General features: G+C 58.3%; 43 protein-coding genes and 5 pseudogenes. 29 read left to right on the top strand and 19 right to left on the bottom strand.

The genetic code is table 11. The annotated features are described in order from the left end of the window. Positions 1 to 528: 528 nt before the first annotated feature. Positions 529 to 1,482: a hypothetical protein gene (locus ACPYOJ_RS21470; RefSeq protein ID WP_481418038.1), complete on the top strand. Its 954-nt coding sequence runs from the start codon at positions 529 to 531 to the stop codon at positions 1,480 to 1,482. Between the two features lie 751 nt (positions 1,483 to 2,233). On the opposite strand, the gene ACPYOJ_RS21465 is transcribed toward ACPYOJ_RS21470, so the two are convergent. Then, positions 2,234 to 2,386, bottom strand: a complete 153-nt coding sequence (locus tag ACPYOJ_RS21465) for a hypothetical protein (RefSeq protein WP_481418037.1) — start codon at positions 2,384 to 2,386, stop codon at positions 2,234 to 2,236. 54 nt (positions 2,387 to 2,440) lie between these two features. Between ACPYOJ_RS21465 and ACPYOJ_RS21460 the strand changes: the two are divergent. The 6 genes and pseudogenes from ACPYOJ_RS21460 to ACPYOJ_RS21435 form a co-directional block, all read left to right on the top strand. After that, positions 2,441 to 2,728: pseudogene (locus ACPYOJ_RS21460) on the top strand (ATP dependent DNA ligase); the annotation flags it as partial. Positions 2,729 to 3,029: 301 nt separating this feature from the next. Continuing rightward, positions 3,030 to 3,317 carry a hypothetical protein gene (locus ACPYOJ_RS21455; RefSeq protein WP_481418036.1) on the top strand — a complete coding sequence of 96 codons (288 nt, stop codon included), beginning with the start codon at positions 3,030 to 3,032 and terminating at the stop codon, positions 3,315 to 3,317. 92 nt (positions 3,318 to 3,409) lie between these two features. Then, positions 3,410 to 3,613, top strand: coding sequence for a CsbD family protein (locus ACPYOJ_RS21450; RefSeq protein ID WP_168834267.1), 204 nt, complete (start codon positions 3,410 to 3,412; stop codon positions 3,611 to 3,613). Positions 3,614 to 3,787: 174 nt separating this feature from the next. Then, positions 3,788 to 4,036, top strand: coding sequence for a hypothetical protein (locus ACPYOJ_RS21445; protein ID WP_481418035.1), 249 nt, complete (start codon positions 3,788 to 3,790; stop codon positions 4,034 to 4,036). An 879-nt stretch (positions 4,037 to 4,915) separates the two neighbouring features. Then, positions 4,916 to 5,401, top strand: a complete 486-nt coding sequence (locus ACPYOJ_RS21440) for a helix-turn-helix domain-containing protein (protein ID WP_481418034.1) — start codon at positions 4,916 to 4,918, stop codon at positions 5,399 to 5,401. A 499-nt stretch (positions 5,402 to 5,900) separates the two neighbouring features. Beyond that, positions 5,901 to 7,074: pseudogene (locus tag ACPYOJ_RS21435) on the top strand (IS110 family RNA-guided transposase). Between the two features lie 320 nt (positions 7,075 to 7,394). Here the strand turns inward: ACPYOJ_RS21435 and ACPYOJ_RS21430 are convergent. Further along, positions 7,395 to 8,821 (bottom strand): annotated as a pseudogene (locus tag ACPYOJ_RS21430) (ISNCY family transposase). Positions 8,822 to 9,379: 558 nt separating this feature from the next. Between ACPYOJ_RS21430 and ACPYOJ_RS21425 the strand changes: the two are divergent. From ACPYOJ_RS21425 to ACPYOJ_RS21370, 12 genes are all read left to right on the top strand, one after another. Continuing rightward, complete coding sequence (locus ACPYOJ_RS21425; RefSeq protein WP_481418033.1) at positions 9,380 to 9,526, top strand: hypothetical protein; 147 nt, start codon at positions 9,380 to 9,382, stop codon at positions 9,524 to 9,526. 28 nt (positions 9,527 to 9,554) lie between these two features. Continuing rightward, positions 9,555 to 10,646 (top strand): nucleotidyltransferase family protein, encoded by a 1,092-nt coding sequence (locus tag ACPYOJ_RS21420; RefSeq protein ID WP_481418032.1) that lies wholly within the window; start codon positions 9,555 to 9,557, stop codon positions 10,644 to 10,646. A 618-nt stretch (positions 10,647 to 11,264) separates the two neighbouring features. Continuing rightward, entirely contained in the window at positions 11,265 to 11,495 is a 231-nt protein-coding gene (locus tag ACPYOJ_RS21415; RefSeq protein ID WP_168832375.1) for a DUF6894 family protein, read from the top strand. 260 nt (positions 11,496 to 11,755) lie between these two features. Beyond that, complete coding sequence (locus ACPYOJ_RS21410) at positions 11,756 to 12,286, top strand: sigma-70 family RNA polymerase sigma factor (RefSeq protein ID WP_481418041.1); 531 nt, start codon at positions 11,756 to 11,758, stop codon at positions 12,284 to 12,286. Positions 12,287 to 13,226: 940 nt separating this feature from the next. After that, positions 13,227 to 15,629: an FdhF/YdeP family oxidoreductase gene (locus ACPYOJ_RS21405; RefSeq protein ID WP_481418031.1), complete on the top strand. Its 2,403-nt coding sequence runs from the start codon at positions 13,227 to 13,229 to the stop codon at positions 15,627 to 15,629. A 39-nt stretch (positions 15,630 to 15,668) separates the two neighbouring features. Beyond that, positions 15,669 to 16,250 (top strand): c-type cytochrome, encoded by a 582-nt coding sequence (locus ACPYOJ_RS21400; RefSeq protein WP_481418040.1) that lies wholly within the window; start codon positions 15,669 to 15,671, stop codon positions 16,248 to 16,250. Positions 16,251 to 16,309: 59 nt separating this feature from the next. After that, positions 16,310 to 17,239, top strand: coding sequence for a cytochrome c oxidase subunit II (gene coxB, locus ACPYOJ_RS21395; RefSeq protein WP_481418030.1), 930 nt, complete (start codon positions 16,310 to 16,312; stop codon positions 17,237 to 17,239). Further along, positions 17,236 to 19,143 (top strand): cytochrome c oxidase subunit I, encoded by a 1,908-nt coding sequence (ctaD, locus tag ACPYOJ_RS21390; protein WP_481418029.1) that lies wholly within the window; start codon positions 17,236 to 17,238, stop codon positions 19,141 to 19,143. The genes coxB and ctaD overlap by 4 nt, the downstream gene beginning before the upstream one ends. After that, positions 19,140 to 19,745 (top strand): cytochrome c oxidase subunit 3, encoded by a 606-nt coding sequence (locus tag ACPYOJ_RS21385; protein ID WP_481418028.1) that lies wholly within the window; start codon positions 19,140 to 19,142, stop codon positions 19,743 to 19,745. Before ctaD ends, ACPYOJ_RS21385 begins: the two co-directional genes overlap by 4 nt. Beyond that, the gene (locus tag ACPYOJ_RS21380; protein WP_481418027.1) at positions 19,739 to 20,050 is read left to right on the top strand and encodes a hypothetical protein; all 312 of its coding nucleotides are present in this window, start codon (positions 19,739 to 19,741) and stop codon (positions 20,048 to 20,050) included. Before ACPYOJ_RS21385 ends, ACPYOJ_RS21380 begins: the two co-directional genes overlap by 7 nt. Beyond that, positions 20,038 to 20,916 (top strand): cytochrome c oxidase assembly protein, encoded by an 879-nt coding sequence (locus tag ACPYOJ_RS21375; RefSeq protein ID WP_481418026.1) that lies wholly within the window; start codon positions 20,038 to 20,040, stop codon positions 20,914 to 20,916. Before ACPYOJ_RS21380 ends, ACPYOJ_RS21375 begins: the two co-directional genes overlap by 13 nt. A gap of 110 nt (positions 20,917 to 21,026) precedes the next feature. Further along, a complete protein-coding gene (locus ACPYOJ_RS21370; protein ID WP_481418039.1) occupies positions 21,027 to 21,329 on the top strand; it encodes a c-type cytochrome in 303 nt (100 codons plus the stop codon). Positions 21,330 to 21,331: 2 nt separating this feature from the next. Here ACPYOJ_RS21370 and ACPYOJ_RS21365 read toward each other — a convergent pair whose 3' ends face one another. Both ACPYOJ_RS21365 and ACPYOJ_RS21360 read right to left on the bottom strand, forming a co-directional pair. Continuing rightward, positions 21,332 to 22,243: a c-type cytochrome gene (locus ACPYOJ_RS21365; RefSeq protein WP_481418025.1), complete on the bottom strand. Its 912-nt coding sequence runs from the start codon at positions 22,241 to 22,243 to the stop codon at positions 21,332 to 21,334. A 530-nt stretch (positions 22,244 to 22,773) separates the two neighbouring features. Next, a pseudogene (locus tag ACPYOJ_RS21360) lies at positions 22,774 to 23,530 on the bottom strand (PQQ-dependent sugar dehydrogenase); the annotation flags it as partial. 414 nt (positions 23,531 to 23,944) lie between these two features. Here ACPYOJ_RS21360 and ACPYOJ_RS21355 point away from each other — a divergent pair. From ACPYOJ_RS21355 to ACPYOJ_RS21345, 3 genes are read left to right on the top strand one after another with little or no spacing between them, the layout of a single operon-like run. Then, complete coding sequence (locus ACPYOJ_RS21355) at positions 23,945 to 24,187, top strand: hypothetical protein (RefSeq protein ID WP_481418024.1); 243 nt, start codon at positions 23,945 to 23,947, stop codon at positions 24,185 to 24,187. A gap of 5 nt (positions 24,188 to 24,192) precedes the next feature. Next, positions 24,193 to 24,510: a DUF2934 domain-containing protein gene (locus ACPYOJ_RS21350; protein ID WP_481418023.1), complete on the top strand. Its 318-nt coding sequence runs from the start codon at positions 24,193 to 24,195 to the stop codon at positions 24,508 to 24,510. Between the two features lie 22 nt (positions 24,511 to 24,532). After that, positions 24,533 to 24,688, top strand: coding sequence for an entericidin domain-containing protein (locus ACPYOJ_RS21345; RefSeq protein ID WP_481418022.1), 156 nt, complete (start codon positions 24,533 to 24,535; stop codon positions 24,686 to 24,688). Positions 24,689 to 25,209: 521 nt separating this feature from the next. Here ACPYOJ_RS21345 and ACPYOJ_RS21340 read toward each other — a convergent pair. Then, positions 25,210 to 26,292, bottom strand: a complete 1,083-nt coding sequence (locus ACPYOJ_RS21340; RefSeq protein ID WP_481418021.1) for a YihY/virulence factor BrkB family protein — start codon at positions 26,290 to 26,292, stop codon at positions 25,210 to 25,212. Positions 26,293 to 26,481: 189 nt separating this feature from the next. On the opposite strand from ACPYOJ_RS21340, the pseudogene ACPYOJ_RS21335 reads away from it, so the two are divergent. The 3 genes and pseudogenes from ACPYOJ_RS21335 to ACPYOJ_RS21325 form a co-directional block, all read left to right on the top strand. Further along, positions 26,482 to 27,209: pseudogene (locus ACPYOJ_RS21335) on the top strand (flavodoxin family protein); the annotation flags it as partial. A 361-nt stretch (positions 27,210 to 27,570) separates the two neighbouring features. Beyond that, positions 27,571 to 28,428: a glucose 1-dehydrogenase gene (locus tag ACPYOJ_RS21330; protein WP_481418020.1), complete on the top strand. Its 858-nt coding sequence runs from the start codon at positions 27,571 to 27,573 to the stop codon at positions 28,426 to 28,428. 406 nt (positions 28,429 to 28,834) lie between these two features. Further along, a complete protein-coding gene (locus ACPYOJ_RS21325; protein WP_481418019.1) occupies positions 28,835 to 29,527 on the top strand; it encodes a Crp/Fnr family transcriptional regulator in 693 nt (230 codons plus the stop codon). A gap of 153 nt (positions 29,528 to 29,680) precedes the next feature. Here ACPYOJ_RS21325 and ACPYOJ_RS21320 read toward each other — a convergent pair whose 3' ends face one another. From ACPYOJ_RS21320 to ACPYOJ_RS21310, 3 genes are read right to left on the bottom strand one after another with little or no spacing between them, the layout of a single operon-like run. Next, positions 29,681 to 30,673 carry a DUF3618 domain-containing protein gene (locus tag ACPYOJ_RS21320; RefSeq protein ID WP_481418018.1) on the bottom strand — a complete coding sequence of 331 codons (993 nt, stop codon included), beginning with the start codon at positions 30,671 to 30,673 and terminating at the stop codon, positions 29,681 to 29,683. After that, positions 30,673 to 31,089 (bottom strand): phage holin family protein, encoded by a 417-nt coding sequence (locus tag ACPYOJ_RS21315; protein ID WP_168832359.1) that lies wholly within the window; start codon positions 31,087 to 31,089, stop codon positions 30,673 to 30,675. The genes ACPYOJ_RS21320 and ACPYOJ_RS21315 overlap by 1 nt, the downstream gene beginning before the upstream one ends. Further along, a complete protein-coding gene (locus ACPYOJ_RS21310) occupies positions 31,082 to 31,648 on the bottom strand; it encodes a nutrient deprivation-induced protein (RefSeq protein WP_481418017.1) in 567 nt (188 codons plus the stop codon). The genes ACPYOJ_RS21315 and ACPYOJ_RS21310 overlap by 8 nt, the downstream gene beginning before the upstream one ends. A 430-nt stretch (positions 31,649 to 32,078) precedes the next feature. Between ACPYOJ_RS21310 and ACPYOJ_RS21305 the strand changes: the two genes are divergently transcribed. Then, positions 32,079 to 32,303: a hypothetical protein gene (locus ACPYOJ_RS21305; protein ID WP_481418016.1), complete on the top strand. Its 225-nt coding sequence runs from the start codon at positions 32,079 to 32,081 to the stop codon at positions 32,301 to 32,303. 148 nt (positions 32,304 to 32,451) lie between these two features. Further along, positions 32,452 to 32,982: a DUF4142 domain-containing protein gene (locus ACPYOJ_RS21300; protein WP_481418015.1), complete on the top strand. Its 531-nt coding sequence runs from the start codon at positions 32,452 to 32,454 to the stop codon at positions 32,980 to 32,982. Positions 32,983 to 33,497: 515 nt separating this feature from the next. Here the strand turns inward: ACPYOJ_RS21300 and ACPYOJ_RS21295 are convergent. Genes ACPYOJ_RS21295 through ACPYOJ_RS21285 form a run of 3 tightly spaced genes read right to left on the bottom strand, consistent with a single transcriptional unit; the run spans position 33,498 to position 36,155 of the window. Further along, positions 33,498 to 34,436 (bottom strand): beta-xylosidase, encoded by a 939-nt coding sequence (locus ACPYOJ_RS21295; protein WP_481418014.1) that lies wholly within the window; start codon positions 34,434 to 34,436, stop codon positions 33,498 to 33,500. A 19-nt stretch (positions 34,437 to 34,455) separates the two neighbouring features. Further along, complete coding sequence (locus ACPYOJ_RS21290; protein WP_481418013.1) at positions 34,456 to 35,055, bottom strand: histidine phosphatase family protein; 600 nt, start codon at positions 35,053 to 35,055, stop codon at positions 34,456 to 34,458. Continuing rightward, positions 35,052 to 36,155: an inositol-3-phosphate synthase gene (locus ACPYOJ_RS21285; RefSeq protein WP_481418012.1), complete on the bottom strand. Its 1,104-nt coding sequence runs from the start codon at positions 36,153 to 36,155 to the stop codon at positions 35,052 to 35,054. Before ACPYOJ_RS21285 ends, ACPYOJ_RS21290 begins: the two co-directional genes overlap by 4 nt. Before the next feature lie 1,404 nt (positions 36,156 to 37,559). On the opposite strand from ACPYOJ_RS21285, the gene ACPYOJ_RS21280 reads away from it, so the two are divergent. Beyond that, entirely contained in the window at positions 37,560 to 38,039 is a 480-nt protein-coding gene (locus ACPYOJ_RS21280) for a hypothetical protein (RefSeq protein ID WP_481418011.1), read from the top strand. 29 nt (positions 38,040 to 38,068) lie between these two features. Here the strand turns inward: ACPYOJ_RS21280 and ACPYOJ_RS21275 are convergent, their stop codons facing one another. Next, positions 38,069 to 38,305 carry a helix-hairpin-helix domain-containing protein gene (locus ACPYOJ_RS21275; protein WP_281408119.1) on the bottom strand — a complete coding sequence of 79 codons (237 nt, stop codon included), beginning with the start codon at positions 38,303 to 38,305 and terminating at the stop codon, positions 38,069 to 38,071. Positions 38,306 to 38,819: 514 nt separating this feature from the next. Here ACPYOJ_RS21275 and ACPYOJ_RS21270 point away from each other — a divergent pair. Continuing rightward, positions 38,820 to 39,083, top strand: a complete 264-nt coding sequence (locus tag ACPYOJ_RS21270; protein WP_481418010.1) for a hypothetical protein — start codon at positions 38,820 to 38,822, stop codon at positions 39,081 to 39,083. 211 nt (positions 39,084 to 39,294) lie between these two features. Here the strand turns inward: ACPYOJ_RS21270 and ACPYOJ_RS21265 are convergent, their stop codons facing one another. The 7 genes from ACPYOJ_RS21265 to ACPYOJ_RS21235 form a co-directional block, all read right to left on the bottom strand. Then, a complete protein-coding gene (locus ACPYOJ_RS21265) occupies positions 39,295 to 40,050 on the bottom strand; it encodes a TIGR04290 family methyltransferase (RefSeq protein WP_168832353.1) in 756 nt (251 codons plus the stop codon). Beyond that, positions 40,041 to 41,096 carry a UDP-glucuronic acid decarboxylase family protein gene (locus tag ACPYOJ_RS21260; protein ID WP_481418009.1) on the bottom strand — a complete coding sequence of 352 codons (1,056 nt, stop codon included), beginning with the start codon at positions 41,094 to 41,096 and terminating at the stop codon, positions 40,041 to 40,043. Before ACPYOJ_RS21260 ends, ACPYOJ_RS21265 begins: the two co-directional genes overlap by 10 nt. 18 nt (positions 41,097 to 41,114) lie before the next feature. Then, positions 41,115 to 42,233, bottom strand: a complete 1,119-nt coding sequence (locus ACPYOJ_RS21255) for a CgeB family protein (protein WP_481418008.1) — start codon at positions 42,231 to 42,233, stop codon at positions 41,115 to 41,117. Continuing rightward, complete coding sequence (locus ACPYOJ_RS21250) at positions 42,230 to 43,318, bottom strand: CgeB family protein (RefSeq protein WP_481418007.1); 1,089 nt, start codon at positions 43,316 to 43,318, stop codon at positions 42,230 to 42,232. The genes ACPYOJ_RS21255 and ACPYOJ_RS21250 overlap by 4 nt, the downstream gene beginning before the upstream one ends. Further along, positions 43,315 to 44,445 carry a CgeB family protein gene (locus ACPYOJ_RS21245; protein ID WP_481418006.1) on the bottom strand — a complete coding sequence of 377 codons (1,131 nt, stop codon included), beginning with the start codon at positions 44,443 to 44,445 and terminating at the stop codon, positions 43,315 to 43,317. Before ACPYOJ_RS21245 ends, ACPYOJ_RS21250 begins: the two co-directional genes overlap by 4 nt. Positions 44,446 to 44,448: 3 nt before the next feature. Continuing rightward, complete coding sequence (locus ACPYOJ_RS21240; RefSeq protein ID WP_481418005.1) at positions 44,449 to 45,516, bottom strand: glycosyltransferase family 4 protein; 1,068 nt, start codon at positions 45,514 to 45,516, stop codon at positions 44,449 to 44,451. Between the two features lie 86 nt (positions 45,517 to 45,602). Continuing rightward, the coding region (locus ACPYOJ_RS21235) for an NAD-dependent epimerase/dehydratase family protein (RefSeq protein ID WP_481418004.1) at positions 45,603 to 46,231 on the bottom strand (629 nt) is incomplete at its 5' end.

Genomic DNA, 46,231 nt, shown 5'->3' with positions numbered 1-46,231 from the left:
CGCTCGGTATCACGGTTGCATTCGGCGGGCTTTCGATTGTCGCTTTGTCGTCCATCGGGTTTCTGCGATGACCGCTTCCGGCCCAAAGCGGCCCTGGAAGACGGCCTTAAGTCCTAGAGAGCGCCCGCTAAAAGCAAAAATGGCTCGCCCTAGCGGAGAAGCCCCGGCCGCACATCGTGGGTCCCATGAAACCCTGCAACAGCGTGGAACCGGTCCAGCAGCAGACCGCTTCCCCAGTTTAGATTGTCAGATGGTTTTTCCCGTAAAGGTATAGTGAAAAAACACCACAGAATTCAGCCCGTAACGCGAGGCGGATAGTAAAGCGCGCCCCCCGCAATTCGGACTTGGGCTTACGGTGTTCCTGGCGGAACCGTACCATGATCAATCTGGGCACTGCGCCTGCCGGTGCGGAACGACCATTCGCCGTATCGGTTCGGTATCGCACATTCGCGGTTGCTTAAGTCTGTCGGTTGAGTATCTTCCAAAGATGGTGGGTACCTTAAGCTGCAAAGTCCGGGGAACGGCTCGATGAAAAGCGTAGGTACGCGCACAGCTGATGTGGCGGCTCCCTCGACCGAAGATGTGCGAGAGCGGTTGCGGCGCATCCTCTCAAGTGACGTTTTTTGTCTTCCCCAACGAGGGCGCAAATTCCTTCAGTTCGTCGTAGACGAGACGCTTGAGGGTCGAGACAAATATTTGAAAGCGTTTACAATCGCCAACCAAGTTTTCGGTCGTAATGCATCATATGATGCGCACATTGATCCCTGTGTCAGAATCGAAGCCCGCCGAATTCGGCGAGAACTTGAGCGCTACTACCTCCTAGCCGGGTTGACTGACAGGATAATCATCACGATCCCTAGGGGTCGCTATGTTCCGGCGTTCGCGACTTGTGCTCGGCAGCCGGACAGCGATCCTTTGCCTGTCCTTGGTCGCATCCGGCGCTTACGTTATTCGATCGCAGCGGGCGCGACTGCCATCATTGCTGCGGCGCCTTTGGCCGTCCCTTTAGTGCACCAAGCCAACTATCCCGCAATAGCGGTGCCGGTCCTGGTGGAAAGCCGCCCGAGCGTGATGGTTGAACGCTTCGAGCGCTCCGGTCCAGATTACCGATCCGAAGCCCTTTCTCAGGGCATATCCGATGCGATCATCGAAAAGCTTGCGAAGTCGAACGACATCGTTGTCCTTGTCGACATGAAGGAGCGCCGTCTGGTCAATCCATCCTATGCTCTTCAAGGCCGCATTCAGGTAGAGGGCGCTCACTTGCGCTCAACTATTTGTCTAGTGCGCCGGGCCGACGGAGCGGTCATCTGGGCCAACAACTACGATTCTAATCTTGACCAGCAGGGGCTCGCAAGCGTCGCGACTTCGCTCGCGAAGAACATTTCGCCCAAGGTTGAACGGTCAATGGCGACGGCTGAGAGCGATAGCTCCTCGATGACCGCGCGCCGCCAGGATGGGGTGGGCGCCATCGCTGACGTTTAACAGGAAAACTGCCGCGCGGCCGCTTCGATAACCGATTGCCCCAGCGAGCGTTCCCGTTCGATACCGTACGGTCAAAAACCCGCGGCAGCATGGGAGTCATGATAAAGAGGCGGAGCCGCGCGACCTTCCAGATGGGCAAGGAAGGGGTAAGCAGATGCTGCCACGCGGCTCCGAGTCGCCGAACGACCAGATTCAGCGACTGTTCCCGTCCGGTAGCGTACCATGAGCTCAGCGGAGAAATAGCAACAGCGCGAAGCTCCCGATGGCGCCGGCAATAGGGCCCAGCATCGCTAGCCCCAGCAGCGATATTCCCCAAGACGGCTGGCGCGGCTTTCCTTGATCTTCCGGCAGACCTTCGACTTTCGGATCGGCCCATCTTCCTGTATGTTTTTTCTGAGCTGAGGACGGCGCATAACCCAAGCCTCAGCGACGCACGGTCCACATGGGCTTGGCTGTGTGGGCCTTCCGATTGGGAGCAAGCGGATGGTCTGGAAAGGTAGCAGGGATACAATTCAAGAGAATATAGCCTTGCTCGAGGCGAGACGCGCAGCAATTCGGCAGGCAGAAAGAGAGCAAGCGTTTCTGGAGACGGAACGAGGCGATCAGTTAGCGGAGTCGGATATCCGAAAGCAGGCTGAAAGAGCGATTCAGGAAGTCTTGGGGTGGCCTCGTTTCTGGAACAAGAAGAGGGCGACGAGGTTGCCAACTCACTTCAGGAGAGAGGCTTGTTAGCAAAGCGTCGAGGCGCGGCTTACATCAAGGAAGAATAACTATCATGCCGTTGCCTTCCGCCGGTCTTTGCCGAAATCGAGTATAGCGCCAGATCGAGAGCGCCGCGATCAATAGCACCAATTATTTCGATGCCCGGCCGCCACTCTCGAGCGAAGCTCTCATTGAGCAGCATTTTCCCAATCTCCTGGCCATTTTCCCGATAGATATTCACGAGCGGCCGATGTGCCGGCTCTTGTCTTCCTCGCGGCGCGCAAGGGCGATTGTCTGGCCTATGGGGGTAGGGACCGGCTTCAACGAACGCTCAGGAGACGAGCTCGGGGAGCAGATGGACAAGATCGCGATCTCGACACCGGCCGCCGACACCGGCAGGAGAAGCGGGATGCGGTCTATGTGAAGCCGATACATTGCCGAGATCGAATACCGCGCCTGGACCCATGACGGGAAGCTCCAGCATGCCTCGTACAAGGGGCTTCGAGAGGAGCAGGACGAGGCGGCGATTTTCGAGATCAAATGAGAAATGTGAGGAACCGGCACCTGTCTCCAAAGTTCGGCGGCGGGAGGTTCCCACGGCTCGACGCCAATTGCCAACGGACCAAAAGCCGCGTCCGTCCGGCAGGCAGATGGTTCCTGGTCGGTCTTCGATAAGGAAACTGGTCTGCCTATGGAAGCGTCGGGACGGAGGCTCATCGGTCTCGACGACATAGCTGCGCAGCTTAACGCAGCCTTCATCGACCACATCTCCGATACGAATTTGGAACAATGAAAGAGCAACGTAGTTGGGTGCATCTAACCAAAGCTAAATGGGAGGATCTCCAATGCTTCTGAAACTCATCACGGTCTCTGCTCTTTCGATCGGTCTTGCAACGTCGGCCATGGCACAGAGCAACAGCGGCAGCACCAGCGGTACAAGCGGCGCTGCCGGCGTTTCAGGTTCGGGGGTGGAAAGCAATAACAACCCGTCACCTAACAGCACTTCCAATACCGAAAAGGACTCCCAAGGGAAGAAGGATTCCTCGGACTGTGTTCAGGGCAAGACAGCAACCAATAACGCGACCAAGACCGCACCTGATGTAGCTGCAAATGCCGCTGGCAACTGCCAGTAACGTTCGGACGGACAAACTCGATCGCTATGCGGGCCGGTGTGCGAGCTGAACAGCTTTGCGCGGAGCGGTTTGACGCCAAAGGAGGAAACACAATGGATTGGAATCGTGTCGAAGGTAACTGGAAGCAGATGAAGGGCAAGATCAAGGAACAGTGGGGCGAACTCACTGACGACGACCTTGACCAAATTGCGGGCAAGCGTGACCAACTCGAAGGCAAGATCCAAGAGCGTTATGGATTGGAGCGCGATCGCATACGCCAAGACATCGACGACTGGTATGGCAGCCAGCGTTGGTAGTGATACAAAATTGGCCCGGAGTTCATCTCCGGGCCTTTTGGGGGAGGTGACGGATGGTGCGACGGTTTTGCGTGTTCAACAACAATTGATCAAAGCCTTAGTGGTAACCAAAACTGCTTACATTAATACCTATTACTAACTATATCATATGCGTTCGACGATATGAGGCGAGGAATGTCTGAATTTTACAAAAGAATGCGCGAGGTGGACTTCAAGATACTCTCTCAAGCGGTGCAGGGGTGGTACCGACACTACGGTGTACCATTTAATGATGAAAGCACGGAAGTACTCTGCAGCGCCGCCATAGATCTTTACAACGGAGGACACAAAACAGTCGGTGAAATAACCCCGCGACTGATCCAAGCCTATCATGGGCTGATGTCGATGAAGGTCAACTCGCCGACGTCAATCGCCATCCACTAGCCCACGGGGCATAGGAAAAGGCCGGAACGAAACACCGTCCGACCTTCCTCGATCCGTCTCAATTCCTGCGGCAGTACATCCGGGGTCAGCCGACCGAGACAAATTCTATGGGATGGAAGTGGCACGTGATTTGAAATATTCAAGTCCTGAAGAAATCACTGGTGCGCTGGCGCTGGCGGAGTAGCTGAGGGGGCCGCCGTGTTGTTACGTGCAACTGGCTTTGCCGAACCGGGCTCTGAATTGCTTGTTGAGGGCGTTGTCTCTGCATCGGTATCCGTTCCGCTCCGCTCTATAAGCAATCGCTGCTATCGCGACGACAACGAGGGCGATCACCTGCCAACCCACGAATTCGCGCGTCGGCACTTTGGCGGTGTCGTGCGAAGATCAGGGTCTAGGGTCGAGCTGATTGGACGGTTCTGCTCTGGGTTTTCGGGTCGTAAGTCGTTCTATCTTCTCCTCTTTCGACAACAGGAGAGTGCCGCTCAGCCTTCTTGGTTTCGCCTGTGCCGGTCTAGCCGACGTCTGCGTGCCGGTATTCGGAGCAATATGGAGCGTGCGGACCATGTCGGCTGCATCGTGAGTGCTGTCACAACGTCGCTGATTCGCCGTGTCGAGCCTCAACTGCAAGCGCTGCGATGAGACGAAACTCGCGGACGCGCGGCTCGCGGATCGCCTCTTCAAGGCGATGACGTGCACAATGGAACGTCTGCGTGCCTCTACGAGCCGGCGTCTTCTTCCATGACTGAAACTTATCAAATGTGCGAACCGGCGACCGCACTGCATCGAACAGCTTTGAGCCGACGAATGAGTTTTCGAAAATCGCATAGCCAATCATCGGGCGAATGATATAAGTCACCGCACGGACTTGGGCAGGAATGCATGACGGCAAGGACTGACGCATACATTATCGAGGCGGGGCTCGAGGCAGCAGACGACCCAAAAGGGGAGCGGCCGGTCTATCGGCGCGTGGGGTTCGATGGCATCTCAACGCCGAAGGCAATGGATGAAGCGATTGCTGGTTCGTTGCGGCGGTTTCGTATCGAGAAAGACCTGTCCAGGGCAGAGCTCGCTCTCCTTCTAGGATCTATCGAAGCAGTCTATGGAAGATACGAGCGGGGGATAACGAAGCTCCACGCTACGCAAGTCCTTCACCTTTGCGAAGTGCTCGGGATTTATCCCGACGATCTGCTCTTCGAAGCTGCCCCTCATCTATGGGGAACCACGGAAGAGGAAGCTCACGAACGGCGTCGTGTCACGAAGATGGTCCAGGCGCTTCCACCCGAAACACTCCGGACCGTAGGCACTCTACTGGACGCGATTTTCGCTTTGCAGAAATCGTCGGATACATCATCTCCTCCACTCTGAAGATTTTTCACCAGGACAGTCGCTCCCCGAGCAACCGCGGCGGCGAGCATGGGATGTTCCACCTATGTCGCACATGAGTATCCGGCAGGAACTACCATAGGTAATATAGTGTTGGTCTAACGAGAAAGTACGATGCGCGGTGGGCGGCCGCGTTGCATGTCCATTTTATGTGTCTTCATGAAGACGTTTCAATGGGATAGGGCGCCGCAATGGCATTGCGATGACTCTATAGGACAAAGCTGTTTGAAACAACCTGAAATTGCGGTGTCAAAGCTGGTTAGAGACGCGGCGTCGCCAGCCAGTTAGAAATGCGACAGTCAGCATCGCCGCTGGCGCTGACGGCAGCCCCCGATCCGACCGGCTGGGCCGGGTTGCGAGGGAGGAGCGGGGGCGGGTGAGGGACACCCCTTCGGCTTTAGATTCCATGAGGCGTGAACCGCGCCCAGCGCTCTGCGAGAGTGTGGTTGTACAGATGCAATCCAATCTCTAGGAGACGACAATGCATACTTCCCACAACCACGACGACAATACGACCGCGATCCGCACGGATCTGGGTGCGATATTTGTTTCTCTTGAGTTGAGCCGAGCGACATGGCTGGTCACATCATTGTCGCCGGGCGGCGGTGAGAAGATGTCGAAGCATACGGTTCAGGGCGGTGATGTCGGCGAATTGCTGTCCCGCTTCGCTTACCTTCAGGAGAAGGTACGCTCCCGTGTTGGTCGGGTCGTTCCTATCATTACGATCCAGGAGGCAGGGCTCGATGGGTTCTGGATTCATCGGGTTCTGCAGGAACACGGCGTCGAAAGTCATATTGTCGACGCAGCGTCAATTGCCGCATCACGACGGGGTCGGCGGGCCAAGACCGACAGGATCGATGGCGAGGCGCTGGTACGTGCTCTTCTCGCCTTCAAGCGTGGCGAGCCTCGTGTCTGCGCGATGATCAGGGTCCCGAGCCCGCAAGAAGAAGACCGTCGTCGCATTTGCCGTGAACGGCGGGTTCTGATTGCCGAGCGAGTTGAGCACGTCAATCGCATCAAGGGTCTGCTCTTTGCGCAAGGCATCGGCGGATATCAGCCGCTGCGAAAGGACAGGCGCATACGACTCGATGAACTCCGAACCGGCGACGGTCGGGCTTTGCCGCTTTATCTCAAGGCACAGATTGTCCGCGAACTCGACCGCTTGGAACTTCTGCTCGATCGTATAGCGGTCGTTGAGCGCGAGCGTGATCTACTGATGAACAAAGCCGATGAGAACACCACCATCACGCGGCCCGCCGCGATGCTATGCGCCATCAAGGGGGGTAGGAGCGGAGATTGCGGCTGTACTTTGGACCGAGGGGTTGTCTCGGCATTTTGACAATCGAAGACAGGTCGCCGCCTACGCAGGCTTGGCGCCGACGCCCTGGCAAAGCGGGACAATTGACCGAGAACAAGGGGTGTCGAAAGCAGGCAACCCACGACTGCGAACGACGATGATCCAGCTCGCCTGGCTGTGGCTGCGCAATCAACCATCCTCAGCGCTGAGCGAATGGTTCTTTCACCGTGTTCAGTCTAACGGTGGACGTCACAAGAAGAGCACTATTGTCGCGCTCGCCAGGAAATTGCTTGTCGCGCTCTGGAAGTACGTCAAGTTCGGCGTGGTCATCGATGGGGCCGCAATGAAAGCGGCATAAGCAACGCATCATCGTAGGAGCAATCTCGAAATCTTCCAGGACTGATCAATCCTGGCGGATCCAGGTGGGCGAACCGGCTCAAAGTATGGCCTCAAATGCCGCGCTTTAGAATGGTCTCGTCCTCCTGAGCCTTACCGCAACGCAAGCGGAATGATGGTGCGGCCGCAAGTGCGGCGACCGTATGTGAGTTGGAACCGGCAAGAAATGCCGCGTCAGGCGAAAAGGCTCAGACCATGGAATCCGACGGCACCGACAGGAGGCTTCTTATGACTTGACGCCAATCTCCTCATGTGAGCTTTGAGACTATGCGTGCCAGCGGTTCATTCCGCTGCCTCCATCCGTGCCAGCGCCTTCTGTCGTTTCGCAATCACCTCCGGATCGTTCATGAAATCCCTCCGCCGGCCGGGTTTACAGCCGCGCTTCTGATAGCCGTTGGCAGTGCTGCCATCACGAATGCCGAACATATGATCCGTCTGGCCGGTACGGCGAGGGCCGCTCTTGCTGCGCTGCTGCTCCCGCCCAGCCTGGAGTTCAGCCACGGCCGAAAGCATATCGTCCAGCCGCTTGTTATCGACGACATCCGCGCGATGCACGGAGCGTAACGTGTCGAAGGTTCTGTAGGGCAGGGCAAAGCTCTCGTGCATGATCTCGAGCCGCCCGTCCGGATAGTCACAAACCACGACTTTCCGGCCTGCCAAGGGCCTGGATATCTCGGTCGGATCGAGAATGAACAGCACTTTGTCGTAACGCAGCGTCAATGACTGCGACAGCGTGCGCACTTCCTTGCGGCACATGGCGCCATCGAGGTTCTCGCGGTCGGCCAGCGGCCGGTGCATGTCCTTCGGATTGCGTGGCGGCTTGCCGAAACGGACGTTGAAATCCGCGATGAACTCAGGCGCATAGGCATTGGCTTCCTCGATCGTGTCGATGCCGCGAAGCCGCATCTCCTTCACCAGCCGATCCTGCAATGTCTGATTGGCACGCTCCACCCGGCCCTTGGCCTGCGGAGTGTTGGCGCAGATGATGTCTATGTTCAACTCATAGAGCGCCCGGCCGAACTGCGTCAGGCCGCTCGTCCGGTCTTTCTCCGACGCATGGGTGGAGCGAAAGACGCCGTGCTTGTCACTGTAGAAGGCCAGCGGCTTGCCCCATTGCTGCAGATAGGCCTTCGTCGCATGCAGGTAGTCGAACGTGTTCTCAGATCCGGCAAAGCGAAGATGCAAGAGCTTGCCGGTGGCGTCGTCGATATAGACGAGCAGGGCGCATTTAGGACCGCGGGTCTCGAACCACCAGTGATGCGACCCGTCGATCTGCACCAGTTCGCCAAAGCAGTCACGTCGGCCGCGTGGCTGGAAAACCCGCTTCTTGCGTTCCCGGCGAGAAACCCAGATGCCAGCCTCGGTCATCCATTGCCGCAGCGTCTCCTTGGCGACCGAGATCCGATGCAGCTCGATAAGCTTCTCGCGCGCCAGTGTCGGACCAAATCCAGATAGCGTTCGCGGATCAAATCCAGCGCCGCATTGCGAAACTCCTCGCTATGACGCCGATTGCTCGGCTGTGATCGCTTCTTGGAAACAAGGCCGGCTGGACCATCCAGGTCATAGGCCTGCAGCAGCCGATGGACCTGACTTCGACTGAGGTCGAGCAGTTCAGCAGCCTCGACAACGCTCAGGCGCTCATCACGGATCTTCTGGATGACTTCGAGGCGATGCAATTCTTTCTGCGACATGGTGATCAAACAGGACATGACAACTCCGACCGCTCATGGTCTCGACCAGGCTGAAGGTCGTCATCCTTGCTCCCAACGTTGGCGTTGACCAGAACGTCGAGAGGCGAGACTGTCGCATCTCTAACTGGCCCAACTGTCGCATTACTAAATAGCCGCTACATGCAGTAATCGCATAATCTGTGTTATGGAACAAACGAGCATTTGTTCTTGTTGCCGTGCCGTGTCGGCGCTCGACCTTCCGATAACATCTTTATCGATAAAAGCCTCCTCATTAAATTTGGCGGAAGTCACCAAGTAAAGCGCACGATTCTCATGACCTTGCGCGGTCTGTTTTACGCTGCGCAATATGCCGATCACATCCTCAGCCGAGGCGGGAATCCAGTAAACTTGCTGTCGACGCAGCCTTCCCTTACACGGTTCCTATGATCGTCCTACCTCGAACAATCGGTTATGACCTTTCCGCAAAAAGGGTATAACTACGATAGACATATCCTCAGGCCGTCTCTGCCACCGCACACCACCCCTTCGCCAGTTATACCTTTTTACAAAAGAGGTATAACGCTAGGATTCCATATGATGACGGATCACGATCTCCGTACGTACCAGCGGTGCGCCCAGAAGCCTGCAGGGATCGTCCTGAAGATCGGAATGCACGTCCTTAAAGGCGGCAAGATCGCTACGCCGACGATCGGCGCCGATGCACGTCCTGCTACGAGCGAGTAGTAGGAGCTGGCTAAAAAGGATGGCACCTTTGAAGACTATTGACCTCATGTATCAGACGATGCTTGCCGAGTTGGGCCAGCGCTCGCTCAACGCCGCATGGACGGCCGACTTTCCTTCCGAAGGCAGGTTCACGCCCGTCACCGTGAAGGGTCGCCGCTACTGGTATTTCGATCTTGCGGATGGACAACGCGGTAGGACACGTCGCTACGTCGGTCCTGCGACCGATGAGGACATCGCTCGCCGTGTCGAGACCTTCAAGCGCGAGAAAGACGATCTTCGCGCCCGTCGACGGATGGTGTCCACCCTGACTCGCGAGGGCGGCATGATCGCCCCCGACAGCATGTCCGGCGACGTCGTCGAAGCGCTGGCGGCCGGAGGTCTCTTCCGGCTCCGGGGCGTCCTCATCGGCACGGTCGCCTTCCAGACGTACAGCGGCCTCCTCGGCGTGCGCCTGCCCATGGCGGCGATCCTCACCGGCGATGCGGACGTCCCCCAGGACTATGCCATCTCATCCGAGGTGCAGGACAGCCTCCCTCCGATTGTCGAGCTGCTGCAGGGCGTCGATCCAACCTTTCGGCCGGTGCCTCATCGATCCGGCGCCGCGGCGGCGTCCGCGTTCCAAACGGACAGTGGGTTCAGGGTCGAGTTCCTGACGTCGAACCGCGGTTCTGACGACTACATGGACCAGCCCGCGAAGATGCCTGCTCTCGGCGGGGCAAGCGCTGACCCGCTGCGCTTCCTCGATTTCCTGATCCGAGATCCGGTAAGGACCATCCTGCTACACAAGAGCGGGATCCCTGTGACCGTCCCGGAACCGTCTCGGTATGCTGTCCATAAGCTCATCGTGGCCACACGACGACGAATGGATGATTTGAGTGCGTTGAAGCGCGACAAGGACATCCGGCAAGCCGAGCTGCTGTTCGAAGCTCTCTACCAGACGAGGCGAGCATCCGACTTCGCGCTGGCGTACGACGAGGCGTGGGAGCGTGGGCCTGCGTGGCAAGAAGCGCTGCGGGAGGCGAGATACATGTTATCGGAAGATGGGAGAGCCGCTCTCAGCCGCATCCTCCGTCTCGGAAATCAGCAAATAGGGAAAGAGCGGTCGGAAGACGCTCAATGAGCCCGGAGAAGCGTCGCCCGCACGGCTCTCTTCGAGGCGCGGCAAACAAAGTAGCCAGTAAGCTGAATTAAGCTAAAGTGGCCGAGCGGCATATGGCACTCGACTGAAGGAGAGCACGCGCTCAATGAGGCTTCGATGGGTGGAACCGTAAGCCTGTACATGGGTTTAAAGCTGGCAATGTCTTTGCTCAATTCGAACCGGAGAAGGGATTTCCAATTGAACAATCTGATTTGGCTTGTCGGTGCCGTTGTAATCGTGATCGCGCTTTTGAGCTTCTTCGGGTTACGTTGATGGGTAGCGATTGGATGCGCTTAGTGTCTGTCGGGCCTCTCGGCGATATTGAGCCGGCTCAGTTCCGCTTATGAGGTCCTCGTGGAGTCTTTGTTCGCGAGAAAGAGAAATGACGTAGCGCGGGCCATTCGAAAGCGAGGGTCGCTGGATTCCACTTTTCCTTCTTAAAAGTTTGAGCTCTTTCTAGGCCCACCACCAACTCTTCGCTTTCCCACCGTCGATTAGGCGACCTCTGTACGCTATTGGACGGGAACATTCGTACATCCACGCTGTTCGCCAAAGGAAACGGCCCCTCGCTGTTTCCTTGAGCCACGAGCGTCCGGTCCAATGGCAAGATATTTCTTTCATATCCGCGAAGACGATCAGATCGAAGAAGACCTCGAAGGTATAGATCTGCCGAACCTCGCGGCCGTACAAGAAGAGGCGCTCCAAGCGGCCCGCGAGATAGTGGCAGAACTAGTTGTACAAGGCGAACAGATAGGCAAAAAGCGGTTTGAAATCGTCGATGAAAATGGGGATATCATCGCGGTTTACCCGATCTCCGCAGTGGTGAAGTAAGTAGCGGCAGATGGAAGACCGTTTAACGCCTGCACTCTTGGCAGAGCCTCGGACCATACCTTAACGCAGTTGAACCGCGAGCGTTATTTGCGCGGCCGCAGTCCTCTTCCAGTTCTAACACGCGCGACGAGCGACCCTTCGTGCTTCTGCCGCGCGGTGACGGTTTTCCCAAAACTAGGTTGTACGCTAACGTACTCAAATATTTTCTCGGGAACGCCCCTATTGCCAAGGCATTGCTCCAGCAAAGAAGGAGAAATGCCATGCCAAAGGCTTCAGTTGAATTCAACTGCGCATCCCAGACGGAAATCATTTCCCTGCTTCCAGCACTTAAAGCATTTGCCAGACGCTTCGAGCGGGTTGACAATGACGCCGAGGATCTGGTGCAGGAAACCGTTTCAAAGGCACTCTGTCATCTCGAACAGTTCCAAGACGGCACAAGCCTGAAATCCTGGCTTTTCACAATCATGCGCAACACACATTGCAGCAATTACAAACGACGCAAGCGCGAGCCTGTTGGTTACGTTAGTGATCTCGCGGAATATCAGGCGCCGGTGACATCGACGCAGGATTGGTCGCTCAGAGCCCGTGACGTGCAGGCTGCAATCGACAAGCTCGCGGCGCGTAATCGCGATGCTCTGCTCCTCGTCCTGGGAGGCACGAGTTACGAGGAAGCCGCCGTGATCTGCCACTGCGAGGTCGGCACCATCAAGAGCCGAGTAAACCGGGCTCGCAGCCATCTTTGTGAAATGCTTGGTGAAACGACGTTTTCCGAAGCAGCCTCGCTGCATTAGTCAATAAACGTAAAATGAAAGGTCACGCATGTATGAGGGGATCGCTACGTGCCTGCCCCTTTGGAACCAATGCGAAGGCGCCTCGTGCTTAAGCCCGGGTATGTAAGTCGTCCGGCACGATGCCCTGATCCGCTCAGCGAGCGCCCCAATACCGCCAGGGCGGACGAACGAATGGGTGACGCTGCTGAAGTAGGCTGAAAGATCCATACAGCAGCCCCGAATCGGCAAGGGCGTTTTCTTCGCTTGAGCTGTCATTCGCGCTGTGCGTTAACCATTCGCTACCGCACGGGAACACTGTGGGACTTGTTGGGATAACGCACCAAGTAGAGTCGTCGCACGCTCTCTACGGGGTCCACCATTAAGAGGCTCGCTTGCTTCACAGGCGAGCCTCTTAAGATATTATCGCATCTAGCCGCCGCATGCCGTCGTGCCTTCTGTCATTCCGCGATTTCCGCCAAGACTGCGTCATCTATCGTACGAGGGCTTCCTGGTCATGCCATTTGGGAATCTGCGCTCGAGATTCCTCGAGGGTGATCCAGTTCCCTTCCTGCATGATCATTAGCGAGCCAGACGTGGGATAGGAGCTTGCTTGCGCTTAGCTGCCGATACGCCGGATGCTTCCCCACGCAGCACCTTAAGACTGTACGCTACCGCATAGGAACAACTTAAACCTAGCGTTAAAGCAGCGGACCGGCGGGTGTACTCCCTATCCTTTGGACTAAATTTCGTGGCTTTGCATTGCGGCGCTCGAAAGAACCGATCTGAAGATTCAGAATGCCAACTAAGCAGTGGAGTAAAGCCGTAGAAGTGGCATTTTGGCGTGGAAGGTGCAGACCGACTCCGGGCCGTTTGATGCCCTGATTGATCTCGACGCGTACTCTTAGGCGAAATGGAACAAAGTTCGCACTCCGATGCTTTTAAGACATTCGCGGAGGAATAGATGACGGCGGCACCAAAGACACATCCATCGATCAAGCCATATGACGGCCCGGCAGGCGGCTGGGGTTCTGCCAAGGCGGTGGGAGAGATTCTTCTTCGAGAACACATTCCTGCTGCCGGACCGACGCTGCTTGCCCACCAGAACAAGCCTGACGGCTACATGTGCGTCAGTTGCGCCTGGGCGAAGCCCGCCAAGACGCGTCCTCTCGAATTCTGTGAGAACGGCGCCAAGGCGACAGCGTGGGAAGTAACACACCGCAAGGCCGACGCGTCTTTTTTTGCGAAACATACGCTAAGCGAGCTCGAAGCCTGGCGGGATCACGATCTCGAAGAACAGGGCAGGCTCACGCATCCAATGCGGTGGAACCCGGCGAATGACCGATACGAACCTGTGGATTGGACGGCCGCCTTCGAAGAGATCGGTAAGGAGCTGCGTTTACTATCGCCTCGTCAGGTGGACTTTTACACCTCGGGCCGCGCCTCGTTGGAGGCGTCCTACATGTATCAGCTTTTCGCCCGCATGTTCGGCAGCAACAACCTGCCGGACAGTTCCAACATGTGTCACGAGAGCACCTCCGTCGGACTACCGGAAAGCATCGGCGCCTCCGTCGGCACCGCGATTCTTTCAGATTTTCAGAATACAAGTTGCATATTCTACATCGCGCAGAACGTCGGCACCTCCTCGCCGAGGATGCTGCACGACCTTCAGGATGCGGCCGACCGTGGCGTTCCGATCGTCACCTTCAATCTGCTGCGGGAACGCGGGCTTGAACGCTTCAAGAATCCCCAGGCGCCGGGCGAGATGCTGACCAGTAAGGAGACGCCCATCTCCTCGGAATACTACCAGGTGAAGAACGGCGGCGATGTCGCAGCCTTGTTCGGGATCTGCAAGGCGCTGATCGAGGCCGACGATGCGCTTCACTCATCCGGTGCAAGCAAAGTGGCAGGTGACGATGACCGTCCGCAGGACCCGTCTAGTGCGGCGGAAGTCGCGTTTGCCGCCTCGATCGCCGCCGCCGACAAGAAGCACGTGCTCGATCACGACTTCATCCGCCAGCACACGACAGGCTTCGAGGAATTCGCCGCTGCCGCTCGCGCGTATGAATGGGGTGAGCTTGAGCGCGTCTCTGGGCTGACGCGCGCGCAGATGTCCCAAGCAGCGCAGACCTATGCGAACGCACAGACCGTTCTCATCATCTACGGCATGGGCGTGACGCAGCAGGTCATGGGCGTCGACAATGTTCACATGATTGCCAATCTTGCCCTGTTGCGCGGCAATATCGGAAAGCCGGGCGCCAATATTTGTGCGGTACGCGGTCATTCGAATGTACAAGGTCAGAGAACGGTCGGCATCACCGAAAAGCCCGGTCTGGCACCGCTCGACAAGCTGGCGGAACTTTATCACTTCGAACCCCCTCGCTGGACTGGACGTTCGACGGTTGAGACATGCGAAGCCATTCTGAAAGGTGAGGCGCGCGGCTTCATCAGCCTCGGCGGCAATTTTCTGCGCGCAATTCCGGAGACGGAGGCGATGGAGGCGGCCTGGCCGAAACTGCGGCTGACTGTTCAGATCGCCACCAAGCTCAACCGGAGCCATGTCATCCACGGCGAAATCGCGTATGTTCTGCCATGCCTTGGCCGGATTGAAATCGATCAGCAGGAAAGCGGAGCGCAGGCCGTCTCGATAGAAAGCTCCATTGCGCATTTCCATGGCTCCAGGGGGCGGGCCACGCCGGCGAGCCAGGAAATCCGCTCCGAACCGGCCATTATCGCCGAAATGGCGAAGGCGACGCTCGGCGCATCCGACGTACCCTGGGATCGATGGGTCGCCGATTACAGTGAGATCCGGAACGCAATCGAGCGTACCTATCCCGAGACTTTCAAGAATTTCAACGAGCGCCTGTTTCAGCCCGGCGGCATCCCTCGTCCCCTGCCTGCTCGCGAGCGCAAATGGGTAACGAAAACCGGAAAGGCGAATTTCATAACGCCCGAGCGTCTTTTCCCGCAGTTCGACATTCAAGGTGATGCCGGAAATGTCCTGCATCTGTCGACGCTGCGCTCCAACGACCAGTTCAACACGACCATCTATGGCTATAGCGACCGCTTTCGTGGCGTGGACGGAACGAGAAGGGTCGTCTTCATGAATGCTGAAGACATCGCCCGACTCGGTCTTGCCAACGGCGGCAGCGTCGATCTCAGAACCGCGATCGACACTTCCGTGAGCCGGCAGGTCTCAGGTCTGCGTGTCATCGAATATAACATTCCGAACGGGTGCTGCGCCGCGTATTATCCGGAGTGCAACCCGCTTTTTCCGCTGGGACATCACGATGCGAAATCGAAGACGCCGTCCTACAAGCTGCTTCCAGTCTTCGTCACCCGGTCGGAAATCGCGCCGACCGACTAGAGCCTATTGGATCAGCCGATGGCTACGGTGAAGCGGGCAATGTCTGTCACTTGGGCGCCGGCCGCGGCGTTTGTGGCCTGCGTTGCTGTCGGCGTCTGCATCGGTTGGAGTCGCGAGGGGCGAACGTATCGGCTTGATCCTCCCCTCGCAACGGAGCTGGAAAATATCCGGCTCATGCCGAACGGGATCAGCGGAGCTCCGCCTGAAGTGTATTTTGCCCTGGGAAAGCCTTACGAGAACACGGCCTTCGATATGAGCCAGGGTAAGCGTCTTTATTCCTGGTTCGGCTGCCCGGCTTGTCACGGAGACGGCCGAGGCGGCACCGGTCCTTCCTTTCTGGATGGATGGTGGCTCTACGGGCCGGAGATGGTATCGATCGTCGCATCGATCAGGGACGGGCGGCCCCAGGGCATGCCGCCGTTCCGCGACAAGATGACCATAGACGAGATTTGGCAGCTTGCGGGCTATGTGAAATCCATCGGCGCCTATTCCGCCAAATACACCGCGCCCAGCCGCAATGACGACAGCCAGACGCGGCCAGCCGAGAATCGGGCGCCGGCCGCCATCCTTTTCGACCAGGGACCCGCCCGCCCGCATCCTGACCAGGGGACTAGCCCTTGAAGCGCGCTGCGGTTTTTGCCCTCTTTGGCGCAACGATCCTTCTGTCTGCATGTACGGGCATGCAGTCCGCACTCCACGCCGAAGGCCAAGCTGCCGTTGCTTTGAAGCAGCTGATCCTGCTCATCGTCATCGTCTGCGCCATCGTATGGTCGCTTGTGGTGCTCGTGCTTGCTCGGGCCCTCTTGCGCATCCACCGTGAGCGCTTCGACGATCGGCGCGAGCGAAAGATGCGCAGCGCGGTCTACGCAGCAGTCGTTGCGACCGTGGTCATTATCAGCGGACTGACGATTGCAAGCTTCTACACCACGCATGCCATTGGCCAGGCGGCGGAGGACGCCCTGACGGTCCGGATTCGCGGCCAACAATGGTGGTGGCAGTTCATCTATGTCGATCCGATCTCCCGAGCGGAATTTCAGACGGCAAATGAATTACACATTCCGGCAGGCCGGGATGTGAGGCTGCAGTTGGAAGGCGCCGACGTCATCCACTCGTTTTGGGTTCCGAGCCTCGCAGGCAAGCAGGACCTCATTCCCGGCCGAACCAATACATTGACCATTCACGCGGAGCGGCCGGGTGTTTATCGAGGCCAATGCGCTGAATTTTGCGGGCTGCAGCACAGCCACATGGCGTTACTGATCGTTGCGCAGAGCGAGGCTGACTACCGGCGGTGGCTGGAGGGGCAGCAGCGCGACCGCGCGCCGCCTGGGGATCCGGAAGGGGCTGCGGGCGAAGCAATCTTCATGAGTAAACCATGCGCCGCCTGTCATGCCGTTCGTGGGACGCAGGCGTCGGGCACGACCGGTCCGGATCTGACGCATGTCGGAAGCCGGCAGACGATTGCAGCCGGGCTGCTGCAAAATACTCGCGGCGCGCTCGCGGCCTGGATTGCGGACCCCCAGACGCTCAAGCCGGGCAACAACATGCCGCTGGTGACGCTTTCGAGCGACGAGCTTCAAAAGGTTTCTGCATACTTGGAAAGCCTTAAATGACAAAGCATGATGCACCGCCGACCGATAGCGAATTCGATGACGAGAGCATCGATATCCAGCTGCGACGGACCTGGAATACTCCATCCGGTTTCTGGGGCGCGTTGACGACGGTTGACCATAAGATTATCGGCCGCCGCTACATCGTCACTGCTTTCGTTTTTCTTCTTCTTGGCGGCGTGTTGGCACTTGCGATGCGTTTGCAGCTGGCATCCCCCGAAGCCCGGTTCCTCAGCCCGGACCGGTACAATCAGATATTCACCATGCACGGCTCCAACATGATGTTCCTCTTCGCTGTGCCGGTAATGGAGGCGATGGGGGTGTATCTGATCCCTCTTATGGTAGGAACCCGCAACATTGCCTTTCCGCGCCTCAACGCCTTTTCCTACTGGATCTTCGTTGCGGGCGGCATTTTACTGTGGGTGGCATTTGCATTGGACGCGGGACCCGATGTGGGTTGGTTCGCTTACGTTCCGCTTTCCGGCCCCGAATACGGAGCCGGCAAGCGCGCTGACATCTGGGCGCAGATGATCACATTCACCGAGTTGTCAGCGCTCGCGGTCTCCGTCGAAATCGTGGTGACCGTTTTAAAGCAGCGTGCGCCCGGCATGTCGCTCGATCGCATACCGCTGTTTGTCTGGTCCATGCTGGTAACGTCATTCCTGGTCATCATGGCGATGCCGGCAATCATGGTGGCGAGTTCGTCACTCATTCTAGATCGCCTCGTGGGAACCCATTTCTTCAATCCGGCAGAAGGTGGCGATGTGCTGCTCTGGCAGCATCTCTTCTGGTTTTTCGGTCATCCGGAGGTCTATATTATCTTTTTGCCTGCCGTCGGAATGGTCTCGACGGTGATCTCGACCTTCGCCCAGAGACCCGCCTTCGGATATCTGGCTTTGGTCATGGCTTTGATCGCCACTGGCATCTTGGCCTTTGGATTATGGGTCCATCACATGTTCGTGGTTGGACTCCCGCGCCTGGGCGAGAGCTTTTTCACTGCTTCGAGCATGGCCATTGCGATTCCGGCCGGCATTCAGATCTTCTGCTGGCTTGCAACGCTTTGGGACGGGCGTCCGATCTTCAAAACACCGATGTTGTTTATCATCGGATTCATAGTCACATTCGTGCTTGGCGGCCTGACGGGTGTGATGGTCGCCTCCGTTCCCTTCGATACGCAGGTGCATGACACCTACTTCGTGGTGGCCCACTTCCATTACGTGCTCATCGGGGGAGCGGTCTTTCCCCTGTTAGGGGCCGTTTACTACTGGTTTCCCAAGATGACCGGTCGGATGATGAGCGAACGTCTGGGCCGCTGGGTCTTCGGGCTGATCTTTGTCGGCTTTCATCTCACGTTCTTTCCGATGCACATCCTCGGGCTCATCGGCATGCCGCGCCGCATATACACCTATCAGCCGGAAATGCCGTGGGCCAATCTGAACCTCTTCATCAGCCTGAGCTCGCTTGTATTGGCTTGCGGCTTTCTCATGTTTATCATCGACGTCATCCGTAGCGCGCGCAGCGGCGCGATTGCCGGGCCGAATCCCTGGAATGCTTCGACACTGGAATGGGCGACACAATCTCCTCCGCCTGCCTGGAACTTTCGCCGCATTCCGGTCGTGGAGGCGCGCGAGCCCCTTTGGGCAAATTCTGCCGAATTGAAGGTCGTCACCGGCATGCGGCTGGATCGACGAGAACTCATCGTTAGCACAGTTGTCGAGGGCGTGCCCGAAGCCCGCGAATCCTCGCCGATCAATTCCATCTGGCCCCTACTGGCGGCGCTCGCGACATCAGTCATGTTGATCTGGTCAATGTTTTCTCCTTGGGCCGTGGTCTGGGGATCCATTCCCATTGCAGTAGCCTTGATTGGCTGGTTCTGGCCGAAAGGCGTGCCGGAGGACGAGTCATGAATGAACGTCCGGTTCTCGATGTTTCCCACCTGCCGCTCGCCGGCATAGGTAGCGCAAGTCTCACCTGGTGGGGGACGCTGGCATTCATGCTGATCGAGGGAACCGGATTTGCCCTTGTGATCGCCGTCTATTTGTACCTGGCAAGCCTCGCCGGCCAATGGCCCATCGATGCCCCTTTGCCGGATCTGCTGCCCGGCAGTGCGCTGACTGCACTGCTTGTTGCCAGCCTTGTTCCGAACCTTCTCCTTTCTCACTGGGCCAAACAGAAACAGCTCGCAAGAGTCCGCATCGGCATGATCGTCATGGTGCTCCTCGGCATCGCCCCTCTGGTCCTGCGGGCCTTCGAGTTTCCGGCCGTGCACGTCAAGTGGGATACCAACGCTTACGGTTCCATCGTCTGGGTCCTCCTCGGCCTGCACACCACTCATATTCTCACGGATCTCATCGATACCCTGGTGTTGGCCTGCCTGATGTTCACCCGTCATGCCGACAATCCGCGGCGTTACGGAGACGTTGAGGATAATGCGATGTACTGGAACTTTGTTGTGGCGACATGGGTTCCGCTCTACCTGTGTCTCTACTGGATACCGCGCCTATGGTAGTATCGCTGATACGGCTGAGCGGCTTGGTTGCAGCACCCCTTATCTGGGCTGCGAACACGCAGCTGGGGCAGATTCTGCCCTATTCCGACTGCCGGACGCACGTGCCGTTGTCGGCGGCCGTTTCGATATTGCTCACCCTTGTGACAGTGGTGGCGGCACTTTTCCCTCTTGCGGAGAGAACGCCTGTCGCGTCGCGAACGCCACTATTTGTCAATCGTCTGAGCCTGCTCACTGGCCTGGCCTTTTCTTTCGCCATGCTGATGCAGTCCGCCGCAACCTTGCTGATCGATACATGCCAACGCTGATCGTCCTATCGATCCTGCTTTTCTCGGCTGCGCCTCAGGCCGCCGCTCATGGCACGGAAGTGCATGCCGGCAATCTGCCGTGGAGCTTTGATCCCTTTGTCGTCTGCCTCCTTGCCGTCGCCGGCACTTTATACGTCATGGGTTCGTGGAAGCTGTGGCAGCGTTCCTCCGCAGTACATCTCTCCATGGCTTGGCGCGGTATAGGCTTCGCCGCCGGCTGGTTCACCTTGGCCATGGCATTGGTGTCTCCGCTGCATTGGCTGGGGGAACACCTTTTTACCTTTCATATGATCGAGCACGAAATCATCATGGCAGTCTCAGCGCCGCTGTTCGTCCTCGCCCGGCCGGCAGCTGTCTTCTTGTGGGGACTGCCGAATGGCATCAGACGATGGATTGGAGGAAAGATGGGGACGTCGCCGGCTCGAGCAATTTGGACAGGGTTAACCGGCGGAACCGTTGCCACCATTCTACATGGGGTGGCGATATGGGGGTGGCACGCCCCTGCCCTGTTCGATGCCACGGTGACGAATGTCGCACTTCATCGTCTGCAGCATCTGAGTTTTTTCGTGACGGCCGTTCTTTTCTGGTGGGCGATCCGCTGGCGCAGCGATTTCGGCGTCGCCGCTTGGCATGTGTTTCTCACCATGCTGCATACTGCTCTTCTCGGAGCTCTGATCGCGCTTTCGCCGCATGTTCTTTATCATGCGCAGACGCAGGCGGCCGGCGACTGGGGCCTTACGCCTCCGGAGGATCAGGTACTGGCCGGAATGGTCATGTGGATTCCGGCAGGAACTATCTATGCCGCGGCCGCATTGGGTCTCATCGCATCGTGGATATTGAATTCCAGCCGGGCGAGGTGGACATGACGGATATTTACTTTCCCAACAGATATTGGGCAGTGACGCTGCTGGGCGGAGCAGTCATCGGCCTTGTCGCGGCGGTTTCTACTCATGCCCTAAAGACCCGGCAACAAACGATGGAAACAGCCCGGCTTCTAACGCGCGGTGATCCCACCCACGCGCCGGAAATATTCCGGCAGTACGGATGCGCAGGCTGTCATACCATTCCCGGCGTCGCGGGTGCAGATGGGAAAGTTGGAGGCGATCTGTCCGGCCTGCGCGAGCGAGTCTACATCGCCGGCGTTGCCAACAACACACCTGACGATCTCATCCGCTGGATCGTATCGCCCCGCGTCTTTTCTCCTAAAACGGCAATGCCCGAGACCGGAATATCCGACGCCGAGGCGCGGGATTTGGCCGCCTACCTGTATGCTCATTGACCTCAGGGGTGTGGAGTGGGACGGACAGGCAGTGATTTGATATAGACCGCGATAGCGTCCCTGTCGCTTTGCGGCAGCAGGGCTGTATTGGTCACGACGGCGGCCATCGATGAGCCCACGCGCCCATGGTTGGGCGTATTGCCGCTCTTGAGCACCTCGGCGATCTCGCCTTGAGACCAGCTGCCAATCCTCGTCGGCGTGATATTGGGAACGAAACCTGTTCCCTCCGGATCCGCGCCGCCGGCAAATCGCGTGTCGGGTTTGACTGCGCCGAAGTAATTGCGCGTGGAGTGGCATTCTGCACAATGGGCAATGCTCTCGGCCAGGTAGGCTCCGCGGTCGTGGCTCGGATTGCCGTTGAGCTGTGCTTGAAGCTTGCCTTCATGAAAAAACAAGATCTTCCAAAAGCCGACAAAGCGCCGGAAGCGAAATAGCGCGGCTAAATCGTGCGGAGGTGCACGGCCCGACACCGGCGGCAACGTTCGCAGATAGGCGAACAGGTCCTTCACGTCTTGCAAAGACATGCCTGTATAGCTCGGATAGGGAAATACCGGATAATAATGTTTTCCTTGCGGTGAAGTGCCTTCAATCATGGCATTGGCCAGATCGGCGACCGTCCAATTTCCGATGCCGTCGGCGCGATCCGGCGAGATGTTTGGGGGGCGGAAAGTCCCATAGGGTGATGCGAGGGCAAGGCCGCCGCCCAAATGGAGCCGGTCAGGCTGTCCGGGCGTGGCGTGACAGGACGAACAATCACCGGCCGCAAAGACAATCTGGCCCTTTGCTGGATCACCTGAATCCGTCAGCCCCGGATCGTTCGGTTCGAAGGTCCGGTTGGGTTCGCTGAGCCACCAAGCGACGACGACCGCGGAGAATACGGTCAATAACGCGATCGGCACCGACCACTTGGGCATGATAGTCCATCTCAAGACACCAGGTTACCTTATTAACTCTCTATGCATGCAGCCGTTCCTCTCCGGCCGTATTTTCGCGAGTTCCAGCTTCAATGTGCATTGAAGCGGCGGGGCCCCCTCGCCCGCAGCCCCTTTGAACATAGGAAAACCAGCCGCACGCACTCCTGCTTGGGCCAAAGCGGCTCAAGCGGAATGCAAACTTGAGCGGGATCAACGCGGGATCGAGCGACGCGAGCTTTCGCTCGCCTATCTTAAAGAGCAGGCATCCGCGAGGCTGAACCGTTTGCCATTACCGTCCAAGGTTTTCCAAAACCCGCCCAGGGTGACCCGGGCTGATCCCCTGACCTTGTCAAAGGCTAATCAAGCAGTCGGGTGAGACACGAGCCAAGCTGTCAACGAAGCTCAATGCTTCAACTTGCGACGCGAAATTCGCCGGCTGCAAAGAACGCCTTTGCCGGTCGTTGACTCAGACGTCACCCCGACAAACGTCCGAACCTTCCTGTCCCCTTGCACTCGCGACACGTCTCAAGGTTGACGTTGTGCAAACCCGAAGCGAAAACCCGCGTTCTCCGGCTAGCGAGATCAACCTTCAGCACCGCGGCGCGGCTTTTCTCCGCCGCGATGCCATTTTCGCCGACATTGCTGTTTGACCCGAAGCTGACGTAGAGCGTCCGTCCGTCGCGACCGGTAATTAGATCCTTGGTCCAGTGGTGATTGATGTCGCCGGCTGGTAGATCGATGACCTTTTGCGGCCGCGCCGTTATTCGGATCTGCCCGGGAGAATAAGGGTAGGCAACGATCGCATCGGTGTGGGCGACATAGAGCTTGCCGTTTAACAACGCCATGCCGAAGGGCGAATTGAGACCCTCAATGAACGCAGTGCGCAGGTCAGCGATACCATCATGGTCCGTATCCCGCAGCAGCGTGATGCGGTTGGCGCTCGTCGTCGCCGCGCCGGCCCGCTTCATCGCCACCGCCATGAAAATCTTGCGCAGGCTGAAGCCGCTCTCCTTCTGGTGGGCGCATTTGTCTCCGCAACGAGCACGTGGCTATTCGGCAGTACATGCATCCAGCGCGGGTGATCGAGGCTACCAGCAAAGGCGTTCACTTTCAGGCCCGGCGCTGGTCTCGGTCTCACGCCACAAGGCATCCTGTCGCGTCGGCGATGTTGATTGTCGGAATTAGCATCGGTTTGGGTTCGGGAAGCACAGGATCGCGGCCGTAGCCCCCGTTAGTCGCCGTTATTGCAGTTTGCTGTGTGGAGGCGCCGACACAACCGGCGGCGATCGATCCGAGAAAACGATGACCGGAAGCCCATCGTGAGCGGAGCTCTCAGAAAACTCATCGTGAGCACCTCCAAGCGGGATGTGCCTCTTGGCATCAGCGCAAGACGACACAGCATCCCGAATTATTCCTCCTGCCGCGACCTCCCGGCGCTTTGACCATTCACAAAGGAACATTTCTTGGCTTGGAAGTAAACGGTGTCAGCTGACACTCGCGCATCAGCCTTCGGCAGTGCCGAAGATGCCACTCTTGGCCTCAATCTCATAATGGGTGAGTAGCAAATCATAGTCGGCAGTCACCCCGCCGCCGAGCGAATTCGCGATCGGGGCACTCATATATCTGCATGCGTCCTATTGTAATAATATCGAGGAACCGACGCCTTCTCCGGCAGTTCTCCTTTCACGAAAGGAGAACCCAATGACGAACGATCCCGAAGCCGGCTTCACCGGATCACCATCTGAGAAACCCGAAGGCGTCCGGAAGGTGGCATCTGACACAGCCAATGCGATAAAGAGAGAGGCCAATGCTGTCGCCGCAGGCGCGGCAGACCACCCGCACACCGCGAGCACACTGATCCTCGGCATTGGAGCGCTGGCCTTCAGCATGGGCTATCTTCTTGGCCGATCGTCCGCCACCACCAGCCGCCGGTATTGGAGATAATGACCATGGCAGGCGGCGGTGATTGGATGGAGGGGATTAAGGAAAATAAAGGACGAGCTATACCCGTGCATGAAGACGAAGTGCGGAAACGGGCCCATGCCATTTGGGAGCGAGAAGGAAGACCTGACGGTCGTCATGAGGACCACTGGATCGAGGCAAAGCGCGAAATCAAACGGGAGTCAGGTGAAATCGTGGTTGGCGATTTTCCCAACATGGATGCCCTGAGGGAAGCCGCGCGCGAGCATACCGACGCGTTCCTGATTGCAACTGACCTCGAAGATCGCGATCAGCGCGAATCCTCGGCAGGCACAGAGCAGCCTTGAGTACGGTGAAAGGAGAAAGATGATGAAGACACTGACAACAATTGTGGCCGCATGCTGCATCCTGCTTTCACTCGCCGCCTGCGGCAATACTATCCGTGGGATAGGGCGAGATACTGCCAATACGGTCAATGCGACGCAGAACGCCGGTAATCGTGTTGCTAACGCTGCCGCCCACTAGGAACAAAGAGCCGCCGGCCTTTGCGCCGACGGCTCTAGAAAGCGGAACATCGGTGGCAAAGGCGACAGACCAGCGTCAGGCGTGCGGGCACTTACCACTTCCAAAACGGTTCGAAATAATGGCAAGAGCTCTGGGCCGCATCACACAGTAAAAGCATAACCGCGACCGGGTTTTGGCACCGGCGCTGCTTCGGCCGTCCCGAGCGACAACGTGCGTTCTTACGGGTCAGGACTTATGAAAATCGCCCATTGCGTGACGAATTTTGACGAGAAGGAAAAACACAGGAACCTACACCTTTCAAGTCTTTCCGATGCAGTCAGGGACGAAATCCGTCTCTCACCTTCGGGTTGGCAGCATGGGCGAGCTCGCCAAGCCTAAGCCTTGCCTCGCGCATGTTTGCTTCCATCCGTTCCATGCTGCCAAACAAAATGGATGAATTGCTATGGCCCCAAGAGTCCATCACACTGGCACCGGCATAAATGACCGCGAGAAAATGGCTGCGAAGGCGGCGTTCGTGCCGGTCAACGGGGTTCGTCCGCAGTCTCACCAAGGGTGTCCGCCACATAGGCTCCGCGCGATCCCATCGGCAACGGCGCTCCCGTGGTGGTGTCCTTCGCCGTCTGGTGTTCCAGTTCCGCGTTCAGCTCGCCTCCCAGGATCAGGATGACGATCGACAGCCATATCCACACCAGGAAGCCGATCAGCGCGCCGAGGGCGCCGTAGGTCGCGTTGTAGTTGGCGAAGTGGTTTAGGTATAGCGAAAATCCCAGCGACATTGCAAACCACGAGACGGTTACGAGAGCGGCACCCCACGTCATCCATCGAAACTTGGCGGGCTCGCGGCTTGGACCGAAGCGGTATACAGCGGTGGTCGCTGCCCCCGCGATCAAGAGCATAACGGGCCACCTCAGAAGCAGGGCCATGTGCTCCTTGAACTGGTCGAGCCAAAGATAGGAAAGCACCACAGGCATGACGGCGACCAGCGCTATCATTGTGGCGGCAGAAATCATCGCGCCGAGAGTGAAGCACAGCCCTATGAGGTTAAGCTTGATCAGTCCTCGCTTTTCTCTCTCTTCATAGGCCACGTTCATCGCATCAAAGACCGCGAGCGTGCCGCTATGCGTGCTCCAAAGGGCGATAGCAAGGCCCACGAAGAAGGTGATGCCAAGCGTCGAGCTGCGGCTTTCGGCGAGGCTCTTGATGCGATCGGCGATGAGATCGAAGGCGCCCGGCGGAAGCACGCCTGAGAGCTCCTGCAGGTGGTCAGCCATGGTGACCGGATCCGCGATCAGCCCATAGAGCGCGACGAGAGCCGACAACGAGGGAAACAGAGCCAACAAGAGGTAGAACGTCACCCCAGCCGCGATGAGTTTCACACGATCATCGCTGACTTCGTGAACCACCCGCCAAAAGACATCGCGTAGCCCTTTCACAGGTATCGCCTCGGGGACGTTTGCGTCCCTGCCGCGGCCAGCCTCCCGTTCATTCTCCGCTGACCTGTCTGTCAGGGGGTCATGTGTGCCCTTCAGCGCGACGAGTACGCCGCCCACCACGACAAGGAAGGCAGCAATACCCGAGAGCTTGGTGCGCGGACGACTGAGCATGGGTGACTCCACTTCAGCAGGATGCAATTGCGGTAGCAACGGTTCTTACGAGGATGCGCTTCCCGCTTACTCACCCCCGATTTGGGAACGTTCTCCTAAACTAAGCGCGAGAAGCCCCCAAAGTTCCGCGTGGCGATGCCCGTCTCGAAACAGCGCGACCGCAAAGCGCTTCTCCTCGTGTCCTTGCCGCTGCGCAGCGGTTCATCCCGAAGCGAGCACACCTGCCCGGCGAGATTTCGAAGATCTTCAGGATGATGGAGATCGCCAAGGCCGTGCTCGAGCAGAATCCGCGCGTCAAGGTCGAGATTCTCGACCTCAGCCGCATCGCGTCTGAATACGGCCAGCAAATCCACCATGCAAGGCATGCCTTTCCACCTCGGCGGCGCTCTGCCACTGGCCCTGCTCGTGCTATCCGAACTACTCGCTGGGTCAAATCCACGACTGGATGAACGACATTTACCCGATGTGGGTCGAGGCCCATGGCGTCATGATCGTGACTCCGGTCAACTGGTATCAGACTTCCTCGCCCCTCAAGCTGATGATCGATCGTCTGGTCTGCGCCGACGGTGGCAATCCCGATCCGACCACGACGCATGGTAAGCACGCCAAGGAGGCGAAAGAAATAGAGATGAAGGGCTGGAACTATCCCCGGCATCTTGCCGGCCGGCTGTTTTCCCGAGGAAACGGAAAACGTTCGGCGCGGCCTTTCGGATTGGCTGAAGTCGATGGATCTGGTTCCCGCCGGAACGCTGGCCGAAATCGACCGGTATATCGGTTACTGGGAACCGTATGCCACAAACCATGTGGCATACGAGCAAGATCACGGCATACAGGACGAGGTGCGCAATGCCGCGCGGACGCTGTACGCAGCGGCGGTGGCAAAACGACAGGGTCAGGTAGCCGCGGATCCGGCCTAGATCAACCCCGAGAGACGTAGGTGACGGCGATGAAAATCTATGCAATCGCGCTGTTCATCCCCGGGGCTATCGCGCTCCCTCTGGCCTAGCCGCCCTTCCTCGCCGATCGCACTTTCCCGGCTGATCTCCTGCATGGGAACTCGATCGATAACATTCGCTGAGCCCGGCACCTGACGGAACCGTTCATCGCGCCCTGCTGGCCCGAAGAAAGGCCGTCCTCTGCTACGGCGCGGCGCTAACGACTGTTCCAGTTTCCAGCTACAAACCCAGTCGCGTTGGGAGCTCGACCGAGGTACGGAACCACGAACCGGCTCACAGGTTTTGGATGACAACCGAGATGATTCCAAACAAGGAGCCGACGATGACCAGCTATCCGACCCCGCCATTCAGCACGCCCAAGCAGCCTATGCCCGGCAGCACGAATGCAATGTCGCCCATTCCCGACCATGGAGAGCAGAGTTACCGGGGATCCGGTCGACTTGCAGGACAGAAGGCGATCATCACCGGAGCGGATAGTGGCATCGGCCGGGCCGTCGCCATCGCCTTCGCCCGCGAGGGCGCCGATGTGCTCGTGTCCTATCTCAACGAAGATGACGACGCGCAAGAGACGAGATCCTGGATAGAGAAGGAGGGCCGCAAGGCCGTGCTCGTCTCCGGAGACATCCAGAACGCGGAGCATTGCCGCAAGATCGTCGACACCGCTGTTGCGGAATTTGGCGGCATCGACATCCTTGTCAATAACGCGGCGCATCAGGCGAGCTTTCAGGATATCGGTGACATCAGCGATGAGGAATGGGAGCTTACATTCCGTGTCAATATCCACGCGATGTTCTATCTGACAAAGGCCGCCGTCCAGCACATGAAGCCGGGCAGCGCCATCATCAACACGGCGTCCATCAATGCTGACAGCCCGAGCCCCCACCTGCTCGCCTACGCGACGACGAAGGGCGCGATCCAGAACTTCACGGCGGGTCTCGCTCAGATGCTGGCTGACAAGGGCATCCGCGCAAACGCGGTTGCCCCCGGCCCGATCTGGACTCCGCTCATTCCCTCGACGATGCCCGAAGAAGCTATCAAGAACTTCGGAAAGCAGGTTCCAATGCAGCGCCCCGGTCAGCCGGCAGAGCTTGCGACGGCCTACGTGATGCTGGCCGATCCGCTGTCCAGCTACGTGTCGGGTGCGACGATCGCTGTCACTGGCGGCAAGCCGATTTTGTAGTACTTGGACCTGTCGAGTTTCCCCTGTTGGAATGGTACTACTTCCGCAACGGTGACACGGGACATATCCACGACTTCATCCATCGACGTCGTCGCCAGACTCGAACAGATGCGCGCAGGCGAAGGTCGTCGTCGATTTTGGTATCGTCGACCTTCCCAGCGGATAGAAATCATGGACCGGATCGACGCAGCATTACGCCGGGACGGCGCCCTTGATCAATGCTTCAGGACTCGCGAGCCATTTGAATGGCTAGGAGCCATGGAACAAACAAGAGATTGCCGTGTTCCAATGTCGGAAGCCTACCGGATAGAAAGGAGCTTCGCACCAAGTGGGTAAATGTGATTCAGGAGACCGCGCGGCCTCTACGGACCGAGGTATTTGGTGATAGGGCCCGCACGGAGAAGCAATGTTCAATAGGATTCTCAACCTTCTCGAAGACAGCGACCGCGAACGATTGCTAAAGAATTTGGAACCCGCATACCTGCCGCGTTTGACAGTGCTTTCTGAGCCGGATCAGCCTCAAGACTATAGCTACTTTCCCGAGTCCGGCATTGGCTCGATCATGGCTGTTTCGCCCTCTGGAGAGACCGTCGAAGTGGGCATTTTCGGCCGGGAAGGAATGACGCCTCCGAACAGTCTCTTTGAAGACGATCAAGCACCCTTCAAAGTGTTCATGCAAGTGGATGGGAGCGGTCACAGGATCAGGAATGAGCACTTGTTCGCGGCCATGGTCGAAAGCCGGCCGATGCGAAAGCTCCTGAGCCGTTACGCGCAAACGCTGTTCGTGCAAACGGCCTACACCGCCCTTGCAAACGCCACTCACCGCGTCGACGAACGGCTGGCTCGATCGCTTTTGATGGTTCACGACCGTACCGCCGGTGATCGGCTATCCGTTACGCACGATTTCTTGGCTGGACTGCTCAATGTGAGACGTCCAAGCGTGACGACAGCCCTCCATATTCTTGAGGGCCATCGCTTTATTGTAGCCGAGAGGGGTCAGGTGACCGTACGCAACCGTCAGGCTTTGGAGGCATTCGCCGGCGATGCTTATGGTGTACCCGAACACGAGTTCGCTCGTCTCATTGGATCAATGTATTAGACACGATCATCACCCCGTGCAGTGCTGCATACGGCAGGCATAAGCAGAGAGCTTTGATGTGCCGACCAATCGGCATCGACGCTCCATTTCAATATCAATAGCATGTTATTGCGTTCGCAACTCTTCTTCCGGGGGAGTGCAGGTCCCGCTCGCTCACCCCGATTTGAACGCGTCGACTTCCTCGACCACCCGAGTCTTGGCAGCATCGTGAACGTCGGTCGCGGCTGAAACCGTCTTGCTATAGACGTCAGATGCAACCTCTGTTCCTTGCTCCATCATCGAGGATGCCTTGGCGGCAACCGTGTCTTTCGCCGCGTCGGCGGCTTCGCCGAGATACTCGTCTTCGGTTTCCGTATGCGGCAACGCCGCCCCGATCGCCGCGCCCACCGCAAATGCGAGAGCGCCGCCGACAAGCGGTTGGTCGCGGAAGTGGGTTAGAATGGCATCGTTCAATTTGCTCGCCTGCTGTTGCATGCTTGCTCCTGCCGAAGTGGAGCGCTCCGAGATCGAGCTGGCAGCATCCGATGCGCGCGTTCCGATATTGCTTGCGGTGCCCTTGACCTGGGCCCATGTTTTTGAGGCCCATCCAGACGCGGCGTCAAACATCGCTCCCGTCTCGTCGGCGATCTGCTCGATCTGCCTTCCTGTGGCATCCGCAAAGCCCCGATACGTCTTTCCCGCGTCGTCCATGAAATGCCCGGCGCGGCGTCCGGCATCGTCGGTAATGGCTTTCAAGCGTTTCCCTGAGGTGTCGGCGAAATGGCTGTAGCGGACACCGTTTTCGGTTTCCGGCGGGCCGATCCGCCGCACCGGTCCCTCCACCTGATAAAGAGGATAGTCTTCATCTTCATCCAAACCAGCGCTCGACGAGGCGGCAGACGAAGACGGATATTGCTGCTTTGCCATAAGCCAAGCGAGGCTAACACCCATCAACGCGACCGGCAGGGGATTGTCCTTCAAAGCCTGGCCGAGATTTCTGACATACTCGCCCCCACCGCTGCTCTTCGCGTAGACCAGAACTTCATCGATGAGCTGGCCCGGCGACATTCGCTCCTGAATGGCGTCTATGCGATCTCCTATACGTTGCCGATCAGCGTCGATCTCCCGCTGAAGATCGGAGGATGTCTTTTCAATTGAGTTGGCCATCAGATCTTCTCCTTCACGGCATCGACGTCGCGGCGCAGCGATGTCGTCGTGCGATCAAGCTTCAAGTTGCTTCCGCGCAGTGCGCTCAAGCCTCGTGACACCATCGCCCAGGCGATCAGGGCAATGATGAGGCCGACAACAAGTGCGGCAAGCGCGCTGGCGTTCGGCTGCGTCATGCCTTGGCCGACCAAAAAGGATGAAAGGCCGCCGACAAGCGCACTCAGTAGGACGCCGACGGCGCCGATCGCGAGCACCACGCCAACGATTAGAACCTCGATGCCGCTCAGCGCCTGTGTGAGTTTTTCAGAAGCTTCGGTCTTGGCGAGGTCGATTTCTTTGCGTAGGAGTCCCGTCAGATCGGCCACGAGTCCGCTCACGAGTTCGGAGAGCGGGATGTTTTCGGTCGGTTTAACCATTTGCAGGCCCTCCGCTCTTCAAGGAAGACGCTGGTTGGGCCACCTGAGGCGCGCGGTGGAAGCTCGCACTTGCCGGTCGACTTGCCGAGGCAGTTAGGAAGCGGCTGGCCGCCAGCCCTGCCAATGCCGCGATTCCAAGAAAGGCTAGTGGCTGCTTGCGTCCGAAGTCTTCGGCCATGGTTGCTACTTCGCCGAGGTCGCGTCCCTCCATCTGCTTTGCAAAACTTTGCACGCGACTCCCGATCTGCCTGGCGTATCGACCGACCTCGGATTGATCGGATTTTTCGAGCTCCAAGCCAACTTTCTGAAGGGCGGTTGCGATGCCGCCGACCTGACGGGCAGCAAAATTTGTCTGCTCGGAGACGGCCTCCTTCGCCTTGACGACCGCGGCCTCGGCGCCCTCCTTGATGGTCTCGCGTGCGCCGCTCAGGTCCTCAGCGATCTTGTCTTTAAGATCGCCCAACTGCGCTGGGCTCGTCGTCGATGGATTGGGCTCTCCGCTTTGTGGTGGCGACTGACGCAAGGGCGCCACCTCGCTTTCCGAAAACTCGTTTGACATTGAATCCTCCCATGCATGGTTAACGGCGGCTGCATATCCCGCGAACTATCGACTGGAAGATTTGTTCCTCCTCGGTGATATGGTTTGTGGAACCTCTCCCTGCGGCCCTTTCTGATCACGAAGCATCCTAAGGGGAACTCGTTGATCGAGCGATTTGAACTTGCATACTCTCCCTGCGCGATCATCAATGCCGCGCCCCCGCGCGGCACGCGAGCTGCTCCACGCGGCATTTAATTGCGTGGAAGCTCGTGGCAAGCATGCTAGATAGATCTTCCTCTGGATCGCTCCCGTCTCCGTGAGCTGAACCATGATCTCCTGCGAGGGATGGCTTCGTCGCCATCAGGGTGTCGTCAGTCACTCATGTGCAAGGAGACGAGCTCGCGGCCCCTCTCCTCTGACCGTCATAGCGCCATCGATTATAAGAGTGTCGATGAGCTGCATTGCTGCTCTCCCTTCCGCCGCAATTAAGCTACGCCAGGGTCCGCAAGAAAGCCCGGCGACAGCCGGGCTTTCGCAGATTCCCAAACCGGGAATCATGGTCCTCAATATCTCCATCACCGTCGGAGGATTTGCTTCCCCGCTGAAAGAGACAAGGCATATGGTCATCGCAGCAGGCCGGATTTCCTTTTGCCGCACCGGAGTTCCTGTGGCCTGATGGGGGCCCGCTGATCTGCCTATTACAATGATCGGCAAGGATAGCGCGGGCTGATATCCACCAGCCTGTTCAATCCGAGACTTTCCTGAAGCTGTAGGAACAAGTTCCCGGGTTCTTTGTTCGAATGGCTGCACAAAGGAGAAACCCGATGCGATCGATTGTTTTGATGGCCGCCGGTCTTATGGTGGCAACATCTGCCTTGGCGCAGTCTGCGGCGGAAAAATCTGGCGTCAATTCGGCGCTGGCAATCCCTCCCAAGACTGAGGACTTCGTCAAAGAAGTCTCGATGAGTGACATGTTCGAGATCGAGTCGAGCAAACTCGCGCTCGAGCGAGCGGATGAAGCCACGAAGGCGTTTGCTCAGCAAATGGTTCAGGATCACCAGAAGACGACAGCCGAGCTGAAGGGACTTATCGACAGTGGCAAAGTAAAGGCAATGCCAGCTACTGCTATGTCGGACGGTCAGCAGGAAACCCTTAACAAGCTCAAGAAACTTGAGGGAGCAGATTTCACGGAGCAATATCACGACGATCAGGTCGACGCGCACGAGGATGCTGTCGACGTCTTCAAGCGTTACGGGAATGAAGGCGACAACCCGGATTTGAAAGCCTGGGCCGCAAAGACCGTTCCCGCACTGGAACATCACCTTCAGATGGCCGAGGATCTGGAAAAGAAATGAAGATGCTTCACCTTTGACAATCACAAAAACAGCCGCCTCCAGGCGGCTGTTTACTGATGCATGGCCAAAGCAAACTTCCGACGCGACACCCCCCGTGGCGCAAGGCTGAAGCCAAATTGAACGCGGTGATGGTCACTAGGTCAACGATCGAGGTTCAGCTCCGTTCTCTAGATGAGATCCAAATGATGGGATGACGCTAGCGCTATTGTCGAACTAGCGGGACACCGCCGTAGAGCACTCGTTCCATGACGATACATTAGCCGAAACCAGCTTCGTCTCACCCATCGATTGACTTGCGTGAATTCAGAAGGCCCGCTCCGGTTCCGAAGTCGCTCTCCTGCGAAGGCGACAGGCACGCTAAATCCTCTCTCCCTGGCAGGATGAGGCACCGACTCTGGTCGGCGAATAACTGTAGGCAACCGCCGCATTTCCACGCGTCACTCACATCCAGGTAGGCTCAGTCGCCTGATGGATCGGCTGGGTCTATTCGATGCCGAAGGCAGGAGACTGGCGTTTCAGATAGGCCGAGCTGATTGCAGTCCGGGCGACGCGGAACGGCTATCCTGTTGCGGCGCATATCGCGCAACCATCTCATCGCAGAATTGGGCGAACTCCTCCGGGACCAAGGGGGGGCTCGTGTGGTGTGGCGCTATACCCCGATGTTCGGGTGTAAAACAGAATGTCGCCGTCACGTCAAAATCTTCGAGAGCACGCATCTGCCTGTCAAACCAGTCCAGCGCATTCGGACGAAAGCGGTCAGCCCACGACAAGCCGGTGCGAACAGATTTGACACCAAGGCGCTTCATCCAAGCGACAGCATTGTCAAGCCTCGGATCTTCGAAGCGGAACCATTGCACGAGACCCAGTTCGGGAGTGTGTTGGGCGAACTCATCGAGGGCGGGCTTTGGCGCACCGTCCTCGCGAAGAAGGCCCATATAGAAATGGCGATAATAGGAGGAGCCTTCCGCCTCGCGATGTCGTGTTGTTGCTTCCCAGGCTTTGGGAAGATCGTAGAGGCTGTACCATTGGCATCGCTCGACTTTGCCTTTCAACAATTCGGCCGTTCGCTTTAGCCCCCACAGCTGAACTTCCTCTGCCCCGAAGGTCGACACGCCGACCTCAGTGACCCAGATCGGGAGATCGGTAACACCTCGAATTGCATCGATCTTCTGGGGCCATTCGTGAATCTGCCACAGGTTCCAATCAAGCGGAAAGCCGTGGATTGCCACGGCATCGACATGGTCGAGCACGCCGTAATCTCTCATGCGCGTCATGAAGCCGGGATCAATTGGAGATAACCCGCCGAGGACTTTTGTGAGGGCCGGATTTCGTGTTGCGATCGCGTCGGCCGCAAGAATAGCCATTTGAGCGAAGCGGCTCCAATCCGGGTCGAATTCCGGATCCCAATGAGATTTGTTGTTCGGTTCGTTCCAGATCATTGCGGCCTCGATCATGTGTTTTTCCCCCGCTGCTCTAAGAGACGATTTCGTTGAGTGTCACGACCTTAGCGCCCCAGTCCCCAGCGACCACCACAGTGATGGACGCCGGCGCGATGTCGAATTTCGGCCAGGCGTCGACCGAAAGGCCAAGGACATGGCAGACTGCCGCTTTGATGACATCCGCATGCGAAACGAGAGCTATCCTGGGGCCATGCCCGCTGCTCGTCAGGGTTTCAATCAGTTCCAGAACTCGCCGCTGAACGTCCAGCATCGTTTCACCCCCGGGCGTGCGCACTAGGCTGCGAACGGTGTTCCATCGGCACCAGTGAGGATCCCCATCGAGCGCCTCGAATGTCTGCCCCGACCAGCTGCCGAAATTCACCTCATCTAGTGCTTCAGTGATCTGCGGTGGCCCGATGGCAGACGCTGATGCGATTGCCTCGGCCGTTTGCCGGGTGCGATCCCGCGGACTGGTGTAGATGGCGGTTAGATGCTCGCCTCTCATTCGCTCTCCGAGACGCCGAGCCTGCTCCAAGCCGGCAGCGCTGAGCGAAACGCCCTCGCATCTGCCGGCCAGAAAGCTTCCGACACTGTCGTGTGCCGCATGGCGCACCAAAAGAAACGTGGCGCTCATTGCGCGGCTCCGCGCAGAATATCCTCCTGATCGTCGATGAATTCCTGTGTCCGGCGATGCGCCTCATGGTCTGTGAATTGTTGAGGCGGAGATTTCATGAAGTAGCTCGCAGGGCCGGTCAGAACACCACCGATGCCGCGATCGAGCGCCAGCTTGGCGCATCGTACCGCGTCTATGACCACGCCGGCGGAGTTGGGAGAGTCCCAGACTTCCAGTTTGAGTTCGGCATTGAGGGGTACGCCACCGAAGGTCGTGCCTTCGACCCGGATATAGGCCAACTTCCTGTCTGCAAGCCACGGGACATAGTCGCTGGGCCCGACGTGCACGTCGTTGGCGGCAAGTGGAATATCAAGCTGGCTCGTCACGGCCTGTGTCTTTGAAATCTTCTTCGACTCCAGCCGTTCGCGTTCCAGCATGTTCAGGAAATCAGTGTTGCCACCGAAATTCAGCTGGTACGTCCGATCGACTCTGACGCCGCGTTCTCGGAAGAGATTTACGAGCGCCCGGTGGATGATTGTTGCTCCCACCTGGCTTTTTATATCGTCGCCAATGATCGGAAGGCCGCGATCGGCGAACTTCTGTTGCCATTCAGCCGTTGAAGCTATGAAGACCGGAATGCAGTTGATGAAGGCGCAACCAGCATCGAGGGCCTGCTCCGCGTACCACTTGGCAGCCTTTTGGGAACCGACGGGAAGGTAACATACGAGCACATCGGTTTCGTTTTCGCGAAGGATGTTAGCCACGTCGGCGACGGGTTCGCGGGCCTCTTCGACTATATCCTCCAGATACTTGCCAATTCCGTCCAGCGTTGGGCCGCGCCTCACTTCGACCCCTGTCGGAGCGATGTCCGCAAAACGCTCGGTATTGTTCGGTTCGGCATAGATTGCTTCCGCCACGTCGCGGCCCACCTTGGAGGCGGCGATATCAAAGGCGGCCGATATCTTGATGTCCCTCACATGGTAACCTCCAAGATCGACATGCATCAGGCCGGGCACCGGTTCATTGCCCAGTACATCGCGGTAATAGGTCAATCCTTGGACGAGCGACGACGCGCAATTACCAACCCCGACCAGACCGACACGAATTTCTCTCGAGCCCATGTCATACTCCAAGCATCTACAATGCTTGCCCAAACAGATTGCAGCGTCATCTGTTCCCAAAGACCTGATGGTTAATTCTGCGAACCGCCAACGACGATCATGTCAGGAGCTCGCAATGAGATGGAGAACCGTCCGATGCTGGTCTACGGCGATATCAGGCGCATTGAACGACCGGCGACAGTATGCGCCGCTCTTGCTGCTGCGATGCTTGCTTGCACAAGAATGCCGCCAGGATTGCAACGCCATGCAGCGCTGGTCAGAGCCTTCATCGCCACGGGCGAGCTGGTCCAGGGATTGGCCGATCAAGAGTTCGAGAGGAAAGGGGCCGATGATGTGTCGAAGGTCCAGGGAGCCGGCGCGAGGCTCTTGCTGACGCATGCTCAAGCCGTCATGCAATCGTGGCAAAACAATTTCGGCGGAGAATTGCTGCTTGCGAATGCCTGGAAAAGCCTTCTTGAGCACCTGGACAGCGGTGAACCCGTTCAGATGAAGGAGACCGAAGGTTTTGCCTTTTACGCTCTTTATCCAGAAAGCTACCTTCAAGCCGCTCTCAGCTCGCAACTCACATCTAACACGGTTGTCATCGGCCTTCGAAGCATCGGGGTCACCCTGGCTGCCCTGGTCGCCGCCGCCTTGGGCTCGGGCCCAGCTTTTTCATTGCGGCCGACTGGACATCCCTTTCAGCGGCGCATGCAGGTCACGGCGGAGCTTTCCGGCCGTATCCTCGCGGATCCGGAGAGCAATTTTGCCATCGTAGACGAAGGACCGGGCCTATCCGGAAGCTCGTTCGGGAGTGTCGCCGATTGGTTGGAAGCGCATGGAGTGAAACCTCACAGGCTTCATTTCTTCCCGAGTCACGCCGGGGAACCGGGGCCGCGGGCGAGTACAGACCAACGCCAGCGCTGGAGAGAACGGGCAAGATATGTTGTCAGCATGGACGATGTCATCATCCGGTCGCCGAAGCCAGTGCGAAACCTTCAGACATGGGTGAGCGAGCTTGTGGGGGTTGAAGGCGTTTCTTGGCAGGATCTATCGGGTGGGGTTTGGCGTGGCATCCACTATGCGAAGCCCGGCGATTGGCCGCCGAGCCATATCCAGATGGAGAAACGCAAATTCCTCATGCGGGCTGGGGACCAATCCTGGCTTATCAAATTTGCCGGCCTATCCGATGCGGGTTCGACCAAGGCGCGAAGAGGCACCTTGCTTAACGAGGCAGGATTCACACCCGATATCGTCGGTGCATGCTACGGATTTACAGTCGAAAGATGGGTGAGAGGAACGCCTGCGGATGCCGCTGACCTGGACAGATCGAACATCATCGATCAGCTGGCCCGGTATCTCGGTTTCCGCGCCCGCCATATGTCTGCCCCGAACAGCGGCGCGTCCCTCGATGAGCTATGCCATATGGCTGTTTTCAACGTCGAGAAAGCCCGTGATAGCGAAGCGGCGGGCAAGCTTCGTCAGCTGATCGGCAATCCGGATCGGCTGGTGCGTCGATTGCGCCGCATCGATAGCGACAATCGGTTTCACAGGTGGGAATGGCTGGTCACGGCAACCGGTCAGCTGCTGAAAACCGATGCTCTTGACCACAATTGCGCTCATGACATGATCGGTTGCCAGGACGTGGCTTGGGACGTCGCTGGCGCGTGCGTGGAATTTGACCTTTCAGCGGTTGAGCGCGACCGCCTTGCGGACATCGTTTCGCAGCATGCAGATTGTGACTTGAGAGATGATCTCCTCACCGCCTTTGAAGCCTGTTATCTCGCCTTCCAGATTGGCCTGTGGACGGGAGCACGAAATGGCATTCCCAGGGCTGAGACAGCGAGGATCGACAAAGCCGCGGAAAGCTATCTGCGGCGCTTGCAACTGTTACTTAGCGGCTAACCTTTCAGGTTCCTCTCCGCAGGTGTGGTTCAAGTTGTCGTTCCACTGGTTTGACCTCTGTGCTCCCGCCGGGACTTTCTGCTGGCGGACCGTATCAACTTGACCGAGGCTTTCCCAATTCCCGGGAGTTTCAGGAGATCCGCATCGCTCATGGATGCCGCCTCTGCCAATCGCCGGATACCATTCGCCGCAAGCGCCCGCGCCACCCACCCAGGAAGATAGCTGGTGACTGGAGGATCCCTATTATCCTTTTGACCGGTTTTCATACTGCTTTGAGACGACCGCGGCATGCTGATCATGCCTCACCAGCTAATGAACGAACCGAACAACCCAAGGGCCTATTGGTTCCCGCATTCCATTGAATACTTGCTGGCGCGGTTTCGGCACCGTCGAGGGCGGCGCGATCGGGCCGGATCAAAACCCTGCATAGCCCGAACCTACGGGGCGGGCGCCTCGACTTGCCGCCTGGCCGAGTGGCAGCAGACAGTCTCTGCGTAGCTGCTTCAAGTGAGAGCCTAACTCAAGCCTCACTCGATCATCACTATCGCACCCAGTTCCTAACGGCGTTATAACTTGGGTGGGCCTGCTGCTGCCAGTACCACGCGGCGAAGGTGACCGGTCGATGGCCTCCGGGGCTTCGCTGATCCAGCGGCGGGATCGTTGTGAAAGGTGCCAAGGTCTGAGGACGTGGAGGGTGGCGGCTCGTTCGCCATGTCGGCTGGAACTTTTGAGGGCGCAGGCGGTTCCGGCTAGGAAAGCGTAAAAATAGAGGAGAAGCAGATGAGCGGCTCGAAGACCACGACAAACCACGACGAGATTCGCAGGTGGGCAGAGGAGCGGGACGGACATCCCGCTGTCATCAGAACGAAAGGCAAGGGCGGAGTTCTTCGCATTGATTTCCGAGAGCCCGAAGAAGAATTCGACGAGATCGAATGGGATGAGTTCTTCAAGATATTCGATCAAAACAAACTCGCCTTCCTCTATCAGGAAAAAACGCAGGACGGGAGCACCAGCCGCTTCAACAAGTTTGTCGAACGCACCTGAGCCGCACGCGTGAGCGGACGAAATGAGCCCCTGGAAGTCGAACTCGGAACTGAGCTGTTCATATGCTCCACCAGGTTTGACGCAGGAAGCGCACCTGGACCGTTGTGGAGATAACGCCGACACGGGAGATTTCCCGGTCGGGAGGGGCCGACTTGTTGACCCGCTTCACTTGAGGGAATTGGCGAAAAGGGTCGCTAATGTCGACAAAATCTTACGCGATTTTCGGCGGTGGATCGGCCGCAAATGAGCGCTGGCCGCGACGTACGAGATAGACTTCGCGCTCGGGGTTTTGCTGGATGACGAAACCGGAACTGCGCAGCATGGCTTCGATCGCGGCCTTGTTTGGAATGAACCAGTTTGTCGGGTCGTTGGAAAACCGTTCCTCGACGAAGAAGAGCTTCGGATAACCCGGCTGCTCAAAGATTCGCCATTCGGAAAAGTCGTAATCGTGTTGCAGCTCCGGAATGGTCACATCGCCGCGCTGCAGGCACTGGAAGAGCATCGTGTCGCCGACGACATGCTCGTAAAGCAGGTCGAGTGCCAGCATCGGATGGCGCAGGTGATAGAGCACACCCATGAAGACAACGAGGTCGAAGCGCTGCCCAAGCTTGGCGACATCATAGACGGACATGAGCCGGAACTCGATTTCAACGCCGGCATGATCGGCCGCGAATTCCGCCTGGCGCAGATAATGAGGATCGGTGTCGATTGCGACGACCGTCCCTGCGTTGCGCTTTTTCATTTCCAGCGAGTAGAAGCCGGCGTTGCAGCCGATATCCAGCACGCTGCGCCCCTCCAGATCTTCCGGCAGGACGTGTTTGAAGCGAGCCCATTTGAACGCCGGATAATCGCCCAGGAAATGGTTGGGAGCCGTTTCGATGCCCCCTATACGCATGTTGTGGAACCAGGGGCCGAGTTCCTTGATCTCGCGCTCCAAATCGTCCTTTCTCGAAAATTTCACCTCCATGATGATGCCCCTGGCGCGACGGAGGCAGGTCGGGTGATATCCAGCCGTGGGCGCTTTATGTTCCTGCGCGCGGGGTGATTCGACAGGATGTGGCGGAACCAGGCAATAGTGTGCTCCAGCCCTTCAGCAAGCGGAATCTTCGGCTCCCAGCCGAGTAGTTGGCGGGCTCTTGTGATGTCCGGCCGGCGGCGCTGCGGATCATCGGCCGGCAGCGGCATGTGAATGAGCTTGGAACGTGTGGGAACCATCGACTGCACGAGGTCCGCGAGTTCCGCGATTGTGAATTCCCCGGGATTGCCGACATTGACCGGCACCCCCGGATTCGGCTGCACATTCATGAGTCGAGTGAGTCCATCCAGGAGATCGGAGATATAGCAGAACGATCGGGTCTGTTCGCCGCTGCCATAGATCGTCAAGGGCTCATTGCGCAAAGCCTGAACGATGAGGTTGGAGACGATTCGGCCATCGCTCGGCTGCATGCGCGGGCCATATGTGTTGAATATCCGGACGACACGGGCATCCACCTTTCCAGCCCTGAGGCTATCGAAGCAGAGCGCCTCGGCCGCACGCTTTCCTTCGTCATAGCAGGCACGCGGGCCCGTGCAATTGACATGACCCCAATAGTCTTCTCTCTGCGGGTGCACTTCGGGGTCGCCATAAACCTCGCTTGTCGACGCCTGCAGCAAGGATGCACCATCTCTTTCAGCGAGCCGAAGCAGATTTCCCGTTCCGCTGACGCTGGTCATCATGGTGTGGATCGGGTCTGCCTGATACTGCGGAGGAGACGCGGGGCAAGCGAGATTGTAGATCTGGTCCACCTTCTCGTCGATCGCGATCTCGTCGCAGATATCCTGCTCGATCATGGTGAAGGCGGGATGGTTGTGCAGGGGAAGGACATTAGCCGGGAAACCCGTCAGATAGCTATCGACGCAGATCACCCGGTCCCCGCGCGCAAGCAGCGCATCGCAGAGATGCGAGCCAACGAAGCCGGCGCCGCCGGCCACGACGACGGTTTTCCCCTCGAAAGCCTGTGTTTTATGCAGCATCCACCAATCTCCTCAATTTCAAGCCGACACCCGTGGGCTCTTGAGCGGTGCTTCCCTGTCAAAGTGCAGCGCGTTGCCGAAAAGCGTGCGTGCGAATTCGCGCGCCCTGGCAACGCCGGTGTGGCTATTAATCACCCGACGGTACGCTTCGCTCGCAAGCGCACTCCTTGCCTTCGCATCCATGCCGCTCAATGCCGAGACGACATCGCTGGTCTGACAGGCAATGATGGCGGCTTGCCCGTGCGGCAGGAGTTCGTCCAAGCCGGGCCAGAAATCGCTGATGATTGGCGTTTCGCAGGCGGCGGCTTCGAAGAGACGGACGCTCGGCGACCATCCCGCCGCGATCATCGCGGCGCGGGTCACGTTCAGCGTAAAACGTTGGCGGCTATAGAAGCTCGCGTGCTCCTCAGGCGGCAGGTGCTCGATGCGCTCGACATTCGCCGGCCAATCGATCCCTTCCGGATATTGCGGTCCGGCAACGACGAAGCGCATCTGCGGCAGCTGCCGCGCCGGCTCGATCAACAGCTGCCGCAACGCCGGCTGACGGTCGGGGCTATAAGTGCCGAGATAACCAAGGTCCCACAAAGGCTCTTCGCCTGTGTTGCGGTAAAGCTCCGCATCAACTGAACAATAGAGCGCTCCCGCACGCCGGGCGCCGTAGCTCGTCTCCAGCCGGTCAAGGACCTTGCCGCCGGAGAAGGATAAATACATGTCGAAGAGCGGAATCTGACGTCGCGCCAGATATTCCTCGTCACCGCGATCGAGCTTGGCGAGCGTCACGGGCGTGTCTATGTCGTAGAAGCAGAGCTGCGCCGGATCGAGCGCCGCAACTGCATCGATGACCGCAACGCCTTCGGGCACATAGGAACCGATGATGACGGCATCGGCCCTGCGTAGCCGCTCAGCGAAATCCTCGATCAGTCCTTGCACACTGCTGTAATAGGCGAGCTCGCAGAAGTTGGGCTCGGGGAGATCACGATTGCCGGAATACCAGGGAACGTCCCGTTCAAGGAACAGGACATTGTGCCCTTCCGCCCTCATACCGCGGAGCAGTGCGCGAAACGTCGAGGCGTGACCGTTGCCCCAGGATGAGGAGAGTGAAAGGCCAAGGACGACAACGTTGAGCGAACGCGTCATTCGGCCGCCTCCGCTTTGTGGGTGCGCGACCGGAAGATGCGATCAGCCTCCTCGGCGCGGTGCCCGTAGGTGTGCTCTCTCAGCACCCGGGCGAGCGCCCGTTTGCCGATCTCCTGCGCTTGCGCTCGGGTGAGCGCCCTCAGGATTCCCGCAACCTCCTGGCCATCCCGGGCGACGAGGATCTCCTCATCGGGCTTCAGGAATAGCTCGATACCCTCCCAAAGATCGGTGATCAGGCAGGCCCCAGCCCCCGCCGCTTCAAAGACGCGTGTCGCTGGCGAAAAGCCGTTCTCTGCCATGCTGGCGCGCGAGATGTTCAGCACCGCCTTTGGGGTGACATTGAACGCATTGTGGTCGCGCGTGGGCACATGACCGACATAGTTGACGTTTTCGGGCCATGCCCTGTCCTGCCAACCTGACCCCCCAAGCAGGAAAGTGTGTCGAGACAGCCGCGCCGCCGGTTCCAGAAAGAAGGTTTCGACGCGCGCTTCGCGGTCCGGCAGCCGGTTGCCGAGAAAAGCGAGGTCGGCTTCAAAACGTCGATCGGCTGCGACGCGATGATGGGTTTCAGGGTCGAGGGCATTGTAGATCGCAATGCACTCCCGGGCGCCGAGGGAGCGATAAGCTTCGACCACGGGGTCGCCGCCACCATAGGTCAAGACCAGATCGAGCGCGGGAAGCGAGAGGCGCAAAGGATGGTCGGGTGCAGCGCGTAGTTCGGCGAGCGTCGCGGGGGCATCGACGTCCCAGAATATCTTGAGCGCCCCGGGGCGAGCCGAGTGCATCACCTCCTGCAGCAGCAATTCGTCTTCAAAACCAACGCCGCTCGCCTTGATGACGATGTCGGCAAGCCGGGCTTCTTCGGCAACATGCTTCAATGCGACAATGCTGCCCTCGTAGACCACGACGTTGCACCACTCAGGCGGATCGATGTCGCGGTTTTTCTGCCTGTCATAGACATCCGGCTCATAGAAGGTGATCTCATAACCTTTGGCTGCGAGAGCGCGCAGCAATCCGCGGTAATAGGTGGCTGCGCCGTTCCAATAGGCGGAGACGATGCTGGATCCGTAGAAGGCTATCTTCATTCTGCCTCCTCCCTAGAAAGGAGTTTGTTTCGAACACGGTCCGACCCCTCGGTGCCGAGAATCGCAAGAAGCTCATCGACGCGATGCCGGCAGGTGTGGCGTGCGCGAATTGTCTCAAGGCCGGATCGCACCAGTTCGTCGGCGAATGCCGGGTCGGAAAGCACATCCTTGAGCAACCGCGTCATCTGGGCGCCGTCGCGCGCAAAGAGAAAATCCTGATTGTCTCGGAAGAGGTTTTCGGCGTCGTCCCAGGGCGCGGAGATCAACGGGATTCCGCAGGCGAGCGCCTCGAATACCCGGATTGTCGGAATGCCGGGCAGCGCCTCAACGTAGGGTCGGCGAGGAATGTGGATGCTGACGCGATTTTCCGCAAAGGCTCGCGGAACCTCGGCATTGGCGATCCACCCGCCATAGTCGATCCTCGCGCGCTTCAATGCCTCGCGTGCGCTTTTAGGGTAGCGTACGCCTTGAACTGTTGTCTTAAGCTGCAGGGCCTGAGCAGGCTCGATCAGGAAATGACCAATCTCAGCGCTACGCTCGTCATCACCCCAGTTTCCGATCCAGATCAGATCGCCGCTCTTTTCGACCTCCGGCATCGGACGGAACAGCTCGGCGTCCGCAGCCTCGTGCCAGGTGAAAACGCGCCTTCCCCAACCCGCTCGAAGATATCGCCGTCGCAGCGCTTCGCCAAAAGCGAGGGTAAGATCGTAATCGGCAAGCTCAAGGCGGGCAATGTCGCGTTCGGCCGACACAGCCCGATGGTGCGTGTCGTGGAACAGCAGGGTGAAACTGCCCCCATTGCGCCGCACACGACCAAGCCGAGCAACGAGCTTCGGATCTGTCCATTCGTGCACGATCACGACATCTGCATTCGCTACGGCTTCCTCGTGATCGAAGTTCGTTCCGTAGATCGTCGATCGTAGAGTCGGGAAGCTTCTGTGGAATGCATCTACGGCACCAGGTCCCTCCTCAGCCATGAGGTGCTCGCGGCTCCAGGCGCCTTCGGGTTCCAAGGCGAATGCCTCATGGCCACGCCTCACGAGATCGCGCATCACGCCCCGCAGGAAATGCGCGTTGCCGTGGTTCCAGTCCGAAATCAGCGAGTGGGTATAGAAGAGAAACTTCATGTGCTAGCCCGCCGGGATACGTGTGTTGGCCATGGCTAGCGCGTAGACGCGCAAAATGGCTTCGCATTGGGCCGCAGGCGAAAACTGACCGGAGCGCCGCTGCGCAAGAAACCCGAGACCGGTCCGCATGTCCTCGTCTGCGGTCAAACAATCGATGGCATCTGCAAAGCTTGCCGGATCGTGCGGATCGGCAAAAAGCGCGGCTCCGTTCCATAACTCGCGGTAGATCGGAATGTCGGCAAGCACCAATGCAGCGCCCGTTCGCGCCGCTTCAAGCGCCGCCAGACCGAACGGCTCGTAGAGTGAGGGGGAAACGACAATCCCGGCGCGCGCCATCAGCGCTACCGTCTCGGGATAGGATCGTTCGCCGAGATGTTCGGCGTGGCCTATCGTAAGGTGTTGTCCTGCAGGGCCCTCAACCGGACCCGCCATGACGATACGGCGGTTGGTGATCGACGCGACCCGATCGAGCAATGCGCCGTTTTTGCCCTCGTCCCACCATCGGCCGGCGGCAAAGACGAAATTCTCCCTGGCGGTCGGCGCGGCCGAAAGCCACGTGCAGTTGTGCACGATTTCAAGGTTGGGGATCGCTCCGTAGCAGCGTGTCAACGCCCCCGCGTGGCTCCGGCTCGGTGCAATCACAATGTCCGCACAGTCAAATCCTCTCCGGTTTCGTTCGGCCTGCCACGACCAGTCAGCCGAGGGGCGAGCCCCGCGCATAGCCTCAAACCAGGTGACGACGCAGGAATGCGACACTGCAACGATAGGGACGTCGGAGACGAGACCCGCCGCCTGGGACGGGAGGTTCAGATGCAGGAGATCGACCATATGCTTGTCGGCCAGTTCCCTCAGGAGCCCGGGAATGACGTCGAGGTGGTCCTCGCGGTCCGTCATCCAGTCCAGCGGCGCGTCCAGCCAGATGCATGGCCCAATTGCGGTCGCCTCCCGCATCTGTTGCGTCGAGAGACGTGGTCCCAGACCGGCGAATACCGTCTCCACGTTCGCTTCCTTCAGCGCTCGAGCGAGGTCCATGGCATAACGCCGGAGCCCACCAATCGCATCAATCGTCATGAGAATGCGCCGGGGGCGCGGTCGCTGCTGGGACAAGCAAGGAACAAATCCTGGCAGCGGAGAGGTTCTGTCGTGCATCAATTCGGTCACGCCGTCAGCCTCCTTGCGCGCTCAGTTCGTGTCGCACCGAAACGATGTTCGACGAGCCAGTCGTGCAGGTCTCGCAAACCATCTACCCATGACGTCTGCGCTCTCCAGCCGAGCGTCTCGTGAAGCAACCGGGTATCGGCGACAAAAAACAATTGATCGCCAGCCCTCCATTGCCTGTGAGATGTCTTGAGCGCGCGCCCCGTCAGGAGTTCGATCTCGCGCAGAAGGATCTGGATGCTGACGGCATTGTGCGGACCGCCGCCGAGATTAAACGCCCTGCCCTTCACGCGGTTTATCGACGCCAGCAAGGCGCGGTAGGCAGCGACGGCATCGTCCACGTGGAGGATGTCCCGCATTTGTTTGCCGCTGCCGTAGATCGAGATCGGTTCGCCCTGCAGCGCGCGAATGAGGAAATGCGCCACCCAACCCTGATCCTCCGTGCCGAATTGCCGGGGGCCATAAATGCAGCTCATCCTTAGAACCGCCGTCGGCAGTCCGTAGGACTTCGCGTAGTCCAGCACATACTGGTCAGCGACACCCTTTGAGCAGCCGTAAGGCGTGCAGAAATCGAGGTTGCGTTCTTCGCTCACGCCGTACGCGCGAAGTTCCTCGTCAGCGGGGATAT

It is taken from the genome of Rhizobium sp. SVR5-9E, assembly GCF_056755095.1.
The sequence above is the reverse complement of the archived record's forward strand: the minus strand, read 5'-3'. Positions and strand labels throughout refer to the sequence as shown.

Excerpts from the sequence above, each read along its gene's own strand:
- ACPYOJ_RS21470 (WP_481418038.1), top strand. The coding sequence starts at position 529 with ATGAAAAGCGTAGGTACGCGCACAGCTGATGTGGCGGCTCCCTCGACC.
- ACPYOJ_RS21465 (WP_481418037.1), bottom strand. The coding sequence starts at position 2,386 with ATGCTGCTCAATGAGAGCTTCGCTCGAGAGTGGCGGCCGGGCATCGAA.
- ACPYOJ_RS21455 (WP_481418036.1), top strand. The coding sequence starts at position 3,030 with ATGCTTCTGAAACTCATCACGGTCTCTGCTCTTTCGATCGGTCTTGCA.
- ACPYOJ_RS21450 (WP_168834267.1), top strand. The coding sequence starts at position 3,410 with ATGGATTGGAATCGTGTCGAAGGTAACTGGAAGCAGATGAAGGGCAAG.
- ACPYOJ_RS21445 (WP_481418035.1), top strand. The coding sequence starts at position 3,788 with ATGTCTGAATTTTACAAAAGAATGCGCGAGGTGGACTTCAAGATACTC.
- ACPYOJ_RS21440 (WP_481418034.1), top strand. The coding sequence starts at position 4,916 with ATGACGGCAAGGACTGACGCATACATTATCGAGGCGGGGCTCGAGGCA.
- ACPYOJ_RS21425 (WP_481418033.1), top strand. The coding sequence starts at position 9,380 with ATGACGGATCACGATCTCCGTACGTACCAGCGGTGCGCCCAGAAGCCT.
- ACPYOJ_RS21415 (WP_168832375.1), top strand. The coding sequence starts at position 11,265 with ATGGCAAGATATTTCTTTCATATCCGCGAAGACGATCAGATCGAAGAA.
- ACPYOJ_RS21410 (WP_481418041.1), top strand. The coding sequence starts at position 11,756 with ATGCCAAAGGCTTCAGTTGAATTCAACTGCGCATCCCAGACGGAAATC.
- ACPYOJ_RS21405 (WP_481418031.1), top strand. The coding sequence starts at position 13,227 with ATGACGGCGGCACCAAAGACACATCCATCGATCAAGCCATATGACGGC.
- ACPYOJ_RS21400 (WP_481418040.1), top strand. The coding sequence starts at position 15,669 with ATGTCTGTCACTTGGGCGCCGGCCGCGGCGTTTGTGGCCTGCGTTGCT.
- coxB (WP_481418030.1), top strand. The coding sequence starts at position 16,310 with ATGCAGTCCGCACTCCACGCCGAAGGCCAAGCTGCCGTTGCTTTGAAG.
- ctaD (WP_481418029.1), top strand. The coding sequence starts at position 17,236 with ATGACAAAGCATGATGCACCGCCGACCGATAGCGAATTCGATGACGAG.
- ACPYOJ_RS21385 (WP_481418028.1), top strand. The coding sequence starts at position 19,140 with ATGAATGAACGTCCGGTTCTCGATGTTTCCCACCTGCCGCTCGCCGGC.
- ACPYOJ_RS21380 (WP_481418027.1), top strand. The coding sequence starts at position 19,739 with ATGGTAGTATCGCTGATACGGCTGAGCGGCTTGGTTGCAGCACCCCTT.
- ACPYOJ_RS21375 (WP_481418026.1), top strand. The coding sequence starts at position 20,038 with ATGCCAACGCTGATCGTCCTATCGATCCTGCTTTTCTCGGCTGCGCCT.
- ACPYOJ_RS21370 (WP_481418039.1), top strand. The coding sequence starts at position 21,027 with ATGGAAACAGCCCGGCTTCTAACGCGCGGTGATCCCACCCACGCGCCG.
- ACPYOJ_RS21365 (WP_481418025.1), bottom strand. The coding sequence starts at position 22,243 with ATGCCCAAGTGGTCGGTGCCGATCGCGTTATTGACCGTATTCTCCGCG.
- ACPYOJ_RS21355 (WP_481418024.1), top strand. The coding sequence starts at position 23,945 with ATGACGAACGATCCCGAAGCCGGCTTCACCGGATCACCATCTGAGAAA.
- ACPYOJ_RS21350 (WP_481418023.1), top strand. The coding sequence starts at position 24,193 with ATGGCAGGCGGCGGTGATTGGATGGAGGGGATTAAGGAAAATAAAGGA.
- ACPYOJ_RS21345 (WP_481418022.1), top strand. The coding sequence starts at position 24,533 with ATGAAGACACTGACAACAATTGTGGCCGCATGCTGCATCCTGCTTTCA.
- ACPYOJ_RS21340 (WP_481418021.1), bottom strand. The coding sequence starts at position 26,292 with ATGCTCAGTCGTCCGCGCACCAAGCTCTCGGGTATTGCTGCCTTCCTT.
- ACPYOJ_RS21330 (WP_481418020.1), top strand. The coding sequence starts at position 27,571 with ATGACCAGCTATCCGACCCCGCCATTCAGCACGCCCAAGCAGCCTATG.
- ACPYOJ_RS21325 (WP_481418019.1), top strand. The coding sequence starts at position 28,835 with ATGTTCAATAGGATTCTCAACCTTCTCGAAGACAGCGACCGCGAACGA.
- ACPYOJ_RS21320 (WP_481418018.1), bottom strand. The coding sequence starts at position 30,673 with ATGGCCAACTCAATTGAAAAGACATCCTCCGATCTTCAGCGGGAGATC.
- ACPYOJ_RS21315 (WP_168832359.1), bottom strand. The coding sequence starts at position 31,089 with ATGGTTAAACCGACCGAAAACATCCCGCTCTCCGAACTCGTGAGCGGA.
- ACPYOJ_RS21310 (WP_481418017.1), bottom strand. The coding sequence starts at position 31,648 with ATGTCAAACGAGTTTTCGGAAAGCGAGGTGGCGCCCTTGCGTCAGTCG.
- ACPYOJ_RS21305 (WP_481418016.1), top strand. The coding sequence starts at position 32,079 with ATGAGCTGCATTGCTGCTCTCCCTTCCGCCGCAATTAAGCTACGCCAG.
- ACPYOJ_RS21300 (WP_481418015.1), top strand. The coding sequence starts at position 32,452 with ATGCGATCGATTGTTTTGATGGCCGCCGGTCTTATGGTGGCAACATCT.
- ACPYOJ_RS21295 (WP_481418014.1), bottom strand. The coding sequence starts at position 34,436 with ATGATCGAGGCCGCAATGATCTGGAACGAACCGAACAACAAATCTCAT.
- ACPYOJ_RS21290 (WP_481418013.1), bottom strand. The coding sequence starts at position 35,055 with ATGAGCGCCACGTTTCTTTTGGTGCGCCATGCGGCACACGACAGTGTC.
- ACPYOJ_RS21285 (WP_481418012.1), bottom strand. The coding sequence starts at position 36,155 with ATGGGCTCGAGAGAAATTCGTGTCGGTCTGGTCGGGGTTGGTAATTGC.
- ACPYOJ_RS21280 (WP_481418011.1), top strand. The coding sequence starts at position 37,560 with ATGGCTGTTTTCAACGTCGAGAAAGCCCGTGATAGCGAAGCGGCGGGC.
- ACPYOJ_RS21275 (WP_281408119.1), bottom strand. The coding sequence starts at position 38,305 with ATGAAAACCGGTCAAAAGGATAATAGGGATCCTCCAGTCACCAGCTAT.
- ACPYOJ_RS21270 (WP_481418010.1), top strand. The coding sequence starts at position 38,820 with ATGAGCGGCTCGAAGACCACGACAAACCACGACGAGATTCGCAGGTGG.
- ACPYOJ_RS21265 (WP_168832353.1), bottom strand. The coding sequence starts at position 40,050 with ATGGAGGTGAAATTTTCGAGAAAGGACGATTTGGAGCGCGAGATCAAG.
- ACPYOJ_RS21260 (WP_481418009.1), bottom strand. The coding sequence starts at position 41,096 with ATGCTGCATAAAACACAGGCTTTCGAGGGGAAAACCGTCGTCGTGGCC.
- ACPYOJ_RS21255 (WP_481418008.1), bottom strand. The coding sequence starts at position 42,233 with ATGACGCGTTCGCTCAACGTTGTCGTCCTTGGCCTTTCACTCTCCTCA.
- ACPYOJ_RS21250 (WP_481418007.1), bottom strand. The coding sequence starts at position 43,318 with ATGAAGATAGCCTTCTACGGATCCAGCATCGTCTCCGCCTATTGGAAC.
- ACPYOJ_RS21245 (WP_481418006.1), bottom strand. The coding sequence starts at position 44,445 with ATGAAGTTTCTCTTCTATACCCACTCGCTGATTTCGGACTGGAACCAC.
- ACPYOJ_RS21240 (WP_481418005.1), bottom strand. The coding sequence starts at position 45,516 with ATGACGATTGATGCGATTGGTGGGCTCCGGCGTTATGCCATGGACCTC.